The sequence below is a fragment of the Nostoc sp. genome, assembly GCF_036916655.1.
GTDB lineage: Bacteria > Cyanobacteriota > Cyanobacteriia > Cyanobacteriales > Nostocaceae > Nostoc.
Map to the genome: position 1 here is coordinate 1 of NZ_JBALFY010000080.1, position 57,671 is coordinate 57,671.

The following is a 57,671-nucleotide window of genomic DNA, read 5'->3' on the forward strand; positions in this document are numbered from 1 at the left end:
CAAATGCTCTCAATGCAGTAACTAAAAAAGACATTATTGGCTGGTTCACTCACTGCTGTTACTATATTGCACCCAACTGAGAACCGCTATAGTTAGAGAATACCTGTGTTTTTTCATTTGCGGAGTTAGTTAAATCGGTAATACTTGTGTTGTTTATAAAATTGGACAGCTTATGTTAATGAGAGACGATTGTACTCCAAGCAAAATTTTATAGCAAGGAACAGGAAATAAGGCTTTTGCCCCTAAAATAGAAAAAATCCGACAACGAGCGATCGCTTCTCTGAGTTGCATTTAAGGCTCAAGCTGACACTTTTCAAACAACCTCTTAGAGTTGGCTTGTTGGATTAGCTGAGAAAGCTCTTGGTTGTCGCGTATATTTGCTTCTAGCATATAATTTGCCATTTTGAAGTCAGTTATAATTCTATGTTACGCGATCGCCTATTTCCTTGTTCTTAAGTTATCAGCAAAACCTCTAGCAGTTACATAATTGAAGCGATCGCCCAAAAATCACGACTCACAGGAATAGCGATCGCATACCGCAAAGCCTTTAGCAGATAGATAATTGAGGCGATCGCCTAAAAATTACGACTCATAGGAATAGCGATCGCCTAACTCCTCAAATCGCCAATATAAGCCCCAATTTGTTTAAGTCCCTGCAAAACTTGGATACGTTCTGATGTATTTTCAAGTAACCGATAAGTATGCGATCGAGTATATTGAGGGACATTTTGGTGGCGATCGCATTTCAAAAACAATACTTCTCTTCCGTTTGTAACCATTGCATAACAACTTGACTGTAAGTTGGGAGCGCTCAACAAATAAGTAAGTGCTTGGGGAATTCCCGCCGTAACGTCTAGTCTTGCAGGCTTTGACTCGATTACCAAAATCCAAAAACTATCTTGAATCACCAAAATATCAATCCTGCCTTGAACTGCAATAGCATTAGCTTCGTCTACAACTTCGATATTGGTACTTACTTCTGCTTTTACCAGAAAAGGAAACTGATAGAAATCTGCTAAATCTAGCAATGGTGATATAACTACAAGCTTAACAATTTCTTCGAGAGGTGGTTCTTCTTGACTGAGATAGGTATAGTTTTGAGTGAGGCGATCTAGTCCTTGTAGTTCCGCTTCGGTTAGAGTCGGCGCATTATTTAACCATTCATCAAAAAAGCGATCGCTAGAGTCTAGTCTCAAGCCAAAAGTTTGACGGAGAGCGCCAAGGGTAAGGCTACTAGCATTTGTAATCACGGTTAAATTCTTGTAGTAATTACATGAAGTTTAAAAGTCTAGACATTTGATCTAGGCTCCAATACCTAATATACGATATATATAAGAGCAAAAGAGCGATCACCTAGAAATCACGACTCACAGGAATAGCGATCGCTTTTAAAAGATAGATTGTTGAGGCGAACGCCTAAAAATCACGACTCACAGGAATAGTGATCGCCTTCAGGAGATAGATTGTTGATGCGATCGCATACCGCAAAGCCTTTAGCAGATAGATAATTGAGGCGATCGCCTATCACGACTCACAGGAATAGCGATCGCTCAAGTAGGACGATGCAAAAATTAAGGCTTGCTGAATATCTTCATCTTCTAATTCGGGAAACTCCTGAAGCAATTCTTCACGATTAGGGTAGGTAGCTAATAACTCAATCACCCGACGAACGGTAAGCCGAAGATTACGAATAGAGGGTTGTCCATTCATGCGATTGAGATTGCTGGTAATGCGATCTAATTTCATGGAAGTAACTCTAGCTCCTTGCGAAAATCATCGTCAATGTATATTGTTTCATGCCAAGTTGATAAAAGACGATTCTACTCCAAGCAAAATTTTATAGCAGGGAACAGGAAATAAGGCTTGTGCCACTAAAATAGAAAAATCATTCACGAGCGTTGTACTTATGGGTAATGAAGTTGAACTACTTGAACACTGGCGAGAACTCACACCCCAAAAGCAACAAAAAGTTTTGGAGTTTGTTGAACTACTTAAATCTGAGCCAGAAACAACACCCACCGAATCTGATTTTGTGCCACAAACACCCTTAGCCAAAAAATTATGGTCGATCCGACAACGAGCGATCGCTGCTGGATTGCAACTTCTCAACGAAGACGAAATTGAACTTGAACTTGCTGCACGTCGCGGTGGATTCCGTGAGTCGTAATGAAGACGTACATAGACTCTGGTGTACTGATCAGCGCTTTCTGTGGCATTCAGTCAGTCAGCATCAGAGCGAATCAAATTCTTAACGATGAAAATCTGGAGTTTGCCTCAAGTCGCTTCGTTCAGTTAGAAGTCTTGCCTAAAGCAACTTTTAACAAGCAACAAGACGAAGCAGAATTTTACGAAACATTTTTTAGTGCTGTCATGCACTGGCCAACTGACTTAGAGCAAATTATACAGAATGCTTCTGAAATTGCCTGTACTTATGGTTTAGCTGCGATGGATGCACTTCATGTGGCCGCTGCTCTGCAAATTAAAGCTGATCAACTGATCACCACTGAAAAGCCAACCAAACCAATGCACCGAGTAACGGAAATCTAGATTATTTCAATATAAAGCTTATTAAATATAAAGTTTTAAGAAAGCCATAAGCTTTTTTAATTGCCACGCCAATATATTGAGAATTACACATGAAAACCACTGGTATTCATCATGTAGCTATTATTTGTTCTGACTACGATCGCTCCAAAAAATTTTATGTCGAAACTTTAGGCTTTTCGATTATTCAAGAAACTTTTCGCGCTGAGAGAAATTCTTATAAATTAGATTTACGAGTTGCAGAAAATGCTCAAATAGAGTTATTCTCTTTCCCAAATCCTCCGCAAAGATTTAGTAATCCAGAGGCTTGTGGTTTAAGACATCTTGCTTTTAAAGTTGATAATATAGAGGAAACTGTTTTTTACTTAAACTCGCAAGGTGTAGAAACAGAGAATATCAGAATTGACGAAATTACAGGTAAAAAATTTACTTTTTTTAAAGATCCAGATAATTTGCCGTTAGAGATTTATGAAAATTAGGCTTCAATATGTTAATCAGGAGATATAGACTATCTGATACCAAGGCAATCATGAAACTGTTCTACGATACAATTCATGAAATCAATATTTACGATTACACTCAAGAACAAGTCAATACTTGGGCACCTGAAAATATGGATTATGAAGTTTGGTACAAAAGATTACAAGCCAAGCTTCCCTACATTGCTGACAATAATGGTGAGATAGTTAGGTTTGCAGAATTAGAACCAGATGGTCATATTGATTGTTTTTATTGCCATAGCAAATACCAAAGAAAGGGTATTGGCTCAAAACTCTTAAGTCATATAGAAGATACTGCAAAATTAGAAGGAATTAAACGGCTATATACAGAAGCGAGTATTACTGCGAAGCCATTTTTTGAAAACAAGGGATTTAGCATAGTAAGGGAACAACAAGTAGAACTGCGGGGAGTTTGGTTTCAAAACTATGTAATGGAAAAATAACAGTATTTACAGATAACTGAGTCTGATGAATCCAAATAAATAATCGGTGCAGTCAACCTGCACCGATTGGACAATTTATATTTAATTGCACCGGATATTTACCTCACGCCAATGCTGAAGCTTGGGGTTTGGCAAAAATCATTCTTCCTGCTGTGGTTTGCAAAGCACTGGTAACTACTACTCGCAGTTCACCACCCACATAATTGCTGCCTTCTTCAACGACTACCATTGTGCCGTCGTCTAAGTAGCCGATACCTTGACTTGGTTCTTTGCCTTCCTTGAGGATTTTTAAATCCAGGTTGTCACCAGGTAAATAACTAGGACGCACGGCGTTCACTAAATCATTTACGTTCAAAACTGGTACTTTCTGAACACTGGCGACTTTAGATAAGTTGTAGTCGTTGGTTAGCAGTGTACCGCTGATTTCTTGGGCGAAGCGCACCAACTTGGCATCTACTGTGGGAATATCGTCGTAGTCAACTCCATTAATCAGGATGCGATCGGGGTAATCTTCTTTAATGCGATTGAGAATTTCTAGTCCTCGTCTTCCTCGCACCCGTTTTTGATCTTTGCTAGCATCGGCTACTTGTTGGAGTTCTTGCAAGACAAACTGCGGTACGAGAATTTGTCCTTCTAAAAACCCAGTTTCTAGTAAGGCTTCAATACGACCATCAATAATACAGCTAGTATCTAAAACTTTGGTATTGGCTGGTTTTAGCGTTCCTTCCACTACCATCGATTCGACGGTGTTGGGATTAATGAACCGCAATAAGCCCCGCCCGTGGGTGTCTGCTAAATTCATACCAGTGACGGAGAGAATAATACTGCCGACAACTGCCACCAATGGCTTAATAAATCCAAAATCCGCCGGGATGGGTAGTAAAAATAGTGGGGCTAGCATGAGGTTAGCTAACAATAGCCCAATCACTAAGCCGATCGCACGCGTTAAAATTACTTCTAGAGGCATTTCTTTGACTTGTGCCTCCAAGCGACGATATGTCGTTTGGAAACTCAGCCCGATCGCACCACCAATAATAGCGGCAAAGACGGCAACAACTAAGCGTAAAGCTTCTAGATTCGTTACCTGATCTAGCGCCCCATTGGGTAGTAGTTCAATGCTGTAGAACCCTATTCCCGACGCTGCGAGGATAAATGAGAAAATGATAATTGCGTCAAGCATGGTTGTCTTGTTTTCCTACAACTGTGTTCACCGATCCAGTTAAGTATTTTTTATTGTATCGGTAAGATAGACTAATGAATATTGACTTACACTAAGGGTTTAGGCTGACAATATCTGCAATTATTATAACTAAAGGCTCTTATCTTAATATTTTTCATTGTTTCTTTGTAAAACGACAAAAATTTGTAAATAAACTACTCATTTTTTAAGAATTCAGAATTCAGAATCCAGAAGTCAGAATTAAGAAGACTTTGATACCCAAGCTTAATAAGTTTAATAAAATCAAGAAGTTATTGCACGCTTGATTTTGGGATTATTCTGGCTCCTGGATATTGGCTCCTGAATTGTTACCTCATTTTTATTGTCTCTAATTTGCAGTTGGGTTAACTCCAAACTTTCTCAAAATGAGTCAAAATTTTAGTATTTCTGGAATTGTGAGTTCTGCTTATCTGCACATTCCTTTTTGCAGACGGCGGTGCTTTTATTGTGATTTCCCGGTGTCAGTTGTGGGCGATCGCTTGCGGGGCGAAACATCTGGTACTATCTCCCAATATGTTGAGGTGCTATGTCAAGAAATTGCCATGACACCAGCATTTGGTCAACCCCTGAAGACAATTTTCTTCGGTGGTGGTACTCCTTCACTGCTATCAACAGAGCAGCTACAACGTATACTGAGAGAGCTACAAAAGCATTTTGGGATTGCAACTGGTGCAGAGATTTCTATGGAAATTGACCCAGCCACCTTTGATTTAGCCCATATAGCAGGCTATCACAGTGCAGGCGTAAATCGGGTAAGTTTGGGTGTACAAGCCTTTCAAGAAGAATTATTGCAGAAGGCGGGGCGATCGCACTCAGTTGAAGATATTTTTGCAGCTGTGGAACTGATTCACCAAGTCGAGATTCCCATATTTAGCTTAGACTTAATTTCTGGGTTGCCGCATCAGTCTTTGGATCAATGGCAGGATTCTCTCTTAAAAGCAGTGGCGATCGCACCCACTCACATTTCCATCTACGACCTCACCATTGAGCCAGGTACAGCCTTTGGTCGTTACTACAAACCAGGTGATACACCTTTGCCTACGGATGAAGCCACAGTCAAAATGTACCAGATGGGGCAGCAGGTTTTAACTAGCGCAGGTTATGAGCATTATGAAATTTCTAATTATGCTCAACCTGGTTATCAGTGTCGGCATAATCGAGTTTATTGGGAAAATCGCCCTTATTACGGCTTTGGTATGGGTGCGGCGAGTTATGTTGAGGGCAAACGCTTCACTCGTCCGCGCAAAACGAAGGAGTATTACCAGTGGGTGCAAGCTGGCGGTGCGATTGATTGTGATGTGACTCCCCCAAAGGAAGTATTGTTAGAAACGTTAATGTTGGGGTTGCGTTTAGCGGAGGGTGTGAGTTTGGCAGCGTTGGCGGAGGCGTTTGGCGAAGAGAAGGTGGAGGAAATTTGCCAGTGTTTGCAAGAATATTTTGAGAATGGTTGGGTAGAAATTGCAGAGGGAAGGTTGCGTTTGATTGATCCCCAAGGCTTTTTGTTTTCTAATGTGGTGTTGGCGGAATTGTTTGAAAAGTTGGGGTGACGATGCATTTATGCAAAAAAATAAAGTTAGAAAAGCTGTGATTCCGGTAGCTGGTTTCGGTACTCGTTTGTTTCCAGCTACCAAGGTTGTGAAAAAAGAACTTTTCCCGATTATCGATCGAGATGGTAGGGCAAAACCTGTGATTCTCGCAATTATTGAAGAGGCAATTAGTGCTGGAATTGCAGAAGTAGGGATTGTGGTGCAGCCAGATGACAAAGAAATCTTTGAAGATTTATTGAAAAACCCACCTAAAAAAGAACTTTTAGATAAACTTTCACCGCAAAATCAAGAATATAGCCGATATCTTGAAGATTTAGGTAGCAGAATTACCATTTTATTACAAAAGGAACAATTGGGCTATGGCCATGCGGTATTTTGTGCCAAAGATTGGGTGCAAAATGAGCCATTTTTACTCATGCTGGGCGACCATATTTATGCATCTGATATTGAAAAATCTTGTGCTAGTCAAGTTTTAGATGTTTACGAACAAGTTAATCAAAACGTTATTGGCTTAACTACAATGCCAGCAGAAATTATTCATAAAGCTGGATGTGTAACAGGAATTTGGCAAGAGTTAAACTCGATTTTGTCGGTTACACAACTCTATGAAAAGCCTAGTATCGAGTATGCACGAGAAAATCTGAGTGTAGAGGGAATGGCAGAAAATCATTTTTTAGGTATATTTGGCTTATATTTACTGACGCCGAAAATTTTTGATTTTCTAGCAGAACATATCAATCAAAATTTCCGAGAACGAGGTGAATTTCAGTTAACATCGTGTCTGGAAAGATTGCGTCAGGAAGAAGGAATGACAGGATATGTTGTTAAAGGAAAGTGTTTTGATACAGGCTTGCCAGATGCTTATCGCCAAACAATGATTGATTATAGAAATTTCTAGTATTAGGCGAATAAAATTCGCAACTACACAAGCAAAGTCCAACTCCGTGGACTAAAAGAATTTGAGTTACTAATAGCCATTAATTACGAATTATGAATTATTTTGCAACGGTTGCTCGCGGATTAGAAACCCTGGCGGCTCAGGAGTTAGAGCAACTGGGTGCCCATTCCGTAGAGCCAGGATTTTGTGGTGTAGCTTTTGAGGGCGATCGCACTTTACTTTATCGCGTCAACCTCTGGGCTAGACTGCCGTTCCGCATTTTGGTGCATATCCATGAGTTTCCATGCCTTGATGCTAAGGATCTCTATCGCGGCATTCAGGCTATCGATTGGCAAAACTATCTCACGCCAGACATGACGTTGGCGGTGAATGTCACGGGCAAAAACGAGCGCCTCAACCACAGCCACTTCACATCTCTACAAGTCAAAAATGCGATCGTTGACCAACAGAAAGAAAATCTGGGTGAGCGTTCAAATGTGGAACTTCATGACCCAGATGTGCGGGTCAATGTTCATATTGAACGTGATTTTTGTACCGTTAAACTCGATAGTTCTGGAAATAGTCTGCATCGCCGAGGCTACCGTCCTGCGGTTGGAGTAGCCCCTCTTAAGGAATCTCTAGCTGCTGCCCTCATTCAGCTTTCGGGTTGGCAGCCAAACCAGATGTTTTACGATCCTCTCTGTGGATCTGGCACTTTACCACTAGAAGCTAGCTTAAAGGCACTTAACATCGCACCAGGGCTATTTCGTGAATCCTTTGGATTTGAAAATTGGCTCGATTTTGATTTGTCCCTTTTAGAAAAACTGCTCCAAGAAGCTAAGAACAGCCAAATAGATACCCTACCTGCGCCTATTTGGGGAAGCGATCGCGATGAAAATATAATTGAGCAAGCGATTAACAATGCTGAAAACTGCGGCGTTGATAACCATGTATGGTTTTCTCAAATGGAACTTGCTGATGTTGTCGCCCCCGCAGATAGTGGGATTTTATTCTGCAATCCGCCTTATGGTGAACGGCTGGGACGAGATAGTGATTTAGGGGCGTTCTATAAACTTTTGGGCGATGTGCTGAAACAACGTTTCAAAGGCTGGACTGCGTTTGTGCTGAGTGGCAACAAGGAACTGTCTCAATCCATTGGACTAAAATCATCCCAGCGAATTGCCGTGTACAACGGAACGTTGCCTTGTCAGTTAATGAAATATGAACTGTATTAAGGGACTTCCAAGATATAAATTACCCAATATTGTGGGGTGGGCGTCTCGCCCGCCCAGTTTATATGGCGGGCAAGATGCCCACCCCACAAGAAGTAGTTATGAACTGGGCTTTAGACCCTGCAACTTTAGTTTCAATTGATACTCCAAACCTCCTGCCTTCTGCCTCCTAACTCCTGCCTTTTTTGTCATTAGTCATTAGCACCAATGACTAATGGCATTGGGTATCTTACTATAGGCTCAATCTGAGACTGTGAGATTTATAACACTCTTTAAGAAATTTAACTTTAGCGAAAAAAAGCTTCAAAGCTTCTCTGAGCTTATATTTTGGCATCTAGCATAAAATTATTTCTAAAAAGGTGACAGTATAATCGGTGACTGACAACCTGCAATTTATTTATAGCTAAGGGGCTATTTATGTCAGACCAATTCACGTTTACCGTTACCAATGATACCGAACAAGCAATTACAGAGTTATGGGTATCTGTCGATGACGAAGAGTGGGCTTCATTTACCTTGAGCGATTCAGGGATTCCATCGGGTGAAACAGTAACAATTGCTTGGGCTGAATATACGAATGATTCGCCTTGTGAATGGTACATATCTGCTGTATTTGAAGATGAATCAGAAAGTGAGTCAGCCGTATTTAACTTCTGTGAAGAACCAGCTTTAACGTTCGGCTAAATTCCCCAGTGCGATCGCCACCGGAAAGGGCGTGTACGCCATCGCACTTGATGCATGATTGCATATTGACTCTAGCCCTAAAAGCAAAAGCCCTGCCTCGAAAATATCTAGGTGGGGCTTGATATTAAATATTGATATTGGCAATACCAGTTGAAGAAGAATCCAGAATTCAGAATCCAGAATTCAGAATTCAGAATTCAGAATTCAGAATCAAGACGCTCGTGACGCTCGTTCGCCCTTGGCTGTAATGCTCTATTTGTCGTCATTAAGAATAAAGATTATATGCAAGCTTTTCATATAATAAATAGTGATGCAGCAAGGCGATCTGTAGAGGCAATTGATCAGAGCTATTTGTCAGCGTTTCAGATTCAGTTACCCTGAAGTTATCTGTAGGGCAGTATTATTGATGGTTGTCGGTGGAGCGTAGTTTACCGCCGCAGGTAGAGGCCCTCTATGAGACGCTACGCATAGCTTGCTTCTCTGTAAGAGTACGTGGACTCGCTATCGCCCTGATTCTAGAAGAGGAAAAATGCCAATGCCAGAAAAATCAGGACTGTTCGCGCCAGTTAGACTAGGTTCGCTTGACCTTCCCAACCGCATCATCATGTCTCCGATGTCCCGTCTCCGGGCAACTACTGAGTGTGTACCTACCCCCCCAATGGTCGAATACTACACCCAGCGAGCTTCGGCGGGACTCATTATTACGGAAGGGACGCATCCAAGTCCAATGGGGCGAGGTTACACAACCTGTCCTGGGTTGCACAACCAGGAGCAGGTTGCAGGCTGGCGAAAAGTTACAGATGCAGTTCATGCTGCTGGAGGTCGGATATTTGTGCAACTGATGCACGCTGGACGGGTGTCGCACTCCTCCCTATTACCTAACCATGTCCGACCGATCGCACCTTCGGCTATCCCGGTGGTGTCCGAAGAAGTTCACGTTTGGGATGGCAAAGTCCCTTTCGAGATACCCCGTCCGTTGGAGTTGGACGAAATACCCGAAATAGTAGAAGAGTACCGCAGAGCGGCAGAACTCTCTATTGAAGCAGGTTTTGATGGTGTGGAACTTCATGCAGCAACAGGATATCTACCCAACCAGTTCCAAGTCAGTAGCTCCAACAAACGCACAGATGCCTATGGTGGCACATTGGAAAATCGAACTCGCTTCACGCTCGAAGTAGTCAATGCTCTGTGTAGCGTCCGGGGAGCGGAGAGGATTGGGGTCAAGATTGCCCCCGGCTTCACAGTCAATGACACATTTGATGACGATCCTGCCGAAACTTACACTTATGTAGCAAAAGCACTCAGTCCATTGGGTTTGGCATACTTGCACGTGGGGTATGACCGAGGTTACGCCAGAGGAACTGCACCGAAGTTTAACCCTATCGATCTCCTACGTTCCGTTTACCAAGGAACACTGATAGCTGTGGGTGGGTTTGATCGACAACGAGGTGATGAAGCAATTACAAGCAGGCGGGCTGATGCCATAGTTTTCGGGCGACTGTTCATCTCTAACCCTGACTTAGTGGAGCGGCTACGGCTCAATGCCCCCCTGAGCAAAGGTGATGTCAGAACGTTCTATGGTGGTAGCGAACATGGCTACACAGACTATCAAACTCTGTCGCAAGTCCATTGAGTGGCATCACAACGCCCATGCGAGTTGTGTTGCAAAAACTTTTTAAATTTAAACTACGCAATTCTGCAAAATACTTAAAGCTACCGCCTCCGCTACCTTAATGCCATCGATACCAGCTGAGAGGATTCCCCCTGCGTATCCCGCGCCTTCACCAGCTGGGTAAAGACCGACTGTATTTAAACTCTGATAATCCTCTTTGCGTTTAATCCGAATCGGTGATGACGTGCGGGTTTCCACTCCAGTCAACACGGCATCATCCATTGCAAAACCTTTAATTTGTTTGTCAAAAGCGGGAAGGGCTTCGCGGATGGCGGCGATCGCATAATCTGGTAAACTTTCACTCAGATCGCCCAAATGTACCCCCGGTGTATAAGACGGTTTAACAGTGCCCAATGTTGTCGAGGGGCGATGGTTGAGAAAGTCACCCACCAACTGCCCTGGAGCTTCATAAGTTCCACCGCCCAACTCAAAAGCCTGTTCTTCCAAGCGCCGTTGAAAGTCAATCCCTGCTAAGGCATTTCCCGGATAATCTTCGGGAGTGATGCCCACAACGATCGCACTATTGGCATTACGCTCATTGCGAGAGTATTGGCTCATCCCATTGGTGACAAGTCGCCCCGGTTCTGATGCGGCTGCAACTACCAATCCCCCCGGACACATACAAAAACTATAGACGGAACGGCCATTTTGACAGTGGTGAACTAGTTTGTAATCGGCAGCACCTAAAAGCTTATGACCAGCTTGAGCGCCGAAACGACATTTGTCGATGAGAGTCTGGGGATGTTCGACCCGAAAGCCGATGGAAAAAGGCTTCGGCTCGATGTAAACTCCGCGTTCAAATAGCATTTGGAAGGTATCACGGGCGCTGTGCCCTACTGCGAGAACTACATAATCGCTGGCGATATATTCCCCACTGGCGAGGGTGACTCCCCGCACTTGTCCATTTTCGATGTTGATATCTTCCACCCGGCTTTCAAAGCGAATTTCGCCGCCAAGGGATTCGATTTTGGCGCGCATACTTTGGACGATTCCCACCAGTTTGAATGTGCCGATATGCGGTTTGTTGATGTAGAGAATTTCTGGTGAGGCTCCCGCATTGACGAGTTCGGTTAGTACTTTGCGCCCATAGTGCTGAGGATCTTTAACCTGACTGTAGAGTTTGCCATCAGAAAATGTACCCGCCCCGCCTTCGCCAAATTGGGCATTAGATTCGGGGTTGAAGTCTGATTTTTTTTTCCAAAAGCCAAAAGTATCAACGGTGCGATCGCGAACTTTTTTGCCACGTTCTAAAATGATCGGACGGAACCCCATTTGTGCCAACATCAAACCTGCAAACAAGCCACAAGGCCCAGTACCAATAACGATGGGGCGAATTTTCAAATTGCTCGATGCTTTTGCCACTGGGCGATAACTCATGTCTGGCGTAACCATCACATGAGGATCTTTTTTCAGGCGCTTGAGTAGATGAGTTTCCTGAGTCGTTTCTACATCAAGAATATAAACAAGAGCGATCTCTCCTTTCTTACGGGCATCGTAGCTACGCTTGAAGATCGAATAGCCAATCAAATCTTCGTCCGTGATTTGCAGCTTTTTGAGGATGGCAGTCTTAATCTCATCTTCAGGATGATCGAGCGGGAGCTTTACTTCAGTTAGTCGTAACATAGCGAGGAGAAATTCATACTGTCTATGAAAATCTTAACAAGAGAGGCAGGAGGCAGGACGAATAGTGCCTTCTGTCGAAACCTTACATAAACACTGACTTTTCACCTCATGGAAAAACCCACGAAAAACCTAATCCCCCTCCCAGGGCAAACGCATCTTATTTACTCATAAAAACTAAAAAGGATTCCTTAAATATCTAAATAACTAGTTTTATACAATGGTCAAGCAAAACTCAGCTTTTTACTTGACCAAAAGTTCAGATAAACTGTATCCGCCACTATACTTTACCCGGATTTCTCACGCATAGTGTAGGCTTCAGGGGAAGAGGAGTGTGGGGGGTAAGACTTCTTCCCCATCCTCCCACACCTCCTACACCCCTTGGATTTCTCACAAGTGAGATAATGCAAAACGGTTCCCTTACCGATAGCGGGGCGTTTAACCCGTGCTGAGTGCGGAATTTTACTTCTTTACTCAGAACTCGGAACTGTTTTGCCCAATCACAAATGACAAATGACTAAAGCTAAATTGAAATGGCAGCAGCTAATTCTGAGCTTAGGCTGTTTGCTACTGTTCATTGCCTGTAACAATTCTTATCCAACTACAAATCCAGGAGTTCAAGTCCTGAAGGTGGCAACAGATCCCACCTTTATCCCCTTTGAAATCCAGACGGCTAGCGGGAACTTAGAAGGTTTTGATATTGATTTGATGAATGCCTTGGCGCAGCCTGCCGCAGGTATCGCTAAAGTAGCAGGTTTCGCAGTCCAGTTTGAAAGTCTGCCCTTTGATGGCATGATATCGGCCTTGCAAGCTAAAAGAGTCGATGCTGCAATTAGCGGAATTACGATTACCACTGAACGCCTGAAAACAATTGCTTTTTCACGACCTTATTTTAAAGCCGGACTAGCGATCGCTGTACGCGAAGACAACCAAAATATTAAAGACTTCAACAGTCTCAAAGGCAAAAAAATTGCTGTCCAAATTGGTTCTACTGGGGCAGATTTTGCCAAAACTATCCCCAACGCCAAAATTAGCACTTTTAATTCTGGCCCAGAATTTTTCCAAGACTTGCTCAATGGCAACGTAGATGCCGTGGTTAGCGATGCTTTCGCTACTTTGTATGCGATTAAAAATGGCAAACTCAAAGGCATCAGAGTTGTTGCCGACCTTCTCACTGAAGAATACTACGGGATTGCTACACCTAAAGACTCTCCCCATTTGGATGCAATTAACAAACGTATAGCGACTTTGTTATCCAATGGTACTTATAAGCAAATTTATCAAAAATGGTTTAACGCGGAACCTCCACAATTGCCAGATTCTTGGCGATAGGGCACTGAAAAAAGGCAGAGGGGCAGAGGGGCAGAGGTGCAGAGGGGAAAGACTTACTTACTACAACTTCTCCCCTGCTCCCTTGCTCCCCTGCTCCCTGCTCCCCTGCTCTCTCATCTTCCCCATCTATAAGGAATTAGCTGCCAATATATGAAATATTTATCTAATATGCGTCACAATTAATACTGCCACCAAAATTTATTGATAAACTACAATTTACTGTAGTCAGGGACAGCCAATTGTGGCACCTTGGATCTTAGTGGCTAGAAGCACCTTGGAACGGGAATAAAGGAACTTCCACTATGCTGATTTGCCCTCAGTGTAAATTTGAAAACCCCAATAGCAACAAATTCTGTCAAAACTGTGGCACGTCCCTGACTCACAAGGTCTGTCCTGAATGCAGTACTGATGATGTACCTGTGAATGCGCTACGTTGTCATAACTGTGACACGGAATGTGGAACAGTGTTTTGGGCAATTATTGCTGCTAAGAAAACGACTGACGAAGCTTTGGGAGTAGAAGGGGATGTGGGGGATGTGGAAGATATAGGAGATGAGGGAGAAATATCTTCTTTATCTCCTCTATCCTCTAGTTCTCAGATTGCATTAGGCTCCTATTTAGACTCTCAAGAGCGCTATCAATTGTTAGATCCGCTACCTACCCAAACTGAAACTGACACTATTACTGATGTTGGTGTGAGAGTTCTAGACTGCCAACCGTATCAAATATCACCAATTGAGGCAATACTAGGAGATCAGCAATCAGATTTGCTAACGCCATCAGCACAAGCAAGTGGAATTCCTCACCTTGTCCAACTTTATATTGCATTACAATCCCAAGGTGAGCCGGGGATACCGCCGATTCACGATGCCTGGCAACAGGATGATATACAGGTAGTAATAATCGAAGATCGCTCGAATTGGCAGTATTTACTTGACCTGTGGCAACAAGAAACAACAAGTTCGTTAAAAATTTTACACTGGTGTTATGAAATGACCCAACTATGGGCAGCATTGGAACCAGTAAATTGTCGTCAAAGCCTTTTAGAATTATCGAATTTGCGATTGGATGAAGACCAAACGCTGGCGCTACAAAGGTTGTATGTGGAATCATCCAATTCCCAACCCGCTACGGAGTCGCCAGAAGATGCCCAAGTCCAAACATCTGCCATTCCAGAGGAACCGTTAGCTATCCAAGCTTTGGGACGAGTTTGGCAAGCACTATTTAGACAGTCTCAAAGGACTCAATTTGGCTCTGTAGTCCAGATGTTGGGGGATTTAGATGCAGGCAAGATTGAGACGATCGCACAATTGCGATCGCGTTTGGAGGAAATCTCTATTGAAATAGAAGCACTAGGAAATGCACCTTTGCCCCCAATAAAGGAGAAAGATACTGCTGTGCCCACTATCCCACAATCAGATGAGCCAGAAGATATCATTAGCAAAATTGATGATTTGCCAACTGTTGTGCTGGCGATGCAGCTAAGTAGCTTAGAAGATGCAGGACGTACAGATGTAGGGCGTCAACGTCATCATAACGAAGATTACTTTGGCATTGAAACCAAAATTCACAAGCTGGAGTTTCCCAAAAGTCGGGTTTTAGAAGGGCATGGTTTGTATATTCTCTGTGATGGTATGGGTGGACACGCTGGCGGCGAGATAGCCAGCGAGTTAGCAGTCAACACCCTACGGCAATACTTTCAAGAACACTGGATTACCAACCAACTGCCAACAGAAGATAGCATTCGTGAGGCAGTGTATTTAGCTAACGAGGCGATTTACAAGCTCAACCAACAAGATGCCCGTTCTGGAGTTGGGCGTATGGGTACAACTTTAGTAATGCTCTTAATTCAAGATACTCAAGCAGCAGTTGCTCACGTAGGAGATAGCCGTCTCTATCGCGTGACGCGCAAGCAGGGATTGGAACAAATCACAGTAGATCACGAAGTTGGCCAACGGGAAATTACGCGCGGAGTAGAAGCAAGCATAGCTTACGCCCGTCCAGATGCCTACCAACTCACCCAAGCCTTGGGGCCTCGTGATGAAAACTCGATTAGTCCTGATGTCGGCTTTTTCGACATCAATGAAGATACTCTTCTGCTATTAGCATCGGACGGTCTATCAGATAATGATTTACTAGAAACCCACTGGCAGACTCACTTAGAACCCTTACTTAGTTCTGGCGCCAACTTAGAACGGGGTGTTACAGACTTAATTGAATTGGCAAACCAATACAATGGTCATGACAACATTACTGGTATACTAATTCGGGCAAAAGTACGCCCAAATTTGGAAAGTTGAAAATTAAGGGGCTGGAGACTGGGAATTGGGAACTAGGGACTGGGAACTAGGAAATAATTTTTCTACTCTCCAAACCCTAATCACCAATCCCTAATCCCCAATCCCTAATCCCTAATCCATTTACTTGTAGGTTGTATTGTGGTTAGTCTGACACTGTTAGAACCGCAACAGAAAACGCCTCTCCAGCAGTGGTGCTTTGAGAACTCCTCCATAATTCGGATTGGTCGAGCGGCAGATAATCACGTCGTTTTAACTGATAGTTTAGTTTCGCGGCATCATCTAGAACTTAGACAAGTTGGTTCCCCTAACAATGGCGGTACTTGGCAGCTGATTAGTCAAGGTACAAATGGGACTTTTCTCAACGGTATCCTTGTAATTCAAAGTCCATTACCAGATAATTCCCTTTTGCAACTGGCCCAGGGAGGCCCAATACTGCAATTCCAAATTCAGGATCTCACAGTACTGGAAACTGGTGTGCGATCGCAACAAATACAAGGGACAGAAGAAAACGCCGCCGAGACACTTTACTCAGCAAAAAATCCGGCAAATTTATCCTACACTTGCACGCACGAAGGCAACTCACCAAATAATTTATTTTGTATTCACTGCGGTCAACCTCTCTCAGTGCAACAAAAGATTCGCCATTATCAGGTGTTGCAAACTCTCGGACAAGGAGGGATGGGTACTACTTATCTGGCTTGGGATGCGGCTGGTCTGATTGCGGGTACACCAAAACTGCTGGTGTTGAAGCAAATGAATGCTGATATGGCCAGAATTGCCAAAGCTCAAGAGTTATTTGAGCGAGAGGCGTACACTCTCAAATCCCTTAACCATCCGGGAATTCCCAAGTATTACGATTTCTTTGTAGAAGACGGAAAAAAATACTTGGCAATGGAGCTAATCCACGGACAAGATTTAGAGAAACGTGTCTATACCACTGGGCCAGTGACACCAAACCAAGCGATCACCTGGATGATCCAAACCTGCGATATTTTAGAATATCTTCATAGCCAAGAGCCTCCACTGATTCACCGCGACATTAAACCCGCCAACTTAATGGTGCGAGGTTCGATAAATCGCATAGTGGTACTAGATTTTGGCGCAGTTAAGGAAATTGGTACAGCGCCCGGTACTCGAATTGGTGCAGAAGGCTACTGCGCTCCTGAACAAGAACGAGGACAACCTTTAACTCAATCTGATTTGTATGCAGTTGGACCAACGCTGATTTTTTTGCTCACAGGCGAAAACCCATTCAAGTATTACCGCCAGCGGGGGCGAAACTTCAGGTTTGATGTGGCAAAAGTTCCCACCATTAGCTCCCAATTAAGAGATGTGATTGATCGCGTTACAGAACCATTGCCACGCGATCGCTATCAAACGGCAAAAGAATTAGCTGCGGCGTTAGCTGCCTGCAAAGTTTAGAGAGTGGGCAGTAAGGGAGTAATGAATATTAAAAAAAATTACTATTCCCTATTCCTCATCCCAAGTTTCTACAGCTAGCAATTCGCTAACTGGGTCTTGCATACTAAAGCCAAAGTCAAGCAGTTCTTGTTTCCAGTGCTGCCATTCATTACCATAGAGCAAAGCGATTTTCCAGATGCTATCGCTTGGCTTGATAATATTCGATTCTATGAGTGATTGCACGTTGCGCTGCAATTTCACCATTGGGTGAATCACTTGCTGAGTCATAACCTCGATTGAATTCTGATTTTGTTGGTAAATGCTTAATTAAAACTGCTTCCCATTCTGCAATTGTTGCCGGCCCGTAGAGTAGTGTAATTTTGGCAAAGCCAGTCTTAACTTTCTAACTATACCATAACAAACTCCACTAAGTTACTGGTAAATTCGGTTTTGTACGGTAATTACCACCACAAAACTCCAATTTCACCAAGCAGTCCTTGAACTTTTTACAGAAACTAGACAAAGGTTTAGCAGGATGAGTTGAGGGATAAAGAGGGTAAGGGATGTTTCTGTTTTCCTTTTCTTTTTCCTCTTTACCCTTACCTTTTTCCACAAGAGTGCAACACTACCTTTCGTAAGATATCTATTGTGAACGCTGGCCAAAATAATTAGTCGTCTGGGAAGTTGCACTAAGTAGTATGACTAAGGACGACTGGGAAAATTTTATTTGTTTGAATCACAAAAAATATGTGTGCTTGTTGAACGACCCATCAGACACGGGCTAGTTTGAAAATTTTTGACTGTCAGGGAAATTTGCAATGGAGTAGAGATTTCTACTGTTTCTTTAAACGTTATTTAGAATATCGCAAACATCTGGACATTAGGCAGAATCATCGCAAATCTTCATATAATTTTAATGTTTTGCTCAGAGAATAAGACCTGTAGGGTTTTACTTTGAAGTATGAAGGCAATGCCTACGGCGGTAAACGACGCATGGCAAAATTGTCGTTACAGCATGGATTACCATAAAGTTCTCTCGTCGTCAAAGTCAGCATTTGAATTTTGTGTAAAAAATTTCTAGCCAAGATGTTAGTTTATGTTGAGCAAGTGGGTATCCTCAGAACGGGAGGCTTGCTGATACCTCAGTATTTACCACAGCAAGCATGTGAGGCATGGCTGGTTCAGATGAAGAATACCTAATTTCCCGCAAAAAGCAGATTCAGCGGCGACAAAAGATTGTCACGATAGTGTCGATGTTCTCGTTTTTTGGTTCTACAGCGTTTGCAATCATTCCAGCAATCCAACATGCTAATCAAACTCAGCCAATAACCGCGTCTATTTCTCCTGAGTCTGTATTACAGCAACAGGTGCGGGGTTACGAGTTGGTTTTACAACGGGAACCAGAAAACCAACTTGCTTTAGAGAAACTGTCTTTGCTGCGGTTGCAATTGAAGGATGCTAAAGGTGCGATGGAACCTTTGGAGAAGCTGGTGAAGTTGCACCCCGAAAGGCAAGATTATAAGACTGTTTTGGCAGATGTGAAAAAGAAAATGGGGAAGTAAGGCTTTCCTTCTTCTCAAGCATTTATCGCCGCGAAAGGCTAGTAACTAAGAAGACAAGTTAACACAGCCTTAGAGGTTGAGTATGCACCAAAAACGGCTACAGTAAGTTATTTATATTTTTTAATCATAAAAAATAATGAACAGACGCTTTATTTTACCTATTGATGAGAAATATGAAATTAAGGTGAATTACTTTATCGATAGCGTAGCAAATCATATTTTTAATACTTCTGATTTTTTTTATATCCATCAAACTGAGCGAGCTTTCTATTTTCAATTATGTAAAAAGAATTCTGAGATAGTATTGGGTACAATACATTTTACAGAAGTTGCCTCTGACTTATTCAAAAGTCCAACAAAAGGAACATTTGGAGGATTTGTAATCCAAGAAAATATCGATTTCAATGTTTATGAGCAGTTCATTAGAACTGTTGATGATTATTTATGGTCTATAGGTGCTAAGAAAATAGAAGTTATAATGCAACCTATGTGTCATAATCCATCTTTATTTTCTCTCACCTATAATATTATGATAAGACTGGGCTATGTAGTTGAAAATCATGAGCTTAATTATAATTTAGTCGTGGATAATATATGCTTTTCGGCAAAAATTAATCATGGCAATAGAAAAAGGTTAAATAAATGTTTAAGAGAGGATTTTACAGCCAAAGAACTTGATTATTCAGTTTACGATCAAGCTTATTCTGTTATCTTAGAAAATAGGATAAGGCGAGGATTCATATTTTCAATGAAGTATGAACAAATTTTGCGAATGGTTTCTACGTTTCCCGATAAAATGAAATTCTTTGGTGTATTTCATAAAGATATAATTGTATGTAGTAGTATATGTGTGGTAATTAATCCTTTTATACTTTATGTTTATGCTTGGGGTGATATAGATAATATGCAAAATTATAGCCCAATAACACTTCTAGCTAATTATATATATGAATATGCTCAGAAAAAAGCTTTTAAACTCCTTGATCTTGGTACATCAACTATTTTAGGAGAACCCAATATTGGCTTGATGCAATTCAAAAAAAATTTAGGATGTCAAGAGTCTCTTAAATTATCTTTCTCAAAATATTCAAAGATAATGATTACAAATAATAAATAAACCTATAAAAACTATGGAAATTCGAGATCTAAAAAAATACTACAAAGATTATCTTAATCTTCCTTTTGAAGAGATTCAAATCTCTTATAGAAGAAAGAAAATACTAGAATGTTTAGCTACATATAAGGCTCAAAAAATATGTGAAATTGGTTGCGGTCTAGATCCTTTATTTAACTATATAAGAAACTATGAAAGTATACACATTGTTGAACCAATATTGGAATTTTATGAAAATGCTTGTGGGATGGCTAAGAGTAAAAGTAATATCACAGTACATTTAGGTAAATTAGAAGAGAACATTGCTTCTCTTTGCAAAGAAAAATTTGATTGTATTGTGATGAGTAGTCTTTTACATGAAGTTGAAAATCCAGAAGATTTATTAAGGTCTGTTAATAAAATAAGTTCTGCTAATACTGTAATCCATATTAATGTTCCAAATGCAAAATCTTTTCACCGCGTATTAGCTTACGAAATGGGTTTAATAAGTAATATTTTTGAAAAATCTGCTACCCAAAATAGAATGCAACAATTTAAAACTTTTGATTTGGAAAACTTAAAATCTTTTGTAATTAGTCATGGATTCTCTATAATTGAATCTGGCTCTTACTTTGTTAAGCCTTTTACTCATGAGCAAATGCAAAAAATGTATACTCAGAATATTCTTACAAAAGAAATTTTGAATGGATTGTATCTGATGGTTAAATATATGCCAGAAATGGGTTCTGAAATTTTTGTTAATATCAATGCAAATAAATGATGGAAAGACAAGCTACAATCATAGGAAATAATGTTTCTAGTCTAGTAGCTGCAATTGCCTTAGCGGCTCAAGATTGGAAAGTAAAGATAATAAATCCGTTATCTAGTTGGGGTGGACATTTTGGTGGTTTAACGTTTCATAATGATCATTTTGATTGTGGTATGACGTTTCTTGAGTTCGATTCGTTTCATCAATATCAATCTGATGAAGTTTTGACTTATAATCCAAATTTACGAAATGATTCTGGAAGGTTTACTTCTTTAATAAAAAATTATGTAAGTGATTTAATAATAACAAAAGTAGTTCCTCAACCTAAAATGTTCTTTAAAGGGGAAATATTTGGTGATTTGATGATTTCTAATGACCTAAGTATTTTAAACAAACTTAGTGTTGGAATTCAAGAAGCTATTCAAGAAGAACTGTTAGAAATAATAAGAAATCCTAACACTTCACTTCATGCTAAGAATAAGCTTAAAAATAATTTATTTTTTACTAATAACTTTAACGCAATATCGCTGGCAAATCAGGGCACAACTTTTCACAATCTTTTTATTGAATCTTTTTGTAAAAAAATCACATGTAAAAATACTGCTGATTTTTTAGGAATTTACCATAGAGGTGTATGGCTACCACTTTATTATCCTGAGACTATTTTATCGCAGTTTGAAATAGCGTCACAAGTTTTAAAACATACAGAATTTTATTATCCATATCAGGGATATACGGGTACTTTTGTTAATGCTTTATTAATGAAAGCTCAGGATAATACTAGAATTAATATTGAAAACACAACTATAAAATCTCTCATTTTTAATGGTTGTTATCAATTGCAATTAACTAATGATCATTTTGTTGAGACTAATAATCTTGTGTGGGGATTAGACCTATTTCCATTTATCAAACTTATTCAAGAAAATCAGCAGCCCTTAAATTATGACAAAGCATCTATAAGCATTTGCTTTATAACAATTTTAAGTAATATGATAAATAGGGAATTTAGTACTTTATTTATTTTGGATAAAGAATTTATTTCTTATAGAGTAACTAATCAAAATATATGCTCAGGAAGCAGTTCGCTTCTCACTAAATTAGTAGTAGAAGTTAATACTGATTTGGCAACATCAATAGGACTTATAGATGAAGCACAAATCAAAACTAGAATAGAATCTGAATTAATTAAATTACATATTATAGAATCAAAGACTGATATTCAGTATTTTTATTGCAAGCAATGGAAAAATTCGTTAATGATTCCCAGCCAAAATAGTTATGAGTGCTTCAATACCGAAAAATCTATGGTATTAAGAAAATTTCCAAATATAAAACTTATCGGAAATGGCTCTGGTTTTATGTCGTCATCTTTAAATGATCAAATAATCCAGGGCTTACAGATTGCTAAACAAATGGAGAATTAAAAAATGGGAATATCAAAAGAAAAACTCAATAAAATTGCCTTAGATTACCACACGAATAAAAATATTCCAGACAAACACATAGAAGATTTGGGTCAGATATATACTATTGAATGGGTTAAAAAACACCTTAAAGGGAAAACAAAAATTCTCGAATTAGGGTATGGTGAAGGTATTTTTACGAATGCTTTAGTACATGATAATTATAACGTGACTTTAGTTGAGGGTTCTTCTGTTCTAATAGATAAAGCAAAAGAAAAATTTGGTCAAAAAGTTGATTATGTTCATTGCCTATTTGAAGACTACGTACCAGTCAGAAAATTCGACGCAATTTTAGCACTGCACGTTTTAGAACATATTGATCAACCTAGAGTTTTATTAAAGCAAATGAAACAATGGATCAACAATGATGGTGTGATAATAGCTATTGTACCCAATAAAAATTCTATTCATAGGAAATTGGCTGTAATTATGGGTTTACAACCCGCATTAGATACTTTAAGCCAAAGAGACTTATTGGTGGGACATCAGAGAGTATATTCTCTGGAAACGCTTGAAGCAGATATAAAAGCTACCGATTATAATGTGGTAGATTCAACAGGTTTTTTTCTGAAAGTTCTACCAAATTCTATGATGCTTGAATATTCTCAAGATTTATTGAGGGCATTAAATGAAGTATCAAATTGTATTCCCAAAGATTTATTAGCCAACATCGGCGTAGTAGCACAAATTCAAAATAAATAATTATCAACATCATGAATATATCCAGATTTTATTGGTTCTAATTTAAGACATATCAATTTAAAAAGCTTTGAAAATGATTAACCTATCATCATGAGTATTGAACAGTGTCGTATTATTCATCTACCAAAGATACAAGATACGCGAGGTAATTTAACATTTATAGAAGGTAACAAACATATTCCTTTTGATGTCAAGAGAGTTTATTATCTCTACGATGTTCCAGGAGGAGCAGAGAGAGGTGGACACGCTCATAAACAATTACAGCAGCTAATCATTGCTATGTCTGGTAGTTTTGATGTGGTTTTAGATGATGGACATGGCAAATGGCGTTTTCCTCTAAATCGCTCTTATTACGGTCTTTATATCAGTTCTATGGTTTGGCGAGAACTAGATAATTTCTCATCGGGTTCTGTTTGTATGGTTTTAGCATCCACCTACTACGAAGAATCTGACTACTATCGTGATTATGATGAATTTATAGGAGATGTAAGAAACATAGACAATGAAAGTTAAATTTCTTGATTTGGAATTAAAATTAAAATGGAAATGCAAAGAGTTGTTGAAATTTTACTAAAGGTATTCAAATATGACATTATCTAATCCTTTAATTAGCGTAACTATGGCTACTTATAACCATGAAAAATATATAGGTGAAGCTGTAGAAAGTATTCTAAATCAAACATATACAAATTTTGAATTAATTATTGTTAATGATGGTTCTAACGATAAAACTGATGAAATTATAAGAAAATTTCGAGATGAACGTATAACTTATATTTATCAAGAAAATCAAGGTACAAGTAGTGCGATGAATCGAGCTATATTAGATTCTAGAGGAAAGTATATCGCTTTTATGTCTGGAGATGATATTAGTTATCCTCATAGACTAGAAACAGAATATAATTATTTAGTTACATCTGAAAAGAAAATTGTTTTTTCATGGGTAGATTTTATCGATGAAAATAGCCAGATAATAACTGATAGCCATTATGCAGAAAACTTATTTAACCATCCTAATAGAACCAGGTCTGAAATACTAAGACATTTCTTTTTTCATGGTAACTATATTAATGCTGTAACTGGTTTGATATATAGAGAATTACTTTTAGACGCTGGACTATTTAACGTAGCCGCTATTCAGATACAAGATTGGGAAATGTGGCTTAAATTAATTGAAAAGCATGAAATACATATTCTACCTGACCAGCTAATTAAATATAGGATTAGAGATATAGGAAACAATTTGAGTAGTCCATCTAACTTTATTCGCGCTGATTTTGAAGTTCAACAACTATATAGAAGGATATTTAATAATGTTCCAAAAGACATTTTTGAAGCTGCTTTTTCAGATCAAATTAGAAAATATAAATTTAGTGATGGAATCGAGTATGAATTAGAAAAAGCATTTTTATATCTACAACACAATTCTACTTCAGTCCAGATTATTGGTTGTGAGAAGTTGTTTGATTTATTGCAAGATATAAATATTCTTTCTTGGTCAATATCAGAATATAACTTTACTTTAATCGATTTCTATCAACTTACAAATAAAATAGATTTTCTTAACAAAAAAATACTCAGTATAATTCATGATAAATTTTTGTTAAAAGAAGAACAGTTAGAAAATGCAAAATTTGCATTAATAGAGGCAAATTACAAAATAAAACAAAATGCAGAATTGCATCAGTTACGAAAACAAATAGTAGAAGAATGCCTGAATATTTCAGATGAGCAGATAACAGATATGTATGTGGGTCTGCTAGGTAAAACACATAAAAGGTTAGTGAATAGTAGCATCAAATATGAAAGTCTGAGTGATGAAGAACAGATTTTCGCTAATGATATCGTTAAAAGTATATCTCAAGGTTTTGATCAGCCAAAAGCAATTCAGTATTTACTAGTAGCTATGCTGTATCGCCGTGCTGACCAGTTACCATTGCAGCATGACCTCTCTCGCATACCCAGTTGGTTAATTAATGACTATTTACAATTCCTATTTTCTGCACCTGTTCACTTTCAAGAACTGGGTGATGCAGATAATTACTATCACTATATACGGGGGTGGATTGATTACTTACACAAATCTATATTACAAAATTTTGACTCTCGTTTGTGGGATGAAATAGCTAATAATTTTGCATCCCTTGCTAATTTTATTCCTTTATATTTTAATGAGCATAATCTTAAAGATATCTATGTTAAGCGTGGAGAAATTATAGAGTTTCTACTGAAACTTAAGGGTTATGAGGTAGATTATGAGTTTGCTAATAGACCTATAGGCAGAAAAAAAATTCGCCTGGGTATTCTGGCTGCACATTTTCTACCTGGTTCTGAAACATTTGCCTACCTTCCTGTTTATGAGTATATCAGTAGGGATTTTGAAGTAATTTTGTACTCTCTTAATCAAACTGGTCATCAACTAGAGCAATATTGCCAAAGCTGTGCAAACTCCTTTAAGCTGCTACCACAAGATTTAACAGAACAGGTAAATATTATTCGTGCTGATGATCTCGATATATTATTCATTGCTACCAATGTGACGGCAGTAACCAATCAAATCTGTTTCTTATCAATGCATCGGTTAGCTAGAATACAAGCCACAAGTGGCGGTTCTGTAGTGACAACAGGAATGCGGCATATAGATTATTACATTTCTGGTACGCTAACTGACCCATCAGCGACGGCAGAAGAGCAATATCAAGAAAAGTTGGTGAAGCTAGAAGGAATTGCTCATTGCTTTAGTTATGGGAATGAACAAGAAAATGTAAATGTCAAAGTTGATCGAGAAAGTTTAGGTATCTCTGAAGAAACAGTTATTTTTGTTTCTGGCGCTAACTTCTTCAAAATCATCCCTGAACTAATTAATACATGGGCAAAAATAATTTCTGGAGTTCCCAACTCCGTTTTAGTGCTTCTGCCATTTGGCCCGAATTGGTCAAACAATTACCCTAAGAAAGCTTTTATCAATCACTTAATTAAAGTGTTTTCAAAGCATGGCATACCAGCAGAGCAATTAATAGTTTTAGATCCTCAGCCAGTGCCAAATCGGGAAGAAGTTAAAGAATACTTCAAAATTGCCGATGTATATCTAGATTCTTATCCATTTGCGGGAACAACTTCTTTAGTAGAACCACTACAAGTTAATCTACCAGTAATCGCTAGACGAGGAAGTAGCTTTCGCTCTGCGATGGGAGCCGCAATGGTGCAAGTACTGGATGTACCTGATTTAGTTGCCGATAGTGAAGAGTCTTATATACAATTAGCGATCGCACTTGGTAATAATCCTAAATTACGTCAAGAAAAGAGTGACCAAATTAAGGAAAAAATGCAGGGTAATCCTAGTTTTCTTGATAGTCGTTCTTACTCAGCTAAAATAGGTAGCTTATTTCAAGAATTATTAAGTAAGTATCTTGCAGATACTCTGAGTCAAAATTTACAACTAGGAGATATTAACCTAATTATCTTCCCTGATTGGTTACAGCCAGAGGAATCTCTTGGTTTAGCTTTAGAACAAGTGATTAAAACATTAGTAAATCATGTGAATAATGAGAAGATTACTTTAATTATCAATACGAGTAATACTGCTACTGAAGATGCAGAAATATTTTTATCTAGTATTGCGATGAATCTGCTGCTAGAGGAAGATTTAGATATTAATCAGGGATTAGAAATTTCTCTGTTAGAAAGCCTTTCTGAAATTGAGTGGCAAGGGTTGTTACCTCGAATTAATGCCAGAATTATTTTGGAATATGAAGATCAGGAAGCTTTAACACAAGTACCACTGAAAAATCTAGGATGTTATGAATTAGATAACTGGATTAATAAATTTTCGACTATTGATTAAACAAGATTTACCATATTCAGTACTCTTCATCAGTGCTGAAAATGAATTAAAATTCAGACTATAACAGGCTTGGCGAGCCCGGATTTCTCACCACACCTCTTAAAGCCTGTGCAAGTGCAGGGAAGAAGTAATAAGTAATAAGTAATGAGTAAGAAGTAAGAAGTTTTTACTCATTACTCATTACTCATTACTCATTACTCATTACTTCTCTTGTACTCCATCAAACGCCTTGAGCTTGTGAGAAATGCAGGCGAGGTATTATTGCCGAAAAAATCAGCCAAATCGCGATCGCCTTTTTGATGATAAAGCTTGTGTCGCAGGTTTAGAAGCCTTCTATAAGGGACTTCCCAATAAAAAATACTCAACTATTTATTGTGGCGTGTGCGACACGAGAGCCTATATACAAAGGCAAGCAAGATGCCTACCTCACAAGATTGGGTAATTGATTTATGGGAAGTCCCTAAATAAGTTTATAGTCAGCACTTCAATACTTAAATTTGTAATTACAAGTAAACAATATTATGTCATAATTCGATTTTATGATTTTGAACTTTAAATGCGTTGCTCTGCCACCCTAACCCAACTGGTTGAAGTTATTTTGGGCCATTCTGTAAACTTATCTGAAACTGCTTTAACACAAGTAAGTAGTGGTATCCAAACAGATAGCCGTACCCTGAAGCCGGGTGAAGTATTCGTTGCTTTCCGAGGCGATAAGTTTGATGGACATGAATTTGTGCCAACTGCGATCGCAAAAGGTGCAATAGCTGCAATTGTAGATTTTGAATACGAAAATCCCGGATTTCCTGTATTACAGGTAAAGGATACCCTCAAAGCATATCAAAAACTTGGCCGATGGTGGCGCGATCACTTTAACATTCCTGTAATTGGTGTGACGGGTTCTGTAGGTAAAACTACAACCAAAGAATTGATCGCCGCAGTCTTAGCAACTAAGGGACGAGTTCACAAAACTTATGGAAATTACAATAACGAAATTGGTGTCCCGAAAACTCTCCTAGAACTTGGCAGCGAAAATGATTACGCCGTAATTGAGATGGCGATGCGGGGTAGGGGACAAATTGCCGAACTGACGCAAATAGCGCGTCCAACAATTGGAGTAATTACCAATGTGGGGACGGCACATATTGAGTTACTGGGTTCCGAAGAAGCGATCGCTGAGGCAAAATGTGAGTTATTAGCCGAAATGTCTGCTGATAGTGTGGCAATTCTCAATCACGACAATCCCCTATTGATGGCCACGGCGGCGAAAGTTTGGCACGGAGAAGTTTTAACTTACGGCTTTTCTGGTGGGGATATCCAAGGGCAATTAATTGATAACGAGATTGTGGAAGTCGCAGGCATCCAACTACCTCTGCCTCTAGCTGGTCGTCACAACGCGACTAATTTTTTGGCAGCTTTGGCGGTGGCAAAGGTGTTGGGGATTGATTGGGAAACCCTCAAAGCAGGTGTGAATGTGGATATGCCCACAGGGCGATCGCAGCGATTTAATTTACCCAATGATGTAGTAATCTTAGATGAAACTTATAATGCTGCACCAGAAGCGATGATTGCAGCGTTGCAATTATTGGCAGAGACACCCGGAAAGCGGAAGATTGCCGTATTGGGTGCAATGAAAGAATTGGGAGAGCGATCGCAGCAGTTGCACCAGCGAGTGGGAGAAACAGTCCGAAAGTTGAATTTAGACGGCTTGTTGGTTTTGGTAGATGGACAAGATGCCGAAGCGATCGCTCTTAGTGCTGAGGGGATTCCATCGGAGTGTTTTGCCACTCATGCCGAGTTGGTGGCTAGGTTGAAGACATTTGTGCAAACAGGCGATCGTTTATTATTCAAAGCCGCTCATTCTGTGGGACTAGATCGGGTAGTCAATCAATTACGTGCAGAATTTCCCAAATGATACCACTAGAAACCCAACGTCTGATACTGCGAGACTTTGTAGTATCAGATTGGCCAGGGGTTCATCAATACGCCAGCGATCCGCAAGTTGTGCGTTATTTAACCTTTGGCCCGAATAGCGAAGAAGATACCAAAAACTTTTTGCAAAGAGAGATTTTATTACAAAGTAAAGAACCCCGTCAGCATTTTGCCTTGGGAGTGACTTTAAAACCCCAAAAGCAATTAATTGGTATCTGTCGTATATCCGTTCAGGATACTGACAACAAAGTAGGCTCTATTGGATACTCTTTCACTAAAGAATTTTGGGGACAAGGATATGCAACTGAAGCTGTAAAAGCAGTTGTTTCATTTGGTTTTCAGGAGTTAAATTTACATCGCATCTTTGCTACTTGTCACCCAGAAAACATTGCCTCTGCACGAGTGATGCAAAAAATCGGAATGCAGCAGGAAGGGTATTTGCGAGAACACCATTGGATTAAGGGAGAATGGCGAGACTCTTGGTTATATGCCATCCTTGAGCATGAATGGATTTTCTGAAAATATCACCTATAGACTTTAGTTGGAAAGACTAGGGTTGTTGTTGTTGCTGTAGTGTCTTTGAAAAAGAATTGCTGCCAAATTAGTCACCAGACAGGTGATTGCTAGCCATAACAAGATATAAGTAGGAGCCATCACCACGCCAATCATGAACCAAGTATATACGTGAAAGATCATTACAGAAGCAAAAAAGCTAGCAATTGCAGCAGATTGCCATACTTGATGTGATGGACGACGTAACGCTACCAGACCCATCGTTAAAATTGTGATAAGTAAGTTTGCTGGTACGAGAAATGCACAAATACTTATGCAGTTGCCACGAGAGAACTCAGCTAAGGTGTTAAAATCGAGCATTAATTTGTTGGGATAGATGTTTGCTTTTTAAGAATTTACTAATTTATTTTAAAACAACGCAATTTAAATTAACATAATAGTGAGTAATCACATTGCAAATATAACATAAATTAAAATATTTACTTGCCTTTTGATACTATCAATAGTTAGTTAATTATAAAATTTCTGGATAATTAGGGTGGAAAACACCCACCCTAGCTGAATTAACCCGGTAAAATTACCGTATCGATAACATGTACCACACCATTATCAGCTTCGATATCTGCTGCTAAAACTGTGGCATTTTTAACTTCAAAACCATCAGAAGAATCAATTTTAATGGGTGAACCTTCTACAGAATTAACCGTACCGAGTTCTGCCAAATCAGCCTTTAGCAGCTTTCCTGGAACGACATGATACTTTAAAATCCGCGTTAGCTGGGGAATATTCTGTAACAGAGTTTGGATAGTTCCCGGTGGTAACTTGGCAAAAGCTTCGTCATTGGGTGCAAAGACTGTGAACGGGCCAGGACTTTTTAATGTTTCTACTAAACCAGCCGCTTGGACAGCTGCTACCAGTGTTTTGAAAGACTCAGCCGTAACTGCAATATCAACAATATCAGCCATATATTTTAACCTCAATATCTGCAAAAGATTTTAAAGGATAATAAACCTATTTTAATTTTTATTGAAAAAGAGACTGGGGACTGGGGATTAGGGACTGGGAAAACACTACCCAAGTTTTGTTCGCGCAGCGATGCCTCCGGCGTCTCAAAGGTTGCGATCGCACATTCGCCGCAGTCGTGATTTATTTGGTTTGTGATGATACTTACTTGTGCGCGATCGCACCTTCACAACCCACTCTCGAAAATTGTTACCCTAAATAAAGTTATGAGGACGCAAATATGACTGACAAAAATCGTTCTCAATGGGACTTAGGCAGGTTTATCGAAACCCTGACTTACTTTGAGGTAATTCCTTTCCTTAACTGGGTACAGCAGTTAATCCAAGGCCGTCCTAAGGATAATCAAGATAGACCCAATGGAGGGAGAAACGTGGGTGTAATATTAGTAGCAGGTGCAACTGGTGGTGTCGGGAAACGAGTAGTGCTGCGATCGCTCCAACAAGGTTATAAAGTTCGCGCCCTAGTTCGAGATATTGACAAAGCGCGGTCAATTCTTGGTAATGATATAGATTTAGTAGTTGCGGATATCACGCAACCAGAAACTTTAACTCCTTTAGTTTTAGCTGATATTCAAGCTGTAATTTGTTGTACAGCAGTACGTGTACAAACTGTTGAGGGAGACACAGCAGATAGAGCCAAATATTATCAAGGTGTTAAATTTTACCAGCCGGAAATTGTCGGCGACACTCCCGAAAATGTAGAATATCAAGGTGTCAAAAACTTAGTCCAAGCTGCGGCAAAATATTTACCCCAAGCAAACGAAAAACAAATATTTGATTTCACCAAACCATCAGCAGAATTAAAAGATTACTGGGGAGCGTTGGATGATGTCGTCATGGGTGGTGTGAGTGCCAGTAATATCCAATTGCTAGATAATACAGCTTTATTTGCCGGTAATGTCTCCACTGCTAACTCTGGCGGATTTGCTTCTGTCAGAACGAAGAATTTTGATCCACCCTTTAACTTATCTGGTTACACTGGTGTAAAACTGCGTGTCAAAGGTGACGGTCAGCGTTATAAAATCTTTCTGCGGACAGATACAAAATGGGATGGTATTGGTTACAGCTATTCTTTCGACACCGTAGCGAATACTTGGATAGATATTCACATTCCCTTTACAGATTTGATTCCCGTCTTTCGGGCAAAAGTTGTCAAAGATGCGCCGCCAATTGAACAAAGTAGAGTTTGCTCATTCCAACTGATGTTGAGCAAATTTGAATATGATGGCGCTTTGAATCCCAAATTTTCTCCAGGTGGTTTTGCTTTGCAGTTGGAATCAATTAAAGCTTATGGTGAGACAACTTTACCACAATTTATTCTCGTCAGTTCAGCAGGTGTAACTCGTCCTGGCCGCCCTGGAATTAATTTAGATGAAGAACCGCCAGCAGTGAAATTAAATGATCAATTGGGAGGAATTTTAACTTGGAAGTTGAAAGGAGAAGATAGTTTAAGAGAAAGCGGAATTCCTTATACGATTATTAGACCTTGTGCTTTAACTGAAGATGCAGGAAGTAAGGAATTAATATTCGAGCAAGGCGACAATATTAGAGGCAAAATCAGTCGTGAGGATGTGGCAAAACTTTGCGTGCAAGTGCTAAAAATAGAAAAAGCATCTAACATTACATTTGAGGTTAAGCAAGGAGAAAATACTGTCAATTATATCGATTTGCAAAGTTTATTTTCTAACTTACAACCGGATAAGAGATGAGATTTTTGCAGCTTTTTAGTCTGCAAGTATTCCAATAAAGCCTGCTTAGATAGACTGTTCTAATAAGTCAGCTATTGAGATGAAAAAAGTCAAGGTGCTAGTAATCGCCGGTATTTTAATAACAATTATCTGGGGCGGTTTTTTTTCCAAAACTGCCTCATCGCAGCAAGTTGAGTCCCGCATCAATAACCTGGAAGCAGACTTGAGTCGTGTTGAGTCGCGGTTAAATCAAATAGAGTCTCAGCTAGGTAAAACCCGCCAGTCGTCATCCTCAAGAACGACACTTACCCCACGACAGTCAACCGATTCTAGAAGGAATTTATCACAGCAAGAGCCAATGTTTGATCGGCTAGCAACTTTGGTGATTGAATTGAAGCAACAAGTCAATAAATTAGAGGAGCGAGTTGCTAAGATAGAATCACGCTAAATATTTATTTCACCTGTATAGAATGTTGATAATAGCCATGACTATATCAAAGCTGTACGAGCGCGACACCGACGCAACGCCGCCAGGTCACTTGACATTTGGGCTTCTGCCTTAACTTGACACCGATAAGCCCATTCTGACTTCTGAATTCTTGTTCAACTTTCGTATGATCGTTTGCCCGTTCTATCAGCAAGACAACAAGCACAGCTACATCTCCACCTAAAGGAAACAAAAATGTTTCTTTGATTGGTGCTGTTGATATCTTTGAAAGTAGCAAACTGGGAAAATGTATTGTATAAACAAATAATCCTAACTAGTGAGATAAATGAATTAAGAGTAAAAATTAAATATTCTTAACAAAGACTTTAACAATTATCTGGAAAATAGTAAATCTCTCGAAATTAAATATTCCCACAGTTAATCTGTTATTTCTCAGAATTGGCTTGTTAGCACTCAAATTTAATTTAGCACAAAATATATGGGACAAGGTTTTTTGCAAATAGGCTTAACGCTGTTTATTGTCATAACAATCACTCCGCTATTTGGAAGATACATAGCACGTGTCTTTTTGGGAGAAAGAACACTGCTGGATTTTTTAATGAACCCCATAGAGCGAAGTATGTTCGTACTAGCAGGTGTTCGGAGAAAAGATGATATGACGGGTTGGCAGTATATCCGAGCTGTATTGTGCAGTAACATCATTATGGGCATTGCAGTATATTTGCTGATATATTTTCAGAGACTCTTACCCTGGAATCCCAATGCCTTTGGTGCGCCTACTTGGGATGTATTACTGCACACAACTATTTCATTTGTGACAAATACCGACCAGCAACACTATGTTGGTGAGACAACCTTAAGCTATTTTAGCCAGGTAGCGGCTTTAGGCTTTTTGATGTTCACCTCCGCAGCTACCGGTTTATCTGTAGGAATTGCCTTTATTCGCGGGTTGACGGGTAGACGGCTGGGTAACTTTTACGTCGATCTAGTTCGTGGAATTACGCGAATATTGCTGCCGATTTCGATTATTGGTGCGATCGCTTTGCTGGTAACAGGTGTGCCACAAACATTAGCGAACACTCTGGATGTGAGAACCTTAGAAGGCGGGACGCAATATCTTGCCAGAGGCCCAGTAGCATCCTTTGAAATGATCAAACTTTTGGGCGAGAACGGCGGCGGCTTTTTTAGCGTCAACTCAGCACATCCCTTTGAAAATCCCAATGGCGCTTCTAATTTGATAGAAATGATCGCCATGATTTCTATCCCAGCAGCCTTGATTTACACCTACGGTATATTTGCCAACAACATCAAACAAGCTTGGCTACTTTTTTGGATGGTGTTCGTGATTTTTGTAGTTCTAGTGGGAGTGACAGCCGTAGGAGAACTACAAGGTAATCCCCTAGTTAATAACGCTTTTGGATTAGAACAGCCTAATTTAGAGGGTAAAGAAGTTCGATTTGGCTGGGCACAAACGGCATTTTGGGCAGTGATGACTACTGCTACTATGTCTGGTGCGGTAAATGGGATGCACGATTCTTTGATGCCGCAAGGAATATTTTCGACTCTCTTCAACTTATTTATCCAGGTTCTCTGGGGTGGTCAAGGAACTGGAACAGCTTACTTATTTATTTACTTAATTCTCACAGTGTTCCTCACTGGACTAATGGCAGGACGCACCCCAGAGTTTTTAGGACGCAAAATTGAAAAGCGAGAAATCGTCCTTGCTAGCGTCGTGCTGTTGATTCACCCAATTCTAGTTTTGATTCCCAGTGCGATCGCTCTAGCTTATCCCATCTCCCTATCTGGAATTAGCAACTCTGGCTATCACGGTATTTCTCAAGTAGTTTATGAATACGCCTCAGCAGCAGCAAACAATGGCTCTGGCTTAGAGGGGTTGAGGGATAACACCTTGTGGTGGAACTTGAGTACTTTAGTTAGCTTAATAGGAGGACGCTACATTCCGATAATTGCCATCCTGCTGTTGGCTGACGGCATGTCTCGCAAAAAACCAGTCCCCGAAACCCCTGGTACATTAAGAACTGATTCCCTGGTATTTACTGGTATCACAGCTGGAGTGACGCTGGTTTTAGGAGTATTGACTTTCTTTCCCGTTCTGGCTTTAGGCCCCATAGCTGAGGGTTTAAAGCTAGCATCTGGCAGTTAGAAAATTTATGAGTTATGAGTGATGAGTTTGGAATTAAGAGAATACTAAAAAATAAATAAATTATCCAGTTTCGTAGAGTGTCTTACTAACGCCACCCTACAGGTTGGATATTTTATTAGAAGTTCCTAATAACTCCTAACTTCCTTACAGACGCGATTAATCCTCTACTTCCTAACTCCTGTACAGACGCGATTCACCGCGTCTGTACTTCTCACTTCTAACTTTATTTATGAATCAAGTGGCAACTAACTTCAAAGCTAGACGCCCAAATTCTCGTTCTGGCGATCGCCGCAAAGGACGTAAAAAGCCCAGGGCAAGTAATAAATGGCTGTACTTAAGGGCAATTAGAGATGCTTTTGTCAAGCTCAACCCTAAGTATGCAATTAAAAATCCAGTGATATTTGTGGTTTGGGTAGGGACAATCATCATCCTATTGCTAACGATTGATCCCAACCTATTTGGCCCAGCCCTTCAAAAGAACCCGCAACTTTTCAACGGCTTGTTATCGGGAATTTTATTCTTTACAGTTTGGTTTGCCAATTTTGCCGAAGCAGTGGCAGAAGGGCGGGGTAAAGCCCAAGCTGATGCCTTGCGGTTAACGAAATCAGAGACGATCGCCAAAAAACTTGCTCCTGATGGCACCCTTAGCGAAGTTTCATCCACTAGCCTCAAACAAGGTGATACCATCTACGTCGTTGCTGGCGATATCATCCCCGCTGATGGCGAAGTAATTATGGGTGTCGCCTCAGTGGATGAATCGGCAATTACAGGTGAATCCGCACCAGTATTAAAAGAATCAGGTTCCGATGTTGCCAGTTCTATCACTGGTGGGACGCGAATTATCTCAGATGAGCTAATTATTCGCATTACATCCGATCCAGGTAAAGGCTTTATTGACCGGATGATTGCCTTGGTAGAAGGGGCAGAACGCAGTAAAACACCCAATGAAATTGCTCTGACAGTATTGCTGGCAGTTCTCAGCTTAGTATTTTTGTTAGTAGTGGTAACTCTGCCTGCACTTGCTTACTATGTCAACAGTCCAGTCAGTATACCAATTTTAATTGCCCTATTAGTAGCATTAATTCCTACAACCATTGGCGGCTTACTAAGTACCATTGGCATTGCTGGTATGGATCGAGTTGCCCGATTTAATGTCATTGCAACTTCAGGACGAGCAGTCGAAGCCTGTGGTGATATCAACACTCTAGTTCTTGATAAGACAGGTACAATTACCCTTGGCAACCGTTTGGCGGAAGAGTTTATTCCCATCAACGGTCATTCAATGTCAGAAATTGCTAATGTTGCCTGGGCGGCTAGTGTCTTTGACGATACACCAGAAGGTAAATCCATTGTCCGACTCGCAGAAAAGTTGGTAGCACGGTTTGATTTTGACCCCAACCAGGCAGAAGGAGTTAGTTTTTCCGCCAAAACCCGGATGAGTGGCACTAACTTACCTGGTGGGTATGAGGCTAGAAAGGGAGCAGTAGAAGCTATTAAAGGATTTGTACGTTCCCGCAACGGACGCGGCGATACACCAGAATTAAATGCTGTCTACGAACGAGTTTCTCGCCTGGGAGGCACACCCCTAGCAGTCAGCCTAGATAACGAAATTTACGGGATTATTTATCTCAAAGATATAGTTAAACCTGGTATCCGCGATCGCTTTGAGCAACTGCGACGGATGGGAGTGCGTACCATCATGCTAACTGGAGACAACCGAATTACAGCTTCGGTCATTGCCAAAGAAGCAGGCGTGGATGACTTCATTGCCGAAGCCACACCAGAAGACAAAATTAACGTCATTAAAAAGGAACAAGCCGCAGGCAAACTGGTTGCCATGACGGGAGATGGAACTAACGATGCTCCAGCATTAGCTCAAGCTAACGTCGGCGTTGCCATGAATACGGGGACGCAAGCTGCCAAAGAAGCCGCTAACATGGTCGATTTGGACTCCGATCCCACAAAGCTGATCGATATCATTAGCATTGGTAAACAATTGTTGATTACTCGCGGGGCATTGATGACATTTTCCATCGCTAATGATATTGCTAAATATTTTGCAATTATCCCAGTGATATTTGTCGCTGCTAACTTGCAAAGCCTAAATATTATGAATTTGACTAGCCCGAAATCTGCTGTACTATCAGCGCTGATTTATAATGCTTTGATTATTCCCGCTTTGATTCCCTTGTCATTGAAGGGTGTGCGATTTAGACCGTTGACTGCTAATCAGCTAATCCAACGCAATATCTTAATTTACGGCTTAGGTGGGGTGATTGCGCCGTTTATTGCGATTAAGTTGATCGATATACTGATTACAGTTATGGGTTTGGCTTAAAGGATGTTTGAAAAGTCTAATTTATTACTCACCGGGCGACTGGAAGTCGCTGCTACACAAACCAAACCCACCCCCGTGGGTTAAAAACCCCTGATTGTATCTTAGTCCACGGAGGTGACTAAGTTTTGTGTAGTAGCGAATTCTATGAGACTGTTGGCGAATTAATAGGGAGTCTAACCCATCATTCCTGATTACTCTGATTTGGGTTCGTTTCAACGGACTTGAGCTATTAGCCCGAAATTGATTTCAGGGCGGGAATGCAACGCCAAACCAATGTTTTAGGGGTGAGGGGTCAAACCCACCGTGAATTGATCAACAGTCTCATTCTATTGCCTAATACTTTTCAAACATCCTCTTAGGGAAACTAACACATCTTGACTAAAGTAAAATAATAAACATTTTTATTTTTACCTGTTGAGAAAAGGAAAAAGAAGAATATGAATAAACATCGTTTTAATTCAGCACTGCTTCGGCAATATCCTTTGTTTGCTTGCAATAGCCGAAACAACACCTACCACTCGCTATTTTTAGCCTGCTGTGTTTGAATGTGGTAGTTGCCCCAGTGTTTTATGCTGTTGCTAACAGCATTCTTTAACTTCTTGCTGAGTGGGCAAAAGAATAAAAAATAAAAATAAAAAATAAAATTCTAGGAGCAATTGGAAAACTTATTATGGCTATTATTCGAGAAACCATCAGAGCAATTTTTATAACTCTAATGCTTTGGTTGTTGACTGCAATTATCTATCCCCTAATCATCCTTGTAGTGGGTCAAGTTTTTTTCCACTATCAAGCTAATGGCAGCATTATGCTGAATCTAAATAATGAACCAATTGGTTCAGCTTTGATCGGGCAGGTGTTCACATCTGAACGATATTTCCATCCCCGTCCCAGTACTGTTAGATATAGCCAAGGAAAAAAAGCCAAGCCAACTGGCATATCTGGAGCCAGCAATCTCGCTGCTAGCAATCCAGAACTAATGAAGCGGATTCTAGAAGACGCAAATCAATTGCGAGACGAAAATCTGCAACCGATTGCTGATATAATTTATACATCTGGGTCTGGTTTAGATCCGCATATTTCCTTCAAAGCAGCACGGCAGCAATTAGCTCGGGTTGCTGGTGCGCGAAAAGTAAAAGAAGATGAGATCCTACGTTTAATTAACAAGTATACTGATAGCAGATTTTTATGGATTTTTGGCGAACCAGGAGTTAATGTTCTCCGATTGAATTATGCTCTTGACTTGCAAGATATTAATCGTCAGCAAAATCAGTAAGTGGGCATTGGGTAAAGCGCCGTTTTCCGATGAAATAGGATTGCGATAGAAACCAAGAATGAAATGTCAGATAATAATACTGGTTCGGCTGGCACTGTAGCTTTAAATTCTGCAAGTTACTCGCTTTATCCACCACGACGACGGGGTAAGCACAAGATATTTATTGGTATGGCTCCTGGAGTAGGCAAAACTTATCGGATGCTGGAAGAGGGACACGCACTCAAACATGAAGGAATTGATGTCATCGTTGGGCTTTTAGAAACCCACGGACGTAAGGAGACAGTTGAGAAGGCAGAGGGACTGGAGATTTTACCCCGTAAGCAATATCCGCAGGGTGAACTGACACTAACGGATATGGATACAAATGCTATTTTGGAGCGATCGCCCCAATTAGTCTTAATCGATGAACTTGCCCATACCAATGTCCCTGGTTCCCCACGCGAAAAACGCTACGAAGATGTCGAAATAGTTTTGGCAGCAGGTATTGATGTCTACTCCACAATGAATGTCCAACATTTGGAAAGTCTCAATGACTTAGTAGCTAGAATTACTGGTGTAGTAGTCCGTGAGCGAGTTCCTGACAGGATTCTGGATGAAGCAGATGAAATAGTAGTAATAGATGTCACGCCGGAAACGCTGCAAGAACGGTTATTAGAAGGTAAGATTTACGCACCAGAAAAAATCCAACAATCCCTCGATAATTTTTTCCAACGCCGTAACCTGATTGCTTTGCGGGAGTTGGCTTTGCGCGAAGTAGCAGACAATGTAGAAGGAAATGCGATCGCCTCTACTCCAAATGGGCAATTTTGTAATATTCACGAGCGAGTTTTGGTGTGCGTATCCACCTATCCCAACTCAGTGCAACTGTTACGCCGGGGTGCAAGGCTAGCTAACTATATGAACGCCCCACTTTATACTTTATTCGTTGCCAATCCAGAGCGCTTCCTCACCAAAGAAGAAAGCTTACACATCCACACCTGCGAGAAACTCTGTAAAGAATTTGAAGGTACTTTTCTTCGTGTTACCAATAGTAACGTCGCTAATGCGATCGCTGAAGTCGCCGAGAAACATCGGATCACCCAGATTGTGATTGGTGAAAGTCAGCGATCGCGCTGGCTTATGTTTCTCAAAGGATCTTTGACGCAAAAATTGGTACGCTTACTCAAAAACATCGATTTACATATCATTGCTAGCGAAAAAATGATTTCACCCAAATAATATCGTGTCCGGTTAAAGACTTATCATTAAGACGGCAAGGGGGCAGGGAGCAGGGGGCAGGGAGAAAGAGGGTTTCCTGGTTTTTGCACAGATGCGGGAATTATAACTAATTAGGCGGACATGATATAAGAGATCAAATTTCCGCAAAAACATAGCGTACCTTGTAACTCTGTGGGAATTTGCCCTTCTATATCATCAATCCAATAATCAAACTCTTGGGTTAGAGATTGATATCCTCCTTGCCAGTCTGCACGAGTGTAGGATTTTTCTGTAACTGGGGTTTCTTGACTTTTCAAACGTATGTACTTTGTTTTTTCTAGTTATTTTGGACAAAAATATGTAATAGCCCAAAAGAATTTTTTTGCAGCTTTACTACAACGCGAAGGCAGGACAATCCCTCGACTTAGCGTGAGATTTATTCCACTATTCGACTATTTTCGACTCTGGTTCTCTCAATACCAACTCAGACATCAAATCTGGCAAAAAGGCTTTTTCCCCATCTTTGGGTGTCTCAGTTTGCTCTTCAGCAGCAGGTAGCCAATTAATAAATGGTAGGGGTAACAGGGTGCTGAGATTAGTAATTAGTACTAATAGCCAAAGTGATTCAAAGTTCGTGGCGGTGATCCCCAGCCAATAGGTGATTAATGCCCCAAATGCATGGGAAACCGTTGCTGCTGAATTAAAAACCGACATTAACAAGGCAAATAATGTTGCTTCCACTCCAGGTGGACAAAGCCTTGCTGCTAACACCATCACTTGCATAAAGGTAATTTTACCCATTACAGTGAGAATAAGACTATCACCCAAACTAAACCAGTGGTCATCTATACCCAATAGTCTGTTTGTGTGAGTCACTAACAAGAGCATCGTCATCCCCAAAATTGACGAAAGAACAGTACTCCAAGCAAAAATCACTCGAAAAGGGATGCTTTTGAGGAAACGTTGAAAAATCCAAACGCCTGCTAAAGAAGCGAAACTTGTTACCAAGTGTACCCGCCCCAAAAATTCTGGTTCAAAATGTAGTTCATTGGTAGAGAAGTAGAAAAAGGCCGAGTCAGCATTTGGGGTAGCTTGCCAGATGAAGACGAATGCCGTTGGTAGCCAAATTGTTTTTTGGGTAATGGCTTGGCGTAGCTGCCCCAGTTGATGTTTGATGGGTAGGGGGTTTGTCTGATTACTATCTTGAGAATCTTGACGAATGGGTGACTCAGCAATTAACCAAGCTACCCCTGAAACGATGAGAGGAAAGAAAGCGGTAATCCCAAAGACGGTACGGGTAGTAAAGTATTGAAGTAGCAGACCGCTAAAGTATGCTGTAATTAAACCTCCGATCGCAGAAGCACCCCAGCATAGAGATTGTAATGAACCGGCTGTTGCTTGCGACTCGCCTCTGGCACGTTCCACAACCAGCGAGTCAACTATGACATCACTCATCGCAACGGAAAGAGAACTAAGAGCGATCGCTAAGGTAGCTGCCCAGCTAGTATGAACTATTGTGGCCAGACTTACCCAAGCAGCAGTTCCCAATATCCCAGATAAAATCAAGTAAGGACGCCGACGATAGCCAAATATAGGCAAACCATCAGAGATAAAACCAAACACTGGCTTGATCATCCAAGGTAGGAAAACAATTCCCAATAGTGCCGATACCTGGACTGGACTTAGCAGCAGTTCATCTTTGAGGAAAAAGCTCACGGCTAGACGCGATAGCCCTAAAATTCCTTGAACAAAGTAAACAGTGAGAATTGCAATTAACTCTGCATTGGGTTCATTACCCAAGAAGATTTTTTGTCTTAGTGAGTCTTTGACCTTGGACAAGCCAGATGATTGAAACACCATTCGATAAATATTCTTTAAATTTTATCTACTTTTCTATCATATCGATTCTTAAGACTTGGGTTTTGGGATCAGTTCTATGCCAAGTTAAGCTTTTAGCCAATATCTCCTAGCAGAAGGCAATTTAAGTGTTGTAGAGTTGGCTGCTCATAAAATAAATCACCAAACAATTAGGGCGAGTTTACCTAAGTAAGCTCGCCCTAACTTGCATTTAATGTTGACTTTTCGCTGGAACTTCTGAAATCTTGCCTACGGCACGCTACACGAAGTCGAGCCTGGGAGTGAGGCATAGAGAAAATCAGGCAAATCTTACTGAGCTAGAGTTGGTATCTTTAATAAAATTGCTTGAAAGCAGTGCTATTAAAGTGGCGATTGCTTGAGAGTGACATTCTCTTAATCTATCATCAGAAGCACAGAAGATACTTAATGTAAGCTAGAAATTGCGTTGCTTGCAAGCCACTAGACTTAAGACAATTGCAAAACTGATTTTTTCTTGGCTCGACGAGTCATAACTGAGGCAGCACCCACAAAACCAATCGTAAAAACTCCTAATACAGAAGAAGACTCAGGAACAGCTTGAGTAACTACACTGCCGGTGATACTCTTGTAGCTAGTGGCAACTGTGTGATTATCTGATTCAAAACCAGTTCCGCCAATATTGGTGAATTGAACCTGATCAAAAGTTCCGCCAACATCGTAGAAGTTGATGAACGCATAGGGTTCTCCAGAATTTTGATTTTGGAATGTCGAATTAGGATTACTGTAGTAGCTGGCTTTATTTGGTAGCTTTGAGATATAACTAACAACATCAGCGGTGGTTAGAGATTGTACAACCTGACCTTGTGAAAGAAATGTAATTACGTTGTTAGCATCTCCCGCAGACCACCAAAGTCCAAAGTAACTTTGTGGTGTTGCCAAATTAAGGGTGGAAACTGTTTGACCATTACCCGATCTATTCGTGTCTACATCAAAATACTTACCTGTTCCACCAGCAGCACCATATTGGTCTGCATTTACGATCAGAGTATTGCTATAGCTACCAATCTTTGTTTGTCCATCTTTCCAGTCAAATCCTGTTCCACTATAACCTTGTGTCTGTGAGTCAAAAGTGTCTATATGGGAATTAACAAGATTTGATAAATTTGCATTTTGTACGCCTGCGCCTTCTATTGAGACCGCAAAAGACGCAGCCGTTGCAGGACGGGTAATAGTAGCTAAAGACAAAATTACACCAGAAGCGATCGCAGACTTAATTAGAAGATTTTTCATTTGATAATTCCTTTTCGTTTTTTAATCTCTTGTGTTCATAGCCTCATTGTGCGACGTGTTTATAGATTCCAACATCAGAGGGATTACTACTTTTTTGATTTGACTATATGCAGACAAAAATGCAGGTTATTGGACTTTATTTAAAGGATAATTACTGATCTTATGTTCTGTGATATCTATAGCTTTATATAGAAAATGCGAAGTCATCAGTGCTAAATTGTAAACAAGCTTCATTTATAAAAAGTTGCATTGTGTGATTCGCAGGCAGTTTATATTTTTAGGGTTATAGATCAAGAAGGCATGAGGCATTGTGCGCTGCCAAACCATTGAAAATCAGTGCTTATCCCTTGGCTAAATAGTTTTTCAACCTCAAAGTTCAAGATTACTTCGGTTCTGATTTCAGCTAATTACATAACCTGCATTTTGCTGTGTTATTAACTTCACAATCTGTTTATGGCAACCGATTGCATCAATTTTCACAATATATTCAGATAGTTCTAAGACATTTCATAACCCTGGAATTGCTGTCATTTCAAAATTATTCTTTTTAGTTCAAGGGAACTACAATCTTCTTTGACAGGTAGCTGTAGGCTGCCTCTCATCATTGTCTTTCTCCAGTCAACTATGCCGCCTGAGTTTTTTTGACATGGGTAGTAGCATGAATTAAACTACCTCTTGCAATCAACAAAAGAATCTCGATCCATGCATCCGACTGAAAAAGTTGCTATTCCGACTTGCGTTATTGGTTTAATTAGTGGCACATCCGTAGATGGCATAGATGCCGTGTTAGTAGAGATTTCCGGCACAGAATCGGATCTCAAAATTGAGTTGCTAGCTGGGGCAACATATCCTTATCCAGCTGAACTCAGAGAAAGAATATTAGCAGTTGGTGCAGGCCTTGCCATCTCAATGGCAGAATTAGCCGAAATAGATGATGCGATCGCCATTGTCTTTGCTCAAGCTGCCCAAAATATTCAAATTGGTCATCAGCCAGCTACTCTCATTGGTTCCCACGGTCAAACAGTTTATCATCGACCACCTAAAGAAGGAGCAGAGGAGCAGAGGAGTAGGGAGAGAGGAAGGCTCACTCCTCACGGGCTAAACCTTAGCTATCCGCTAACAGCAAGCACTCCTTTGGGTTACAGTCTGCAACTAGGGCGAGGTGCATTAATTGCCCGTCTTACAGCTATTACAACTGTGAGCAATTTTCGTGTTGCTGATATCGCTATTGGTGGTCATGGTGCGCCTCTCGTGCCCAGAGTCGATGCTTATTTACTCAGTCATCCCCAGGAAGGGCGTTGCATTCAAAACATTGGTGGTATTGGCAATGTTGCTTATATTCCGCCTCGGTATGGTGACTGGCTCTCAAAAATTCGCGCTTGGGATACTGGCCCAGGAAATAGTCTGTTGGATCTAGCGGTGGAGCATTTAAGCGCTGGTGCTAAAACTTATGATGAAGACGGCAATTGGGCAGCAAGTGGGACTCCTTGCGATGCATTGGTAGAACAATGGTTAAGCCAAGACTACTTTCATCTACCGCCGCCTAAATCCACTGGTCGAGAGTTATTTGGTGTGACTTATCTGCGTCAGTGTTTAAAAGATGCCCAAGCATACCAACTTAATGCTGCTGATATACTGGCAACTCTCACGCAACTTACAGCAGCTTCAATTGTTCATAGTTACCGCACTTTTTTGCCGGAAATGCCACAACGGGTACTATTATGTGGTGGTGGTAGTCGCAATCTCTATCTCAAACAAAGATTACAGTTGTTGATGACATCAATACCAGTCTGGACTACAGATGAAGTCGGCTTGAGTGCAGATTTTAAAGAAGCGATCGCTTTCGCAGTTTTAGCCTACTGGCGAAATTTGGGTATTCCTGGCAATTTACCTACTGCCACTGGCGCACCTCTAGAAGTGCTTTTGGGAGAAATTCAGCAAGGTCAGTCTTAAGTGCTGTTAGCTGATAGCTAAGGTTTGGCCTGTACTGAATGGGAAAGTAGGGAAAGAATTTCTAACTCTTAACTCCTAACTCTTAACTCAGCACTGCTATAACTGTAGTCTTGGCGGCACTCGATCGAGACAGGAAATATAAAAGGTGGCTCATACTTTTTTATTAGAACCAGGACGCTGGGCAATGCAAGGAAATTGGCTAGAACGTAATGGTACACCAATCAGCGTTAAGGGTATGACCTTGGTAGCTTGGCATCGAGATAACTGGTTCACTATGGCCACAAAATTAATATTCCCAGGTAGCGATCGCTCCGAAATCTCTCTACAATACAAGGGGCGGCTACATGAGGGAGAGCGCCAATATACTTTTTTACTACAACATAATATTTTGGGTCAGGTTGAAGGCGAAGGCTGGATTGGTTTAGATACTATTGTGCAGCGTTACTGGGTACTAGGCGATCGTCAGCGTCGTAGTGGCTTTGAAACCCTACACCGGATTTCGGAAGATACATATTACCTCAGTAGTGGCATTTTGGCTGGTCATTGTTTAACTAACACAATGGAAGCTAGTCTAGAGCGTCAATCAAGTTAAGGGCAAGGCTACCTCATTGCTGTACATCTAGTCTAGAAGCTTTCCGTTACATATTTTGAATATCACCTTGCTACCCTTTCAGGAGTGCTGAGTGCGATTGTTACTTTTTTTACTCTAAGCCGAGTTACTCAGTACTGTTTCGGTGAACGCTTAGGAGAAAACCTTGGCAATTCGATCAACTTATTCTTAGAACTGCTGAAAATATTTTTGTATAAGATTAACTATAGAGTTGCGATCGTAATGTTTTATGGCAGCAGCACGAGCTTGATTTCCTAGCCGTTCGCAAAGAAAATCATTTCTAAATAACTCTAGGCAAGCTTGGGCAAAATCTTCAGGCTGATCTCGAAGTATGTATTCTTTCCCGTCTATTATTTCTAGCCCTTCTGCTCCAACACTAGTTGAAACAATTGGTTTTCCATAGGCTGCTGCTTCGATGATTTTAAGTCGAGTACCACCTCCAGATAAAATTGGGCAACAAACGACGCGAGTTTGGTCATAAAGAGCATTTATATCTGTGACAAAGCCTGTAAATTCAACTCCAGGAATATTATCATTATAAGTACGAATATTATCTGGATTCTTGCCAGCAATAATTAAACGTGCTTCTGGCTGTTGTTGATAAATAAGCGGCCAAATCTTCTCTATCAAGAAATTAGCACCAATAACATTATTAGGCGATTGGTCATAATTTCCTAAAAACAGCAAATTTTGGTTGTTAGGAAGCGAACTTTTTGCCGTTGGAATAGTTACAGCATTTGCTACTGTTTTAACCTGAGAATCATTAAATTTTTCCGAAACATATTTACGGTCGATCTCAGAACAAACAAATGTTAAGTCTGAAATTGCAACAGCACGAGAAAGTAGTAATTCTTTATAAAGAGTCTGAAAAAAGAAAAGAGGAACTGATTTAATATTCTCCCAGTAATTCCCTAAATAAAGTAACTTAGATGTCCATAGCCTCTTGTAATAATCACTGTGGAAAATATCATCAACATCAAAAAAAATAGTAGGAAAGTTATATTTATATTCAGTACCTAATGCTGGCAAAATTGACAGTAATCTACTAAAAAATATTATATCAGGTTTTATTATTTGAAGTTTCTCTTGAAAAAATTTAGTCTCTAAAGAGTTTCTGTTGGAAAATAATCTTTTTTGATCATAAAAATTTAAAATCAAATCTATTGTTTTCCCTACTAAGTTACCTCTCATTACATACGGGAAAATATATAAACTAACCTTCTTATTGAATTTATTACTAAGATTTGTTTCTATCTCAGCATTTTTTTCTAAGGTCAAATTTTCTTGTCCATTACTAAGATAGTAAAGAATGTGGATCTCAGCAATTTCCTTGAGTGCATCGATAAATAGTTCTAAGCGTTTAAACCATCCATGTTTATCAGTTTTATTATCAGTTGGTAAGTGACACGTAACAATTAAAGCTTTCATAATATTCGTCTAAAATAGTTTCTATGCAAAAAATATTTCTCTTTAAAACAAGCGTCTAAAGTTGAAAGTAAATATGTATTTTGCTAGTCTAGGTAATTCATTAAATATCCTGAGGCAAAGGAAAATTGATTTCTAGAAATCTGGAAAGCTTTTGATGAGGTTACTTTTATTTTCAATGGAAAAACAATCTTTCTACTTTGTCTTTACTTAAGTAAATATAGCAAAAATAGCATAACTTTGAATTTATACACAAAACTTTACACTCATCTGGGATTCTAGCGCTATTCTATGACTCTAAAAATAGAATAATCCAAGCAAATAGAAATCGCGGCTACACAAACTCTCGTCCGCCTGCGCTGACTAACGGCAAAATAGGGTTTCAAATTGAATCTGACGAGAGTAATAAAAGAGCGCTAGGAAGCTAGAGAAAATCAGCAGTCGATAGTCTGTAATATATTTGTATTATATCTATGATGCTCGATAGCGACGCGCAAAGCAAATCCTTAAGCGTCTGAATTGCTTGCCGTCAGCGCTATCAGTCGGGAATTTAGACCCGCGACTGAATTGTTGCACCAGCAAATTTTCAATTTGGTGGGGGTGCAAAAACGCCGATTATTCATCCGCCAGTCGCACAGAAAACATTGCTGAATTCTGACTCCTGTACTCCTGAATTCTGTCTGGTAAACAGAAATTCTTACTTGAATACAGCGCTTCCGGCTATTATGCAATACAGTTTTTCTCCTCGTCCTCTCCTATCAAAGCTTTTAGATTTGAGAATGTACCTCATAGCTGCTGTAAGTGCTGTAACGTTTAGGCTTTATTGATATTCAAAAATTTGCACTTATGACTCAGTTCTCAGGACTTTGTGGTAAGCGCAGTACTCCCTAACTCAGGTTTTTGCTAGATCCTGTAGTTATCTATTTCATCAAAATTGGGCAAACTAAAATTACATCACAATTAAAGTGCAAATGGTACAAAGCGTCATTATAAATATACCCTTTCTGCTTGTTTGATTTAGTCTCTTGCACCAGTTGTAATAACCATCTTGGTTCCAAACTGGCAGAGCGTGGTTTAAATCCCCTAAAAGAGGATTTAAAAAGCTAGTACAGCACTGCCTAAATAAAGCGGCGATTGGAAATCGCACAAAAGCTTATCCTATAAGCTCTTTGCTCTCCGACTTCTGCTTTGCAGTACGAGCCTAGAAAGTCATTTATGGGCACAATAATTCAAATATCAGTTTGAATGCACTTTTCCTCCCAAACACTTACAACCTGCTTTTGGAGTCGAATTTTCTATGTCAGACCCTAACATTGGTCGCTTACTCAGCAAACGCTACCAACTCCAGGAGTTAATCGGTACTGGAGCAATGGGTCGGGTTTATCGTGCTAAAGATACTTTATTGGGAGGTGTACCCGTTGCAGTTAAGTTTCTCGCTCTATCAATCCAAAATGAAAAGATGCGATTGCAAGACCGCTTTGAGCGAGAAGCAAAAACCTGTGCTTTACTAGGGCAAAAAAGCATCCATATTGTCAGAGTTATGGACTATGGCGTAGATGACAATAATACCCCGTTCTACGTTATGGAATACTTACAAGGACAAAGCCTGAACAATATTATTCGCAAGGAACGACTGCCTTTAGCAAGATTCCTGAGCATGGCGCGTCAACTCAGCCTGGGATTACAGTGCGCCCATGATGGTATCCCAGTTGAGGGTACTATTTGCCCAATTATCCATCGCGATGTCAAGCCAAGTAATATGCTGGTGATTCAAGATCCCAGTTTTGGGGAATTGGTCAAGGTTCTCGATTTTGGTATTGCTAAATTATTACAGTCAGATGGCGACCACACAAAATTCTATTTGGGGACATTGGCTTATTCTTCTCCCGAACAAATGGAGGGCAAGGAATTAGACAACCGTGCTGATATTTATAGTTTGGGCGTCATGATGTTTGAGATGCTCACAGGCAAAATGCCACTGGTGGCACCAACTCACTCTTTTGGAGCATGGTATAAAACACATCACTATCAAAAACCACGTTCTTTTGCTGAGGTCGCGCCTGGATTAGAACTACCAAGAGAACTCGAAAATTTGGTGATGAGTTGTCTCGCTAAGGTAGCACGCGATCGCCCCCAAACTATCAATGAAATCCTCAAAGTTCTAGCGTCTCTAGAAAAGCCTGAGCATACACGCAAAGTTAAACAAGACAGCCATGCCCTAGTTCCTACTACTATAGTTAGTCCTGAGCTTGAACAAAAGACAAAAGCCGAGTTGCGGGTATCCTGGTCAAACGATGAAATCGCTCGTGCCATTTCCTGGCCCCCCAGTAAACCAATTGCCGATATTGTCTTTCCCCAGGCCATTCACATCAGTGGAGAGGCTTTACCAGCTTTATGGGTGATGCTACCGCAAGAGGAAATTCAAAAACGCTTACTCTGTACCCGCTATAACCAATTTCTGTTCATCTCTATTCCCCATCCTATGCTGCTATGGATTACTGTCATCTATAACCGTAAGCATGGTGCTAAATGGTTGCCTTATTACCTCGATCTCAAAAGCAGTCTTGGTCAAGAAATTGTCCGGTTACTACAGCACACGGGTTACTACCGCTTGTTATTCTTTGCACGAGAAACACCAAATCGCTGTACCCATATCTTACTTTCCAGCGTCGCTTCTGCCCAGCGCCAACGACTGCAAGAGTGGGTCGCAATGAGTAACACGCTGGTGTCTTCTGCCGACCCGCAAATCAGTAAAAATTTACTAAAAAGTGAGTACGAAAAAATTAAGCCTCAAATTATCACAAAACTGGAAAGTATTGACACAGATTCCCCATACGATCTTTGCAGCTAGGAATAATTTTTTAATGTTATTAAGGGCTGGTCACTACCGAAATGTAAACTTTTATAAACAAAGTATATATAAAGAGGTAAGTTCTAGTTATATGTATAAAGAGTGAAATTGGTAGCTAGCCAAAGTAGTGCTATATGAGTTCTCTCTGAATCTTCTTGTCGTAGATATTCCAGGAAATTGTAAATTTACGCAGGTGTGGTTCCCAGACTAGACAAAACAAAAAGGAGTTTGGCTAAAGCAAACAACAAATTTAGCCTACAATGCTAAAGTTAAGTCTAGACTCCAGCAAATATACCGTAGACAATGTTTATTATTTCGCTAGTTTTGTAAGTTGAAATTTTGTGTCATTCTTGTCGAGTTACTTATCGAAGTTGACGCCCCGACATCCCCAGCTCTTTTCCTCCTTGGAACCAAGCAAGAGAAGGAGGTCGCCCACTGCGACATCAGAACGATTCTATGCCATAGTGGAACCGGAATCTAAGCCCCACTGATGCTTCAGCAGTTCTTGATAGGTTGCCTCACGCACGACCATTTGCTCATAGAGCTTTACTAAAAAGTCTTTAGCTTGCTCGTGGCTCATATTTTGCACCTGAGTGGAAAATGAGCATATACTGAATTGCTGTTCCAAGGATAGTTTCATTGGTTGATTCATAATTAACTCCGAAAAAACAACGTGTAAAGGTGATATCGCTCACAGAAGTCCAAATGGGATAATAATTGGACTGATATTTGTCCAACATTTGTTCCTCCGTATTAAGAAAGATAACAACTGTTTGACAGATTGCCTACATCCTAAATGTGGAATTTTTCTGATCTGATATCTTGCACCTAATCCTACTGATATACCACCCAAGCCAACCGAACCATATTCCGGAAAATGGGCTTTATTTAGTCTCAGATAGGTATAACTACCTCCCTAACTCACCATTGCTCGATCTAACTCTCCTTTGAGGGGAATATTTAGATGCTGCCCTTAAGCGTCTTAGTCTTTTTGCTTATGCTTAAAAAACCTTAAGATGCTGTCTGCTCCAGTATAAAGGAAGCTTTAGAGGGCAAGAATTTTAAGGAGATTGGGAAATGAATGGTAATAAGCGTGAATTATAATCGCTTTACCTTATTACGTGCAAGATGTCAATTCATCAATTTATGCAAATTTAGCCTCATTAGGTGATTTTGGAGGCTAAAAATATTTGTATCAAATTGTAAAAAGGAAAAATGCTCACGCTGAACAAATTACTGAGTATATTTACCGGATTAATCATTTTTCAGTTGTTCTTTGTCTTGGAAAATAACAAATGACCAATGACCAATGACTAATGACTATTTTCTTCGAGTGAGAGGATGACAACTGTGATGTTATCGTGCCCTCCGTGGTCTTTGGCAGCCTCAATTAGAGAGATGGCGGCTTTATCAAGCCAAGGAGTGTCTTGGAGGCAGCTAGCAATCTTTTCCTCGACAAGTTCTTCTGTAAGACCATCACTACATAAGAGCAAGCGATCGCCAACTTTTACATCTAATGGTTGCACATCAATCTGATGCAAGTCTTCACGCCCTAAACAGCGAGATAATACATGACGAAAAGGATGCGATCGCGCTTCTTCAAAGGTGATGTCACCGATTTTGATCGCCCGTGCAACCCATGTGTGATCTTCTGTTACCTGTTCTAATTGCAACTCTCGGAAGCGATACAGCCGGGAATCGCCAACATGAGCGCACCAGGGAGACTCTGGGGCACGAAAAATTACTGCTACAACCGTTGTACCCATGTCGGCGCGTTCGGGATGGCTTTGCTGATCTTGTAAAATCGCTTCATTAGCACCCCACAAAGCTTGCTCTAGCAGTTCTTGAGAAGATTTAGAAGATTCCCAATTGGCGACTAAATAAGCCTGAATTTCTTCAGCGGCAATCCGACTTGCTTCTTCACCTCCGGCATGACCACCCATGCCATCGGCGACAATGAAAAACCGCCCTTCTGGGTCAATATAGTAAGCATCCTGATTATTAGAACGAATAAGTCCCGGATCGCTAAAACCCGTGAAATTAAGTTTCATAAATTTTGCTGCAACAATTAATACATACGATCGTAACGGTCGAGGCGTGAAAGTAGTCGGATCAGGATCACTGAAAGCCCTGCTGCAATTAAACCAGGCAGCAGTGCCAGCCATACATAATCCTTAACCACTAGGATAGTAGCTGAAAGCGTGAAACCGCTGATCAACAGAGCATAGCTGATTGAGAGCTGAATACTGCTCTGTCGTCGCAGCAGGCGTTCGGTTTCTATAGACCGAACGCGCAAGCGCATGTCTCCCTGCTCTAGCTTTTCTAGTGTATCCTCTAATCTACGTGGTAGACCAAAGGCAGTACTACTTACCTGAGCTGCTTGGCGACTTAATTCGTTAAGAAAGCTATTCCCCTCAGAACCATTCATATCGGTCATAAGTTGCATTGCATAAGGTTTGGCAACTTCCATAAAGTTAAATTCTGGATCTAAGCCTTTGCCTACCCCTTCTAGGGTAGAAAAGGCTCGCATCACAAAAGTGAAAGTTGCTGGAAATCTAAATGGCTGATTATAAGCTATTTCGTAAAGGTCGTCACTGATTGCTGCAACTGATTGGTTCTCAAAGGGCTTATCCATGAAATGATCGAGCATGTACTGGACAGAACGCCGTACTGGGCCCATATCATCCGTTGGGGCGATCGCACCTAAATCGATGAGAGACTGGACAACGCGATCGCCATCTTTTTGAGCAATGCCAAACAGTGTTTGCATCAGTCCTTCGCGGACGTTGGACTTAATTCGCCCCATCATCCCGAAATCGTAGAATATCAAAGCACCGTTTGCACTCACGGCAATATTACCTGGGTGAGGATCGGCGTGGAAAAAGCCACTATTGAGTAATTGTAGTAAGTAGGCTTGAGCGCCTTGACGAGCGATCGCCTTTCGATCTAAACCTGCTGCTTCTAAAGCTTCGTATTGGCTAATTTTAATTCCAGGGAGATATTCTAAAGTTAGCACTCTAGAAGTTGCGTAACGCCAGTATATTCTAGGGACGTTCACCCAATCGTAGCCGCGAAAGTTCCGGCGGAAAGTATCGGCGTTACGACCTTCGTTAAGATAATCAATTTCTTCCCAAAGAATGCGGCAACATTCTTCGTAAATACCCAACCAATCTCGTCCCCGTCCCCATTTGGGATGGTTTTGAAAGTAACGGGTAATTCCCTTGAGAATCTGTAAATCTATTTCAAATAACTTCTTTAGTCCAGGACGTTGTACCTTGACAACAACCGATTCTCCAGTATGCAGCACAGCTTTGTGTACTTGCCCCAAGCTAGCAGCAGCTAAGGGAATCGGTTCAAAATTATGGAAAAGTTCAGGAATTTTTTTGCCTAATTCTTTCTCAATGGTCGCTTCTACTTGCTCATAGCTAAATGCGGGTACTTTGTCTTGTAACTTGGCCAGTTCTTCTACATATTCACCAGGGAATATATCAGCACGGGTAGAAAACAATTGCCCAACTTTGATAAAGGTTGGGCCTAAATCCAGTAGGGTATTGCGAATCCAGACTGCTTGGGTTTTGCGCCTTGTCGCTTGCTTTGCCTCAGTCACACCACCCGGATAACTCCAAGATTTGTTGTACAGCCAAAGTTTGAACAACAAGGTCAAGACAAAAGACCAAATGTCCACAAAACGCCGTCTGCTAGAGTATTTTTCCCGATTCCAACGGTATGCCTTCTCTGAATAACCTTGTTCCATATCCTTTGTGTACCGTTGGTTTGCGACCGAATCACTTGGAAGAAAAGACACTCTGATTCCTAAACTGTTTTTTTCTTAAGTGTCCTTTGTCATTTGTCCTACCCTGGGGGTACTCCTTCGGAGAACTCGTAGAGTAGCCGCTGGCGCGTCTATGTCATTCGTACATAATTTTTCACCAATGACTAATGACTAATGACCAATGACTAATTATGCAGAAGTTCGGCGATAATGTTGCAATTCTGTTCGTAAGAGGGCAATTTCTGCTCTTAATTCGTCAATATCTGCTTGCAAGTCACCGGAATCAGAACTGGCTTGCCCAGTACTGGCGGTAGCTTGACCAGTATTAGCTGATTCTGTTGCTCGATTTGCCCGCTCTAGGACTTCTTCTGTAAACTGGCGCAGCTGCTCTCTAGCTTCTGCATCAAATTTGCCCAGATCGCTCAAAGCATCGGTCAAGGCGACCTCTAAACGCTCATTAACTACTTCTGCTACCGCTCTGCCTACGAAAAAGGCTTGCACAAGGGGATTACTCATAAATTTTTGTTACGTTGCACCGCAAGAGAATTATAACTTGCCTGTATGCTTTGCGGCTTCTGTTGTTGAGCTAGAAATTTACATGAGGCGATCGCTTTATTGATCGCATTCCAGCAACTCTCGATAATATTGCTCTGGTGTACTCGGTAAATAAGTCGTCGTTTGCAAAGTTTGTTCCCTCAATTTAAAACCTTGGGTAATGTTAATCCGGCTGAGGAAATCGATATCGTGGGAAATTACCCAAATAGCTCCTTGGTAATCATTGATACCTACTACCATTTGCTCAACAGTTTCAATATCCAGGTTATTAGTTGGCTCATCGAGAATCAGCAGATCGATTTCTGAGATACTAATCATAGCGAGCGCTAATCTTGCTAACTCACCCCCACTTAATACAGAGGCGCTTTTGTGAACGTCATCATATTTAAAGAGGAAGTGTCCCAATTGTTGACGCAAAAGCTGATAGCCGAGATCGGGATTGGCAGCTTGCATATTTTCCAGAATTGTGCATCGGCGATTCACCAATTCGTAGGTTTGATCGAGATATACAGCTTTCATCGCTGGTGTGAGTAAAACCTCACCTGATTCTAAAACCGCTGTTTGGTTTTCCATTGCCAAAATTGCCTTTACCAGACTCGATTTACCAGAACCGTTTGCGCCGATGATGGCAATGCGATCGCCAGATGATATATGCAGTTGAATATTTTGAATCAATAGACGCTCTGATATCCTAAGATTTGCACCCTGGATATTGATTAGATTTCGGCGCTTTTGATTTTTTTCTTCTAGCTGAATACTCGTTACTTTCGTACTTTTGACCTTTGTCTCTGTAACCTTTTGATTAGCCTTTGCTACTGCTGCTTCATGTTTCTTCTTCGCAGTTCCGGTAGACACCTCAGCTTTGGTTTTAATCAGCCCTGCTGCCATTCTATCAATACTACCATTTAGAAACTTGGCGCGACCGTTGCGACTAGATTGGGCTGCGCGTTGTTGTTCTTGCATCGCTGTGGCTTGGGTACGTTTGAGTTCCTTTCTGGCAGCTTCGTGCGATCGCAATGCCGCTTCTAACTCTATTTCTTTCTGTTCTCGATAGTGTGAGAAATTACCGCCATATACTTTCACGCCAGCAGGTGTAAGTTCCCAGGTTACATCTGTCACTTGGTCTAAGAAAAAAGGTTTATGCAAGACAATTACAAAAGCACCTGCAAAATCTTGAAGGAACTGCTTTAAGCTTTCTAAAGCTTGCAAATCCATGTGATTTGTTGGCTCATCAAGTAACAGCAAGTCTGCTTTTTGAGCTAAACCGATTGCTAGAAATAGTTTAGTAAGTTCTCCACCGCTCAAGTTAGTAATTGGTAAAGATAAGTCAAGTACTGTGTGGAATTGTGTTTGTAAAATTTCCTCAATATTCCACCATTCATCAAAGATAGAAATCAAAAAATTAAGCACTGTCTCTGATATAACTTCTTGTCTGATAGTGCTGATTTGTGGTAAATAATAGACAATACCATGACGCAAAACTGAGCCTGTATTGGGGCTGAGTTGACTTGCAATTATCTTGAGTAGAGTTGATTTTCCTACACCGTTGCGACCTATTAAAGCAATGCGATCGCCCGCGTCGATATTCAGATGAACTCCTTGAAACAAAGTTCTATCTACGCTGAGTTTATATGCTAAATTCTCAGCTAACAATATTGATTTTTTCGGCATTATTTTCAAACCTCAATTCGCAAACTTCCACCCGCATTTTTTAAAAAGCTGCGGGTAGATTAAACACAAAAAAAACAGCGCAGACAATCGTCAAGCAGTTCTATGTATATAGTAGTAATGACAATATTTTTAGTGCATGACTATGTGAAGTAACCCTGTCAAACTAGTTGCGTTTATTCTTTGTTGACATTTGTTGCTTTGGCGCAATAGGTGTTTGGTACTACTTCATTTCTGCTATCTCATTGGAGTTGTGATGAGGTTTGATATTGACTACAGTGTAACACTAAGGTATTTCGGAAAGCGAGGATGCGATCGGCTGTTTTTGCCAAGCTTAATGTAGCGTGGTAAGCGATAGCTATGCCGTCAGACTGATTGCTAACTACAAAACTGCTAAAATCAATTAATAACTACTTGATGCCATATCCATTCTATGACCATAGCTCAAGAATTAGATTCTCAAGAAGGCATCTGCCAAGATGTTATATTTCCCCCTGGTGATTTATATAGTGACGAACCTCCTTTGGAAAGCGAACTGCATTTACGGCAAATAATCCTACTTTTAACGTGTTTGGAATGGTTGTGGCGAGATAGAAATGATTTCTATGCGGCGGGAAATCTGACTATCTACTACAGTCCACACCAACGCAAATCAGAATACTTCCGAGGCCCAGATTTTTTTGTCGTGCTGGGAACTGAACGTAAAACTCGTAAAAGCTGGGTAGTTTGGGAAGAAGATGGCAAATATCCGAATGTAATTTTAGAAATTTTGTCTAACTCAACAGCTAATGCTGATAGAGGTTTAAAGAAAACAATTTATCAAGACACCTTCCGCACTCCCGATTATTTTTGGTTCGACCCTTACACACAAGAATTTGCGGGATTTCATTTAGTAGATGGAGAATATCAACCTCTACAAGCAAGTGAACAAGGATATTTGTGGAGTCATCAGCTAGGCTTATATTTAGGAGTTTATGAAGGTTTATTGCGGTTTTTTACACGAGATGGGCAACTAGTACCAACACCGGAAGAAACGGCAGAACAAGCCGAACAAAAGGTAGAACAAGCCGAACAAAAAGCTGAACAAGCTGAACAAAAGGCTGAACGTTTAGCAGCAAAACTGCGGGAGTTAAATATCGATCTAGATACAATTTAGACCAGAGTTATTTCATTTAGGATAGTGTTGCGCTAAAAATTCCTCAGCTTCAGTCTTATCTTTAATTATTCCATCCAAGGTAGCAGCAAGCATATCATCTAATATGTGGCGATATTGAGGCCCTGGTTTGTAACCAAGTTTCTTTAAATCATTGCCACTCAGTAGTGGCTGCACATTAGCCCAAACAGTTAAATATTCCCAAATCTGGTGTCTAAGCGATCGCGGACTTTGCAAAGCGATTAAAATCAGCATTGGTAAATCGTACTGTCGCAACAACTGCACTATTTGACTGGGACTTTGACATTTAGGCAAAGATTCCATCATATCAGTTTGGGCAGAAGCCAAGTTTTGCAAGCGTTTAATGCCATCTTCTTGCAGTTGCAGATTCTTTGCAACTTTGACCCGATATTGTGGTGTTAGATGGGCGATTAACGTTTCTAAGCGCATTTCCCAATGAATGAGAGTTTGTTCAGCATCAAATCGCCGCAAACAGCGTTCTAGTAAACGTAATTGTCGTAGGACTTCCACATGTAGCTTTAACGTAGGATGGATGCATTGCAATGCCCCTAAGTTATCGAGTAACTGCAAAGCTGATTTCCAGTAGGGGGCTTCTAGAATGTGTTTTAATTCTGTTTTCAGTCGAGTTTGCAGGGCTGGAGTTCTGCTATTCTCTTGAGCAGTGCGATCGTAAACACCACTGTTGATGGCATAGCGGATAAACTCTTCAGTTTGCGGTTCTATCTCAAATCGGAAGCGCACTGCAAAGCGTACACCACGATAAATGCGGGTGGGGTCTTCTATAAAGCTGTTGGCGTGTAAAACTCGAATTTGTTTAGCTTGCAAATCGAGTAATCCGCCAAAGAAATCGAGTAATTCACCAGCACGGGGAGTAGTAAGCCGCAAAGCGAGGGCGTTGATGGTAAAATCGCGGCGATACAAATCTTGACGAATAGAACTCGCCTCAACTTCTGGATTCGCAGCTGGATAAGGATAAAATTCTGTCCTAGCGGTGGCAATATCTACCCATAGCGAATCGAATTCTGGGTCTTTGTGCCACAACAAAGCCGCAGTTTGAAAAGCGCCGTGGATTTCTAAGCGAGCTGTAGGGTAAAGTTCTTGGAGTGCCTTTGCTAATTCCACACCAGCGCCGACATCTGCTGATTTGTGAAAGCCATC

General features: G+C 40.6%; 48 protein-coding genes and 1 pseudogene (1 of these 49 running past the window's edge). 31 read left to right on the forward strand and 18 right to left on the reverse strand.

The features are described from left to right. Nucleotides 1–608: 608 nt before the first annotated feature. Both V7L31_RS22635 and V7L31_RS22640 read right to left on the reverse strand, forming a co-directional pair. Nucleotides 609–1,250: a type I restriction endonuclease subunit R gene (locus V7L31_RS22635; protein ID WP_334698344.1), complete on the reverse strand. Its 642-nt coding sequence runs from the start codon at nucleotides 1,248–1,250 to the stop codon at nucleotides 609–611. A gap of 274 nt (nucleotides 1,251–1,524) precedes the next feature. Continuing rightward, the gene (locus tag V7L31_RS22640; protein ID WP_193947828.1) at nucleotides 1,525–1,746 is read right to left on the reverse strand and encodes a DUF433 domain-containing protein; all 222 of its coding nucleotides are present in this window, start codon (nucleotides 1,744–1,746) and stop codon (nucleotides 1,525–1,527) included. A gap of 160 nt (nucleotides 1,747–1,906) precedes the next feature. Between V7L31_RS22640 and V7L31_RS22645 the strand changes: the two genes are divergently transcribed. From V7L31_RS22645 to V7L31_RS22660, 4 genes are all read left to right on the forward strand, one after another. Continuing rightward, entirely contained in the window at nucleotides 1,907–2,167 is a 261-nt protein-coding gene (locus V7L31_RS22645) for a hypothetical protein (RefSeq protein WP_334698345.1), read from the forward strand. Further along, entirely contained in the window at nucleotides 2,167–2,547 is a 381-nt protein-coding gene (locus V7L31_RS22650) for a type II toxin-antitoxin system VapC family toxin (RefSeq protein WP_334698346.1), read from the forward strand. The genes V7L31_RS22645 and V7L31_RS22650 overlap by 1 nt, the downstream gene beginning before the upstream one ends. An 89-nt stretch (nucleotides 2,548–2,636) precedes the next feature. Next, nucleotides 2,637–3,023 carry an SMU1112c/YaeR family gloxylase I-like metalloprotein gene (gloA2, locus tag V7L31_RS22655; protein WP_334698347.1) on the forward strand — a complete coding sequence of 129 codons (387 nt, stop codon included), beginning with the start codon at nucleotides 2,637–2,639 and terminating at the stop codon, nucleotides 3,021–3,023. A gap of 50 nt (nucleotides 3,024–3,073) precedes the next feature. Next, complete coding sequence (locus V7L31_RS22660; protein WP_334698348.1) at nucleotides 3,074–3,487, forward strand: GNAT family N-acetyltransferase; 414 nt, start codon at nucleotides 3,074–3,076, stop codon at nucleotides 3,485–3,487. A 103-nt stretch (nucleotides 3,488–3,590) separates the two neighbouring features. On the opposite strand, the gene V7L31_RS22665 is transcribed toward V7L31_RS22660, so the two are convergent. Beyond that, nucleotides 3,591–4,667, reverse strand: a complete 1,077-nt coding sequence (locus V7L31_RS22665) for a PIN/TRAM domain-containing protein (RefSeq protein ID WP_179067375.1) — start codon at nucleotides 4,665–4,667, stop codon at nucleotides 3,591–3,593. A 404-nt stretch (nucleotides 4,668–5,071) separates the two neighbouring features. Here V7L31_RS22665 and hemW point away from each other — a divergent pair, with 404 nt between their 5' ends. The 4 genes from hemW to V7L31_RS22685 all read left to right on the forward strand — a co-directional run bounded on the left by hemW (nucleotide 5,072) and on the right by V7L31_RS22685 (nucleotide 9,046). Then, nucleotides 5,072–6,253, forward strand: a complete 1,182-nt coding sequence (hemW, locus tag V7L31_RS22670) for a radical SAM family heme chaperone HemW (RefSeq protein ID WP_334698349.1) — start codon at nucleotides 5,072–5,074, stop codon at nucleotides 6,251–6,253. A gap of 10 nt (nucleotides 6,254–6,263) precedes the next feature. Beyond that, nucleotides 6,264–7,151: a UTP--glucose-1-phosphate uridylyltransferase gene (locus V7L31_RS22675; RefSeq protein ID WP_334698350.1), complete on the forward strand. Its 888-nt coding sequence runs from the start codon at nucleotides 6,264–6,266 to the stop codon at nucleotides 7,149–7,151. Between the two features lie 92 nt (nucleotides 7,152–7,243). Continuing rightward, nucleotides 7,244–8,365: a THUMP domain-containing class I SAM-dependent RNA methyltransferase gene (locus tag V7L31_RS22680; RefSeq protein WP_334698351.1), complete on the forward strand. Its 1,122-nt coding sequence runs from the start codon at nucleotides 7,244–7,246 to the stop codon at nucleotides 8,363–8,365. A 414-nt stretch (nucleotides 8,366–8,779) separates the two neighbouring features. Next, nucleotides 8,780–9,046 carry a hypothetical protein gene (locus V7L31_RS22685; RefSeq protein WP_334698352.1) on the forward strand — a complete coding sequence of 89 codons (267 nt, stop codon included), beginning with the start codon at nucleotides 8,780–8,782 and terminating at the stop codon, nucleotides 9,044–9,046. Here the strand turns inward: V7L31_RS22685 and V7L31_RS22690 are convergent. After that, nucleotides 9,032–9,190, reverse strand: coding sequence for a hypothetical protein (locus V7L31_RS22690; protein WP_334698353.1), 159 nt, complete (start codon nucleotides 9,188–9,190; stop codon nucleotides 9,032–9,034). The genes V7L31_RS22685 and V7L31_RS22690 overlap by 15 nt on opposite strands. A 391-nt stretch (nucleotides 9,191–9,581) precedes the next feature. Here V7L31_RS22690 and V7L31_RS22695 point away from each other — a divergent pair, with 391 nt between their 5' ends. After that, complete coding sequence (locus V7L31_RS22695) at nucleotides 9,582–10,679, forward strand: alkene reductase (protein WP_334698354.1); 1,098 nt, start codon at nucleotides 9,582–9,584, stop codon at nucleotides 10,677–10,679. Nucleotides 10,680–10,727: 48 nt separating this feature from the next. Here V7L31_RS22695 and V7L31_RS22700 read toward each other — a convergent pair whose 3' ends face one another. Next, the gene (locus tag V7L31_RS22700; protein WP_334698355.1) at nucleotides 10,728–12,341 is read right to left on the reverse strand and encodes an NAD(P)/FAD-dependent oxidoreductase; all 1,614 of its coding nucleotides are present in this window, start codon (nucleotides 12,339–12,341) and stop codon (nucleotides 10,728–10,730) included. 510 nt (nucleotides 12,342–12,851) lie between these two features. Here V7L31_RS22700 and V7L31_RS22705 point away from each other — a divergent pair. From V7L31_RS22705 to V7L31_RS22715, 3 genes are all read left to right on the forward strand, one after another. Beyond that, a complete protein-coding gene (locus tag V7L31_RS22705) occupies nucleotides 12,852–13,670 on the forward strand; it encodes a basic amino acid ABC transporter substrate-binding protein (protein ID WP_334698356.1) in 819 nt (272 codons plus the stop codon). Nucleotides 13,671–13,972: 302 nt separating this feature from the next. Continuing rightward, entirely contained in the window at nucleotides 13,973–15,970 is a 1,998-nt protein-coding gene (locus V7L31_RS22710) for a serine/threonine phosphatase (RefSeq protein ID WP_334698357.1), read from the forward strand. Nucleotides 15,971–16,108: 138 nt separating this feature from the next. Next, nucleotides 16,109–17,392: a protein kinase domain-containing protein gene (locus tag V7L31_RS22715; protein WP_334698358.1), complete on the forward strand. Its 1,284-nt coding sequence runs from the start codon at nucleotides 16,109–16,111 to the stop codon at nucleotides 17,390–17,392. Between the two features lie 48 nt (nucleotides 17,393–17,440). Here V7L31_RS22715 and V7L31_RS22720 read toward each other — a convergent pair whose 3' ends face one another. Further along, a complete protein-coding gene (locus V7L31_RS22720) occupies nucleotides 17,441–17,659 on the reverse strand; it encodes a DUF4327 family protein (RefSeq protein ID WP_012407469.1) in 219 nt (72 codons plus the stop codon). A gap of 884 nt (nucleotides 17,660–18,543) precedes the next feature. Here V7L31_RS22720 and V7L31_RS22725 point away from each other — a divergent pair. The 9 genes from V7L31_RS22725 (at nucleotide 18,544) to V7L31_RS22765 (ending at nucleotide 29,255) form a co-directional block, all read left to right on the forward strand. After that, nucleotides 18,544–18,933: a tetratricopeptide repeat protein gene (locus V7L31_RS22725; protein WP_334698359.1), complete on the forward strand. Its 390-nt coding sequence runs from the start codon at nucleotides 18,544–18,546 to the stop codon at nucleotides 18,931–18,933. Between the two features lie 136 nt (nucleotides 18,934–19,069). Next, complete coding sequence (locus V7L31_RS22730; protein ID WP_334698360.1) at nucleotides 19,070–20,050, forward strand: hypothetical protein; 981 nt, start codon at nucleotides 19,070–19,072, stop codon at nucleotides 20,048–20,050. 13 nt (nucleotides 20,051–20,063) lie between these two features. After that, nucleotides 20,064–20,807 (forward strand): methyltransferase domain-containing protein, encoded by a 744-nt coding sequence (locus V7L31_RS22735; protein WP_334698361.1) that lies wholly within the window; start codon nucleotides 20,064–20,066, stop codon nucleotides 20,805–20,807. Further along, nucleotides 20,804–22,222: a hypothetical protein gene (locus tag V7L31_RS22740; RefSeq protein WP_334698362.1), complete on the forward strand. Its 1,419-nt coding sequence runs from the start codon at nucleotides 20,804–20,806 to the stop codon at nucleotides 22,220–22,222. The genes V7L31_RS22735 and V7L31_RS22740 overlap by 4 nt, the downstream gene beginning before the upstream one ends. A 3-nt stretch (nucleotides 22,223–22,225) precedes the next feature. After that, complete coding sequence (locus tag V7L31_RS22745; protein WP_334698363.1) at nucleotides 22,226–22,963, forward strand: class I SAM-dependent methyltransferase; 738 nt, start codon at nucleotides 22,226–22,228, stop codon at nucleotides 22,961–22,963. A 90-nt stretch (nucleotides 22,964–23,053) separates the two neighbouring features. Next, entirely contained in the window at nucleotides 23,054–23,476 is a 423-nt protein-coding gene (locus V7L31_RS22750) for a sugar 3,4-ketoisomerase (RefSeq protein WP_334698364.1), read from the forward strand. A 73-nt stretch (nucleotides 23,477–23,549) separates the two neighbouring features. Beyond that, nucleotides 23,550–26,807, forward strand: a complete 3,258-nt coding sequence (locus V7L31_RS22755; protein ID WP_334698365.1) for a glycosyltransferase — start codon at nucleotides 23,550–23,552, stop codon at nucleotides 26,805–26,807. Between the two features lie 556 nt (nucleotides 26,808–27,363). Continuing rightward, nucleotides 27,364–28,719, forward strand: coding sequence for a UDP-N-acetylmuramoyl-tripeptide--D-alanyl-D-alanine ligase (locus V7L31_RS22760; RefSeq protein ID WP_334698366.1), 1,356 nt, complete (start codon nucleotides 27,364–27,366; stop codon nucleotides 28,717–28,719). After that, a complete protein-coding gene (locus V7L31_RS22765; RefSeq protein WP_334698367.1) occupies nucleotides 28,716–29,255 on the forward strand; it encodes a GNAT family N-acetyltransferase in 540 nt (179 codons plus the stop codon). The genes V7L31_RS22760 and V7L31_RS22765 overlap by 4 nt, the downstream gene beginning before the upstream one ends. A gap of 18 nt (nucleotides 29,256–29,273) precedes the next feature. Here V7L31_RS22765 and V7L31_RS22770 read toward each other — a convergent pair whose 3' ends face one another. Both V7L31_RS22770 and V7L31_RS22775 read right to left on the reverse strand, forming a co-directional pair. Continuing rightward, nucleotides 29,274–29,609 (reverse strand): hypothetical protein, encoded by a 336-nt coding sequence (locus tag V7L31_RS22770; protein WP_179067401.1) that lies wholly within the window; start codon nucleotides 29,607–29,609, stop codon nucleotides 29,274–29,276. Nucleotides 29,610–29,812: 203 nt separating this feature from the next. Further along, a complete protein-coding gene (locus tag V7L31_RS22775; protein ID WP_334698368.1) occupies nucleotides 29,813–30,214 on the reverse strand; it encodes a fasciclin domain-containing protein in 402 nt (133 codons plus the stop codon). Nucleotides 30,215–30,492: 278 nt separating this feature from the next. Between V7L31_RS22775 and V7L31_RS22780 the strand changes: the two genes are divergently transcribed. The 6 genes from V7L31_RS22780 (at nucleotide 30,493) to V7L31_RS22805 (ending at nucleotide 39,400) form a co-directional block, all read left to right on the forward strand. Further along, the gene (locus tag V7L31_RS22780) at nucleotides 30,493–31,980 is read left to right on the forward strand and encodes a CIA30 family protein (RefSeq protein WP_334698369.1); all 1,488 of its coding nucleotides are present in this window, start codon (nucleotides 30,493–30,495) and stop codon (nucleotides 31,978–31,980) included. Nucleotides 31,981–32,059: 79 nt separating this feature from the next. Beyond that, nucleotides 32,060–32,407 (forward strand): hypothetical protein, encoded by a 348-nt coding sequence (locus tag V7L31_RS22785; protein WP_334698370.1) that lies wholly within the window; start codon nucleotides 32,060–32,062, stop codon nucleotides 32,405–32,407. A gap of 478 nt (nucleotides 32,408–32,885) precedes the next feature. Then, nucleotides 32,886–34,571 carry a potassium-transporting ATPase subunit KdpA gene (gene kdpA, locus V7L31_RS22790; RefSeq protein ID WP_334698371.1) on the forward strand — a complete coding sequence of 562 codons (1,686 nt, stop codon included), beginning with the start codon at nucleotides 32,886–32,888 and terminating at the stop codon, nucleotides 34,569–34,571. Nucleotides 34,572–34,800: 229 nt separating this feature from the next. Continuing rightward, nucleotides 34,801–36,909 carry a potassium-transporting ATPase subunit KdpB gene (gene kdpB / locus V7L31_RS22795; RefSeq protein ID WP_334698372.1) on the forward strand — a complete coding sequence of 703 codons (2,109 nt, stop codon included), beginning with the start codon at nucleotides 34,801–34,803 and terminating at the stop codon, nucleotides 36,907–36,909. Between the two features lie 670 nt (nucleotides 36,910–37,579). Further along, the gene (gene kdpC, locus V7L31_RS22800) at nucleotides 37,580–38,182 is read left to right on the forward strand and encodes a K(+)-transporting ATPase subunit C (RefSeq protein ID WP_334698373.1); all 603 of its coding nucleotides are present in this window, start codon (nucleotides 37,580–37,582) and stop codon (nucleotides 38,180–38,182) included. Between the two features lie 63 nt (nucleotides 38,183–38,245). Further along, nucleotides 38,246–39,400 carry a universal stress protein gene (locus V7L31_RS22805; RefSeq protein ID WP_334698374.1) on the forward strand — a complete coding sequence of 385 codons (1,155 nt, stop codon included), beginning with the start codon at nucleotides 38,246–38,248 and terminating at the stop codon, nucleotides 39,398–39,400. 152 nt (nucleotides 39,401–39,552) lie between these two features. Here the strand turns inward: V7L31_RS22805 and V7L31_RS22810 are convergent. From V7L31_RS22810 to V7L31_RS22820, 3 genes and pseudogenes are all read right to left on the reverse strand, one after another. After that, nucleotides 39,553–39,702: pseudogene (locus tag V7L31_RS22810) on the reverse strand (Apocarotenoid-15,15'-oxygenase); the annotation flags it as partial. Nucleotides 39,703–39,823: 121 nt separating this feature from the next. Next, nucleotides 39,824–41,239 carry a folate/biopterin family MFS transporter gene (locus V7L31_RS22815; RefSeq protein WP_334698375.1) on the reverse strand — a complete coding sequence of 472 codons (1,416 nt, stop codon included), beginning with the start codon at nucleotides 41,237–41,239 and terminating at the stop codon, nucleotides 39,824–39,826. 462 nt (nucleotides 41,240–41,701) lie between these two features. After that, the gene (locus V7L31_RS22820; RefSeq protein WP_334698376.1) at nucleotides 41,702–42,505 is read right to left on the reverse strand and encodes an Npun_F0296 family exosortase-dependent surface protein; all 804 of its coding nucleotides are present in this window, start codon (nucleotides 42,503–42,505) and stop codon (nucleotides 41,702–41,704) included. Between the two features lie 702 nt (nucleotides 42,506–43,207). Here V7L31_RS22820 and V7L31_RS22825 point away from each other — a divergent pair. Together V7L31_RS22825 and V7L31_RS22830 are read left to right on the forward strand one after the other, a co-directional pair. Then, nucleotides 43,208–44,458: an anhydro-N-acetylmuramic acid kinase gene (locus tag V7L31_RS22825; RefSeq protein ID WP_334698377.1), complete on the forward strand. Its 1,251-nt coding sequence runs from the start codon at nucleotides 43,208–43,210 to the stop codon at nucleotides 44,456–44,458. Nucleotides 44,459–44,603: 145 nt separating this feature from the next. After that, nucleotides 44,604–45,050 (forward strand): hypothetical protein, encoded by a 447-nt coding sequence (locus tag V7L31_RS22830; RefSeq protein WP_334698378.1) that lies wholly within the window; start codon nucleotides 44,604–44,606, stop codon nucleotides 45,048–45,050. A 186-nt stretch (nucleotides 45,051–45,236) separates the two neighbouring features. Here the strand turns inward: V7L31_RS22830 and V7L31_RS22835 are convergent, their stop codons facing one another. Then, on the reverse strand, nucleotides 45,237–46,496 hold the full coding sequence (locus V7L31_RS22835) for a glycosyltransferase (RefSeq protein ID WP_334698379.1): 1,260 nt from the start codon (nucleotides 46,494–46,496) through the stop codon (nucleotides 45,237–45,239). 1,294 nt (nucleotides 46,497–47,790) lie between these two features. On the opposite strand from V7L31_RS22835, the gene V7L31_RS22840 reads away from it, so the two are divergent. Further along, nucleotides 47,791–49,344: a serine/threonine-protein kinase gene (locus tag V7L31_RS22840; protein ID WP_334698380.1), complete on the forward strand. Its 1,554-nt coding sequence runs from the start codon at nucleotides 47,791–47,793 to the stop codon at nucleotides 49,342–49,344. 454 nt (nucleotides 49,345–49,798) lie between these two features. Here V7L31_RS22840 and V7L31_RS22845 read toward each other — a convergent pair whose 3' ends face one another. The 5 genes from V7L31_RS22845 to abc-f form a co-directional block, all read right to left on the reverse strand. After that, nucleotides 49,799–49,996 carry an NblA/ycf18 family protein gene (locus V7L31_RS22845; RefSeq protein WP_094348015.1) on the reverse strand — a complete coding sequence of 66 codons (198 nt, stop codon included), beginning with the start codon at nucleotides 49,994–49,996 and terminating at the stop codon, nucleotides 49,799–49,801. Between the two features lie 661 nt (nucleotides 49,997–50,657). Continuing rightward, on the reverse strand, nucleotides 50,658–51,395 hold the full coding sequence (locus V7L31_RS22850) for a Stp1/IreP family PP2C-type Ser/Thr phosphatase (RefSeq protein WP_334698381.1): 738 nt from the start codon (nucleotides 51,393–51,395) through the stop codon (nucleotides 50,658–50,660). A 17-nt stretch (nucleotides 51,396–51,412) separates the two neighbouring features. Beyond that, nucleotides 51,413–53,098 (reverse strand): ABC1 kinase family protein, encoded by a 1,686-nt coding sequence (locus V7L31_RS22855; RefSeq protein ID WP_334698390.1) that lies wholly within the window; start codon nucleotides 53,096–53,098, stop codon nucleotides 51,413–51,415. Between the two features lie 207 nt (nucleotides 53,099–53,305). Beyond that, entirely contained in the window at nucleotides 53,306–53,632 is a 327-nt protein-coding gene (locus tag V7L31_RS22860) for a DUF6825 family protein (protein ID WP_334698382.1), read from the reverse strand. A gap of 96 nt (nucleotides 53,633–53,728) precedes the next feature. Continuing rightward, nucleotides 53,729–55,342, reverse strand: a complete 1,614-nt coding sequence (abc-f, locus tag V7L31_RS22865; protein WP_334698383.1) for a ribosomal protection-like ABC-F family protein — start codon at nucleotides 55,340–55,342, stop codon at nucleotides 53,729–53,731. A 430-nt stretch (nucleotides 55,343–55,772) separates the two neighbouring features. Between abc-f and V7L31_RS22870 the strand changes: the two genes are divergently transcribed. Further along, nucleotides 55,773–56,495 carry a Uma2 family endonuclease gene (locus V7L31_RS22870; protein ID WP_334698384.1) on the forward strand — a complete coding sequence of 241 codons (723 nt, stop codon included), beginning with the start codon at nucleotides 55,773–55,775 and terminating at the stop codon, nucleotides 56,493–56,495. A 12-nt stretch (nucleotides 56,496–56,507) separates the two neighbouring features. On the opposite strand, the gene V7L31_RS22875 is transcribed toward V7L31_RS22870, so the two are convergent. Next, on the reverse strand, nucleotides 56,508–57,671 hold the end of the coding sequence (locus V7L31_RS22875) for a CBS domain-containing protein (RefSeq protein ID WP_334698385.1). The gene runs 1,536 nt beyond the window's last position; the window shows 1,164 of its 2,700 coding nt (coding positions 1,537–2,700); its start codon lies beyond the right edge, outside the window; it ends in the stop codon at nucleotides 56,508–56,510.

Excerpts from the sequence above, each read along its gene's own strand:
- V7L31_RS22640 (WP_193947828.1), bottom strand. The coding sequence starts at position 1,746 with ATGAAATTAGATCGCATTACCAGCAATCTCAATCGCATGAATGGACAA.
- V7L31_RS22645 (WP_334698345.1), top strand. The coding sequence starts at position 1,907 with ATGGGTAATGAAGTTGAACTACTTGAACACTGGCGAGAACTCACACCC.
- V7L31_RS22650 (WP_334698346.1), top strand. The coding sequence starts at position 2,167 with ATGAAGACGTACATAGACTCTGGTGTACTGATCAGCGCTTTCTGTGGC.
- gloA2 (WP_334698347.1), top strand. The coding sequence starts at position 2,637 with ATGAAAACCACTGGTATTCATCATGTAGCTATTATTTGTTCTGACTAC.
- V7L31_RS22660 (WP_334698348.1), top strand. The coding sequence starts at position 3,074 with ATGAAACTGTTCTACGATACAATTCATGAAATCAATATTTACGATTAC.
- V7L31_RS22665 (WP_179067375.1), bottom strand. The coding sequence starts at position 4,667 with ATGCTTGACGCAATTATCATTTTCTCATTTATCCTCGCAGCGTCGGGA.
- hemW (WP_334698349.1), top strand. The coding sequence starts at position 5,072 with ATGAGTCAAAATTTTAGTATTTCTGGAATTGTGAGTTCTGCTTATCTG.
- V7L31_RS22675 (WP_334698350.1), top strand. The coding sequence starts at position 6,264 with ATGCAAAAAAATAAAGTTAGAAAAGCTGTGATTCCGGTAGCTGGTTTC.
- V7L31_RS22680 (WP_334698351.1), top strand. The coding sequence starts at position 7,244 with ATGAATTATTTTGCAACGGTTGCTCGCGGATTAGAAACCCTGGCGGCT.
- V7L31_RS22685 (WP_334698352.1), top strand. The coding sequence starts at position 8,780 with ATGTCAGACCAATTCACGTTTACCGTTACCAATGATACCGAACAAGCA.
- V7L31_RS22695 (WP_334698354.1), top strand. The coding sequence starts at position 9,582 with ATGCCAGAAAAATCAGGACTGTTCGCGCCAGTTAGACTAGGTTCGCTT.
- V7L31_RS22700 (WP_334698355.1), bottom strand. The coding sequence starts at position 12,341 with ATGTTACGACTAACTGAAGTAAAGCTCCCGCTCGATCATCCTGAAGAT.
- V7L31_RS22705 (WP_334698356.1), top strand. The coding sequence starts at position 12,852 with ATGACTAAAGCTAAATTGAAATGGCAGCAGCTAATTCTGAGCTTAGGC.
- V7L31_RS22710 (WP_334698357.1), top strand. The coding sequence starts at position 13,973 with ATGCTGATTTGCCCTCAGTGTAAATTTGAAAACCCCAATAGCAACAAA.
- V7L31_RS22720 (WP_012407469.1), bottom strand. The coding sequence starts at position 17,659 with ATGACTCAGCAAGTGATTCACCCAATGGTGAAATTGCAGCGCAACGTG.
- V7L31_RS22725 (WP_334698359.1), top strand. The coding sequence starts at position 18,544 with ATGGCTGGTTCAGATGAAGAATACCTAATTTCCCGCAAAAAGCAGATT.
- V7L31_RS22730 (WP_334698360.1), top strand. The coding sequence starts at position 19,070 with ATGAACAGACGCTTTATTTTACCTATTGATGAGAAATATGAAATTAAG.
- V7L31_RS22735 (WP_334698361.1), top strand. The coding sequence starts at position 20,064 with ATGGAAATTCGAGATCTAAAAAAATACTACAAAGATTATCTTAATCTT.
- V7L31_RS22740 (WP_334698362.1), top strand. The coding sequence starts at position 20,804 with ATGATGGAAAGACAAGCTACAATCATAGGAAATAATGTTTCTAGTCTA.
- V7L31_RS22745 (WP_334698363.1), top strand. The coding sequence starts at position 22,226 with ATGGGAATATCAAAAGAAAAACTCAATAAAATTGCCTTAGATTACCAC.
- V7L31_RS22750 (WP_334698364.1), top strand. The coding sequence starts at position 23,054 with ATGAGTATTGAACAGTGTCGTATTATTCATCTACCAAAGATACAAGAT.
- V7L31_RS22755 (WP_334698365.1), top strand. The coding sequence starts at position 23,550 with ATGACATTATCTAATCCTTTAATTAGCGTAACTATGGCTACTTATAAC.
- V7L31_RS22760 (WP_334698366.1), top strand. The coding sequence starts at position 27,364 with ATGCGTTGCTCTGCCACCCTAACCCAACTGGTTGAAGTTATTTTGGGC.
- V7L31_RS22765 (WP_334698367.1), top strand. The coding sequence starts at position 28,716 with ATGATACCACTAGAAACCCAACGTCTGATACTGCGAGACTTTGTAGTA.
- V7L31_RS22770 (WP_179067401.1), bottom strand. The coding sequence starts at position 29,609 with ATGCTCGATTTTAACACCTTAGCTGAGTTCTCTCGTGGCAACTGCATA.
- V7L31_RS22775 (WP_334698368.1), bottom strand. The coding sequence starts at position 30,214 with ATGGCTGATATTGTTGATATTGCAGTTACGGCTGAGTCTTTCAAAACA.
- V7L31_RS22780 (WP_334698369.1), top strand. The coding sequence starts at position 30,493 with ATGACTGACAAAAATCGTTCTCAATGGGACTTAGGCAGGTTTATCGAA.
- V7L31_RS22785 (WP_334698370.1), top strand. The coding sequence starts at position 32,060 with ATGAAAAAAGTCAAGGTGCTAGTAATCGCCGGTATTTTAATAACAATT.
- kdpA (WP_334698371.1), top strand. The coding sequence starts at position 32,886 with ATGGGACAAGGTTTTTTGCAAATAGGCTTAACGCTGTTTATTGTCATA.
- kdpB (WP_334698372.1), top strand. The coding sequence starts at position 34,801 with ATGAATCAAGTGGCAACTAACTTCAAAGCTAGACGCCCAAATTCTCGT.
- kdpC (WP_334698373.1), top strand. The coding sequence starts at position 37,580 with ATGGCTATTATTCGAGAAACCATCAGAGCAATTTTTATAACTCTAATG.
- V7L31_RS22805 (WP_334698374.1), top strand. The coding sequence starts at position 38,246 with ATGTCAGATAATAATACTGGTTCGGCTGGCACTGTAGCTTTAAATTCT.
- V7L31_RS22815 (WP_334698375.1), bottom strand. The coding sequence starts at position 41,239 with ATGGTGTTTCAATCATCTGGCTTGTCCAAGGTCAAAGACTCACTAAGA.
- V7L31_RS22820 (WP_334698376.1), bottom strand. The coding sequence starts at position 42,505 with ATGAAAAATCTTCTAATTAAGTCTGCGATCGCTTCTGGTGTAATTTTG.
- V7L31_RS22825 (WP_334698377.1), top strand. The coding sequence starts at position 43,208 with ATGCATCCGACTGAAAAAGTTGCTATTCCGACTTGCGTTATTGGTTTA.
- V7L31_RS22835 (WP_334698379.1), bottom strand. The coding sequence starts at position 46,496 with ATGAAAGCTTTAATTGTTACGTGTCACTTACCAACTGATAATAAAACT.
- V7L31_RS22840 (WP_334698380.1), top strand. The coding sequence starts at position 47,791 with ATGTCAGACCCTAACATTGGTCGCTTACTCAGCAAACGCTACCAACTC.
- V7L31_RS22845 (WP_094348015.1), bottom strand. The coding sequence starts at position 49,996 with ATGAATCAACCAATGAAACTATCCTTGGAACAGCAATTCAGTATATGC.
- V7L31_RS22850 (WP_334698381.1), bottom strand. The coding sequence starts at position 51,395 with ATGAAACTTAATTTCACGGGTTTTAGCGATCCGGGACTTATTCGTTCT.
- V7L31_RS22855 (WP_334698390.1), bottom strand. The coding sequence starts at position 53,098 with ATGGAACAAGGTTATTCAGAGAAGGCATACCGTTGGAATCGGGAAAAA.
- V7L31_RS22860 (WP_334698382.1), bottom strand. The coding sequence starts at position 53,632 with ATGAGTAATCCCCTTGTGCAAGCCTTTTTCGTAGGCAGAGCGGTAGCA.
- abc-f (WP_334698383.1), bottom strand. The coding sequence starts at position 55,342 with ATGCCGAAAAAATCAATATTGTTAGCTGAGAATTTAGCATATAAACTC.
- V7L31_RS22870 (WP_334698384.1), top strand. The coding sequence starts at position 55,773 with ATGACCATAGCTCAAGAATTAGATTCTCAAGAAGGCATCTGCCAAGAT.